This is a genomic window from Dyadobacter sp. (assembly GCF_017744695.1).
Lineage (GTDB): Bacteria > Bacteroidota > Bacteroidia > Cytophagales > Spirosomataceae > Dyadobacter.
In genome coordinates this window covers 403,701-461,371 of sequence record NZ_JAGIAS010000005.1, presented here as the reverse complement: position 1 = coordinate 461,371, position 57,671 = coordinate 403,701, and the positions used below count along the sequence as shown (strand labels likewise).

The 57,671-nt window shown below is 49.1% G+C and carries 54 protein-coding genes (2 of these 54 cut by a window edge); 32 read left to right on the top strand and 22 right to left on the bottom strand.

Annotated elements, in window-relative coordinates:
• Positions 1-40: the 5' portion of a 6-carboxytetrahydropterin synthase gene (locus J7619_RS20315; RefSeq protein WP_291202835.1), read on the bottom strand. The gene continues 377 nt to the left of window position 1, outside the view; only the first 40 of its 417 coding nucleotides appear in the window; the start codon lies at positions 38-40; its stop codon lies off the left edge, out of view.
• Between the two features lie 362 nt (positions 41-402).
• On the opposite strand from J7619_RS20315, the gene J7619_RS20310 reads away from it, so the two are divergent.
• From J7619_RS20310 to J7619_RS20300, 3 genes are read left to right on the top strand one after another with little or no spacing between them, the layout of a single operon-like run.
• The gene (locus J7619_RS20310) at positions 403-1,698 is read left to right on the top strand and encodes a Gfo/Idh/MocA family protein (protein WP_291203061.1); all 1,296 of its coding nucleotides are present in this window, start codon (positions 403-405) and stop codon (positions 1,696-1,698) included.
• A gap of 58 nt (positions 1,699-1,756) precedes the next feature.
• Positions 1,757-2,980, top strand: coding sequence for a sugar MFS transporter (locus J7619_RS20305; RefSeq protein WP_291202832.1), 1,224 nt, complete (start codon positions 1,757-1,759; stop codon positions 2,978-2,980).
• A 6-nt stretch (positions 2,981-2,986) separates the two neighbouring features.
• Entirely contained in the window at positions 2,987-4,069 is a 1,083-nt protein-coding gene (locus tag J7619_RS20300) for a mevalonate kinase (RefSeq protein ID WP_291202798.1), read from the top strand.
• 38 nt (positions 4,070-4,107) lie between these two features.
• Here the strand turns inward: J7619_RS20300 and J7619_RS20295 are convergent, their stop codons facing one another.
• The 4 genes from J7619_RS20295 to J7619_RS20280 are packed head-to-tail and all read right to left on the bottom strand — an operon-like array spanning position 4,108 to position 6,773.
• Complete coding sequence (locus J7619_RS20295; RefSeq protein ID WP_291202795.1) at positions 4,108-4,479, bottom strand: hypothetical protein; 372 nt, start codon at positions 4,477-4,479, stop codon at positions 4,108-4,110.
• A 51-nt stretch (positions 4,480-4,530) separates the two neighbouring features.
• Positions 4,531-5,613 (bottom strand): T9SS type A sorting domain-containing protein, encoded by a 1,083-nt coding sequence (locus J7619_RS20290; protein ID WP_291202792.1) that lies wholly within the window; start codon positions 5,611-5,613, stop codon positions 4,531-4,533.
• 4 nt (positions 5,614-5,617) lie between these two features.
• Positions 5,618-6,022, bottom strand: a complete 405-nt coding sequence (locus J7619_RS20285) for a hypothetical protein (RefSeq protein WP_291202789.1) — start codon at positions 6,020-6,022, stop codon at positions 5,618-5,620.
• Positions 6,023-6,044: 22 nt separating this feature from the next.
• On the bottom strand, positions 6,045-6,773 hold the full coding sequence (locus J7619_RS20280; RefSeq protein ID WP_291202787.1) for a hypothetical protein: 729 nt from the start codon (positions 6,771-6,773) through the stop codon (positions 6,045-6,047).
• Between the two features lie 318 nt (positions 6,774-7,091).
• Here J7619_RS20280 and ispG point away from each other — a divergent pair, with 318 nt between their 5' ends.
• From ispG to J7619_RS20265, 3 genes are read left to right on the top strand one after another with little or no spacing between them, the layout of a single operon-like run.
• Entirely contained in the window at positions 7,092-9,098 is a 2,007-nt protein-coding gene (gene ispG / locus J7619_RS20275; protein WP_291202785.1) for a (E)-4-hydroxy-3-methylbut-2-enyl-diphosphate synthase, read from the top strand.
• A 7-nt stretch (positions 9,099-9,105) separates the two neighbouring features.
• Positions 9,106-9,285: a DUF6728 family protein gene (locus J7619_RS20270; RefSeq protein ID WP_291202783.1), complete on the top strand. Its 180-nt coding sequence runs from the start codon at positions 9,106-9,108 to the stop codon at positions 9,283-9,285.
• The gene (locus tag J7619_RS20265; RefSeq protein ID WP_291202781.1) at positions 9,282-9,641 is read left to right on the top strand and encodes an MmcQ/YjbR family DNA-binding protein; all 360 of its coding nucleotides are present in this window, start codon (positions 9,282-9,284) and stop codon (positions 9,639-9,641) included. The genes J7619_RS20270 and J7619_RS20265 overlap by 4 nt, the downstream gene beginning before the upstream one ends.
• Before the next feature lie 32 nt (positions 9,642-9,673).
• On the opposite strand, the gene gldC is transcribed toward J7619_RS20265, so the two are convergent.
• On the bottom strand, positions 9,674-10,015 hold the full coding sequence (gene gldC, locus J7619_RS20260; RefSeq protein ID WP_090157479.1) for a gliding motility protein GldC: 342 nt from the start codon (positions 10,013-10,015) through the stop codon (positions 9,674-9,676).
• 35 nt (positions 10,016-10,050) lie between these two features.
• Positions 10,051-10,776 (bottom strand): DUF4197 domain-containing protein, encoded by a 726-nt coding sequence (locus tag J7619_RS20255; RefSeq protein WP_291202777.1) that lies wholly within the window; start codon positions 10,774-10,776, stop codon positions 10,051-10,053.
• 107 nt (positions 10,777-10,883) lie between these two features.
• Here J7619_RS20255 and J7619_RS20250 point away from each other — a divergent pair, with 107 nt between their 5' ends.
• The 5 genes from J7619_RS20250 (at position 10,884) to J7619_RS20230 (ending at position 16,123) form a co-directional block, all read left to right on the top strand.
• Positions 10,884-12,155 carry a competence/damage-inducible protein A gene (locus tag J7619_RS20250; RefSeq protein WP_291202774.1) on the top strand — a complete coding sequence of 424 codons (1,272 nt, stop codon included), beginning with the start codon at positions 10,884-10,886 and terminating at the stop codon, positions 12,153-12,155.
• Between the two features lie 64 nt (positions 12,156-12,219).
• Positions 12,220-13,530: a dihydrolipoamide acetyltransferase family protein gene (locus J7619_RS20245; protein WP_291202771.1), complete on the top strand. Its 1,311-nt coding sequence runs from the start codon at positions 12,220-12,222 to the stop codon at positions 13,528-13,530.
• Positions 13,530-14,063, top strand: a complete 534-nt coding sequence (locus J7619_RS20240; RefSeq protein WP_291202768.1) for a 5' nucleotidase, NT5C type — start codon at positions 13,530-13,532, stop codon at positions 14,061-14,063. The genes J7619_RS20245 and J7619_RS20240 overlap by 1 nt, the downstream gene beginning before the upstream one ends.
• A complete protein-coding gene (locus J7619_RS20235) occupies positions 14,060-14,737 on the top strand; it encodes a response regulator transcription factor (protein WP_291202765.1) in 678 nt (225 codons plus the stop codon). Before J7619_RS20240 ends, J7619_RS20235 begins: the two co-directional genes overlap by 4 nt.
• A gap of 3 nt (positions 14,738-14,740) precedes the next feature.
• Positions 14,741-16,123 carry a HAMP domain-containing sensor histidine kinase gene (locus J7619_RS20230; RefSeq protein ID WP_291202762.1) on the top strand — a complete coding sequence of 461 codons (1,383 nt, stop codon included), beginning with the start codon at positions 14,741-14,743 and terminating at the stop codon, positions 16,121-16,123.
• A gap of 405 nt (positions 16,124-16,528) precedes the next feature.
• Here J7619_RS20230 and J7619_RS20225 read toward each other — a convergent pair whose 3' ends face one another.
• From J7619_RS20225 to J7619_RS20215, 3 genes are all read right to left on the bottom strand, one after another.
• Positions 16,529-17,275: an acyl-CoA desaturase gene (locus J7619_RS20225; RefSeq protein WP_291202759.1), complete on the bottom strand. Its 747-nt coding sequence runs from the start codon at positions 17,273-17,275 to the stop codon at positions 16,529-16,531.
• A 130-nt stretch (positions 17,276-17,405) separates the two neighbouring features.
• Positions 17,406-18,065, bottom strand: coding sequence for a DUF4159 domain-containing protein (locus J7619_RS20220; RefSeq protein ID WP_291202757.1), 660 nt, complete (start codon positions 18,063-18,065; stop codon positions 17,406-17,408).
• A 204-nt stretch (positions 18,066-18,269) separates the two neighbouring features.
• Positions 18,270-18,977: a 16S rRNA (uracil(1498)-N(3))-methyltransferase gene (locus tag J7619_RS20215; protein WP_291202751.1), complete on the bottom strand. Its 708-nt coding sequence runs from the start codon at positions 18,975-18,977 to the stop codon at positions 18,270-18,272.
• Positions 18,978-19,371: 394 nt separating this feature from the next.
• Here J7619_RS20215 and J7619_RS20210 point away from each other — a divergent pair, with 394 nt between their 5' ends.
• On the top strand, positions 19,372-20,382 hold the full coding sequence (locus J7619_RS20210) for a glutamine synthetase beta-grasp domain-containing protein (protein ID WP_291202748.1): 1,011 nt from the start codon (positions 19,372-19,374) through the stop codon (positions 20,380-20,382).
• A gap of 169 nt (positions 20,383-20,551) precedes the next feature.
• Here J7619_RS20210 and J7619_RS20205 read toward each other — a convergent pair whose 3' ends face one another.
• Both J7619_RS20205 and J7619_RS20200 read right to left on the bottom strand, forming a co-directional pair.
• On the bottom strand, positions 20,552-21,103 hold the full coding sequence (locus tag J7619_RS20205; protein WP_291202745.1) for a hypothetical protein: 552 nt from the start codon (positions 21,101-21,103) through the stop codon (positions 20,552-20,554).
• A 30-nt stretch (positions 21,104-21,133) separates the two neighbouring features.
• Positions 21,134-23,320 carry a glutamine synthetase III gene (locus J7619_RS20200; RefSeq protein ID WP_291202742.1) on the bottom strand — a complete coding sequence of 729 codons (2,187 nt, stop codon included), beginning with the start codon at positions 23,318-23,320 and terminating at the stop codon, positions 21,134-21,136.
• A 148-nt stretch (positions 23,321-23,468) separates the two neighbouring features.
• On the opposite strand from J7619_RS20200, the gene J7619_RS20195 reads away from it, so the two are divergent.
• A complete protein-coding gene (locus J7619_RS20195) occupies positions 23,469-25,304 on the top strand; it encodes an LTA synthase family protein (protein ID WP_291202739.1) in 1,836 nt (611 codons plus the stop codon).
• A 36-nt stretch (positions 25,305-25,340) separates the two neighbouring features.
• Positions 25,341-26,669, top strand: coding sequence for a tRNA (N(6)-L-threonylcarbamoyladenosine(37)-C(2))-methylthiotransferase MtaB (gene mtaB / locus J7619_RS20190; protein WP_291202736.1), 1,329 nt, complete (start codon positions 25,341-25,343; stop codon positions 26,667-26,669).
• Positions 26,670-26,938: 269 nt separating this feature from the next.
• On the opposite strand, the gene J7619_RS20185 is transcribed toward mtaB, so the two are convergent.
• From J7619_RS20185 to J7619_RS20175, 3 genes are all read right to left on the bottom strand, one after another.
• The gene (locus J7619_RS20185) at positions 26,939-28,258 is read right to left on the bottom strand and encodes an ammonium transporter (protein ID WP_291202733.1); all 1,320 of its coding nucleotides are present in this window, start codon (positions 28,256-28,258) and stop codon (positions 26,939-26,941) included.
• Positions 28,259-28,315: 57 nt separating this feature from the next.
• Positions 28,316-29,515 carry a porin gene (locus tag J7619_RS20180; protein ID WP_409012752.1) on the bottom strand — a complete coding sequence of 400 codons (1,200 nt, stop codon included), beginning with the start codon at positions 29,513-29,515 and terminating at the stop codon, positions 28,316-28,318.
• A gap of 346 nt (positions 29,516-29,861) precedes the next feature.
• Complete coding sequence (locus J7619_RS20175) at positions 29,862-30,209, bottom strand: 4Fe-4S binding protein (protein ID WP_291044328.1); 348 nt, start codon at positions 30,207-30,209, stop codon at positions 29,862-29,864.
• Between the two features lie 129 nt (positions 30,210-30,338).
• Here J7619_RS20175 and J7619_RS20170 point away from each other — a divergent pair, with 129 nt between their 5' ends.
• A complete protein-coding gene (locus J7619_RS20170) occupies positions 30,339-31,364 on the top strand; it encodes an acyl-CoA reductase (RefSeq protein WP_291202730.1) in 1,026 nt (341 codons plus the stop codon).
• Here J7619_RS20170 and J7619_RS20165 read toward each other — a convergent pair.
• Entirely contained in the window at positions 31,361-32,149 is a 789-nt protein-coding gene (locus J7619_RS20165; protein ID WP_291202727.1) for an esterase family protein, read from the bottom strand. The genes J7619_RS20170 and J7619_RS20165 overlap by 4 nt on opposite strands.
• A 133-nt stretch (positions 32,150-32,282) precedes the next feature.
• On the opposite strand from J7619_RS20165, the gene J7619_RS20160 reads away from it, so the two are divergent.
• The 7 genes from J7619_RS20160 to J7619_RS20130 all read left to right on the top strand — a co-directional run bounded on the left by J7619_RS20160 (position 32,283) and on the right by J7619_RS20130 (position 39,710).
• Positions 32,283-32,996, top strand: a complete 714-nt coding sequence (locus tag J7619_RS20160; protein ID WP_291202724.1) for an esterase family protein — start codon at positions 32,283-32,285, stop codon at positions 32,994-32,996.
• Positions 32,997-33,022: 26 nt separating this feature from the next.
• A complete protein-coding gene (locus J7619_RS20155; protein ID WP_310589812.1) occupies positions 33,023-34,333 on the top strand; it encodes a glutathione synthase in 1,311 nt (436 codons plus the stop codon).
• Positions 34,334-34,361: 28 nt separating this feature from the next.
• Entirely contained in the window at positions 34,362-35,462 is a 1,101-nt protein-coding gene (locus J7619_RS20150; protein ID WP_291202721.1) for a carboxylate-amine ligase, read from the top strand.
• A 122-nt stretch (positions 35,463-35,584) separates the two neighbouring features.
• Positions 35,585-36,427 carry a type 1 glutamine amidotransferase gene (locus tag J7619_RS20145; protein WP_291202718.1) on the top strand — a complete coding sequence of 281 codons (843 nt, stop codon included), beginning with the start codon at positions 35,585-35,587 and terminating at the stop codon, positions 36,425-36,427.
• Positions 36,420-37,613, top strand: a complete 1,194-nt coding sequence (locus J7619_RS20140; RefSeq protein WP_291202715.1) for a hypothetical protein — start codon at positions 36,420-36,422, stop codon at positions 37,611-37,613. Before J7619_RS20145 ends, J7619_RS20140 begins: the two co-directional genes overlap by 8 nt.
• A 1-nt stretch (position 37,614) precedes the next feature.
• Positions 37,615-38,826: an aspartate aminotransferase family protein gene (locus J7619_RS20135; RefSeq protein WP_291202712.1), complete on the top strand. Its 1,212-nt coding sequence runs from the start codon at positions 37,615-37,617 to the stop codon at positions 38,824-38,826.
• A gap of 5 nt (positions 38,827-38,831) precedes the next feature.
• Complete coding sequence (locus J7619_RS20130; RefSeq protein WP_291202709.1) at positions 38,832-39,710, top strand: aldose 1-epimerase family protein; 879 nt, start codon at positions 38,832-38,834, stop codon at positions 39,708-39,710.
• A gap of 31 nt (positions 39,711-39,741) precedes the next feature.
• Here J7619_RS20130 and J7619_RS20125 read toward each other — a convergent pair whose 3' ends face one another.
• From J7619_RS20125 to J7619_RS20110, 5 genes are all read right to left on the bottom strand, one after another.
• Positions 39,742-40,137, bottom strand: a complete 396-nt coding sequence (locus J7619_RS20125; protein WP_291202706.1) for a helix-turn-helix transcriptional regulator — start codon at positions 40,135-40,137, stop codon at positions 39,742-39,744.
• A gap of 7 nt (positions 40,138-40,144) precedes the next feature.
• Positions 40,145-40,327 carry a type II toxin-antitoxin system HicA family toxin gene (locus J7619_RS32305; protein ID WP_409012751.1) on the bottom strand — a complete coding sequence of 61 codons (183 nt, stop codon included), beginning with the start codon at positions 40,325-40,327 and terminating at the stop codon, positions 40,145-40,147.
• Positions 40,328-40,436: 109 nt separating this feature from the next.
• Positions 40,437-40,769: a thioredoxin gene (trxA, locus tag J7619_RS20120; protein ID WP_090157505.1), complete on the bottom strand. Its 333-nt coding sequence runs from the start codon at positions 40,767-40,769 to the stop codon at positions 40,437-40,439.
• Positions 40,770-40,854: 85 nt separating this feature from the next.
• Positions 40,855-44,505 carry a DNA polymerase III subunit alpha gene (gene dnaE / locus J7619_RS20115; protein ID WP_291202703.1) on the bottom strand — a complete coding sequence of 1,217 codons (3,651 nt, stop codon included), beginning with the start codon at positions 44,503-44,505 and terminating at the stop codon, positions 40,855-40,857.
• 29 nt (positions 44,506-44,534) lie between these two features.
• Positions 44,535-45,206, bottom strand: coding sequence for a DUF2461 domain-containing protein (locus tag J7619_RS20110; RefSeq protein ID WP_291202700.1), 672 nt, complete (start codon positions 45,204-45,206; stop codon positions 44,535-44,537).
• A gap of 644 nt (positions 45,207-45,850) precedes the next feature.
• On the opposite strand from J7619_RS20110, the gene trpS reads away from it, so the two are divergent.
• Genes trpS through J7619_RS20090 form a run of 4 tightly spaced genes read left to right on the top strand, consistent with a single transcriptional unit; the run spans position 45,851 to position 48,988 of the window.
• Positions 45,851-46,828 (top strand): tryptophan--tRNA ligase, encoded by a 978-nt coding sequence (gene trpS / locus J7619_RS20105; RefSeq protein WP_291202697.1) that lies wholly within the window; start codon positions 45,851-45,853, stop codon positions 46,826-46,828.
• Positions 46,825-47,403: a phosphatase PAP2 family protein gene (locus tag J7619_RS20100; RefSeq protein ID WP_291202695.1), complete on the top strand. Its 579-nt coding sequence runs from the start codon at positions 46,825-46,827 to the stop codon at positions 47,401-47,403. The genes trpS and J7619_RS20100 overlap by 4 nt, the downstream gene beginning before the upstream one ends.
• Positions 47,404-47,441: 38 nt before the next feature.
• Entirely contained in the window at positions 47,442-48,386 is a 945-nt protein-coding gene (locus tag J7619_RS20095; protein WP_106595328.1) for a ribose-phosphate pyrophosphokinase, read from the top strand.
• A gap of 35 nt (positions 48,387-48,421) precedes the next feature.
• A complete protein-coding gene (locus J7619_RS20090) occupies positions 48,422-48,988 on the top strand; it encodes a 50S ribosomal protein L25/general stress protein Ctc (protein WP_291202688.1) in 567 nt (188 codons plus the stop codon).
• A 60-nt stretch (positions 48,989-49,048) separates the two neighbouring features.
• Here J7619_RS20090 and J7619_RS20085 read toward each other — a convergent pair whose 3' ends face one another.
• On the bottom strand, positions 49,049-50,062 hold the full coding sequence (locus J7619_RS20085; RefSeq protein WP_291202685.1) for a 2-hydroxyacid dehydrogenase: 1,014 nt from the start codon (positions 50,060-50,062) through the stop codon (positions 49,049-49,051).
• 8 nt (positions 50,063-50,070) lie between these two features.
• On the opposite strand from J7619_RS20085, the gene pdxA reads away from it, so the two are divergent.
• From pdxA to J7619_RS20055, 6 genes are all read left to right on the top strand, one after another.
• Entirely contained in the window at positions 50,071-51,177 is a 1,107-nt protein-coding gene (gene pdxA, locus J7619_RS20080; RefSeq protein WP_291202682.1) for a 4-hydroxythreonine-4-phosphate dehydrogenase PdxA, read from the top strand.
• A 33-nt stretch (positions 51,178-51,210) separates the two neighbouring features.
• Positions 51,211-52,098, top strand: a complete 888-nt coding sequence (locus J7619_RS20075; RefSeq protein ID WP_291202679.1) for a YicC/YloC family endoribonuclease — start codon at positions 51,211-51,213, stop codon at positions 52,096-52,098.
• Positions 52,098-52,721, top strand: coding sequence for a DNA-3-methyladenine glycosylase (locus J7619_RS20070; protein WP_291202676.1), 624 nt, complete (start codon positions 52,098-52,100; stop codon positions 52,719-52,721). Before J7619_RS20075 ends, J7619_RS20070 begins: the two co-directional genes overlap by 1 nt.
• A gap of 70 nt (positions 52,722-52,791) precedes the next feature.
• On the top strand, positions 52,792-54,594 hold the full coding sequence (locus tag J7619_RS20065) for a sensor histidine kinase (protein ID WP_291202673.1): 1,803 nt from the start codon (positions 52,792-52,794) through the stop codon (positions 54,592-54,594).
• 72 nt (positions 54,595-54,666) lie between these two features.
• Positions 54,667-55,851, top strand: coding sequence for an SAM-dependent methyltransferase (locus J7619_RS20060; RefSeq protein WP_291202670.1), 1,185 nt, complete (start codon positions 54,667-54,669; stop codon positions 55,849-55,851).
• A 71-nt stretch (positions 55,852-55,922) separates the two neighbouring features.
• Positions 55,923-57,671, top strand: the 5' portion of a protein-coding gene (locus J7619_RS20055; RefSeq protein WP_291202667.1) for an RND family transporter. Its footprint extends 573 nt past the window's final position; the window shows 1,749 of its 2,322 coding nt (coding positions 1-1,749); the start codon lies at positions 55,923-55,925; the stop codon falls past the right edge of the window.

Genomic DNA, 57,671 nt, shown 5'->3' with positions numbered 1-57,671 from the left:
TGAAATGCTCCTTCCGGAACACCGCCACCTTTTGCACCATATTTTAAACCACTTAAAATTTTAATTTGCCTTAAATGTCGTTACAAAGTTTGTGTCCAACACATTTAAGGGTTCGAGCATGCTGTGAGTCGCTCTCAGAAGTCTCTTGCTTTGGGTAAACGCTGTAAGCTAGCAAATTGTTCACGGCATTCCTATTTAGTATTACCCGAAAGCGTTCGCAATGTCAATTTTTAATTAATAAAAAAATTTAAAAATCTGGCATTTGCGTGTAAATTGCAGCCCCGGACAGGGTAAGACCAAATAATCTTCTACCAACCTAGTCGCTAACTTTCAACAGATTCTGATATGGATAGACGTGATTTTCTGCAAAAAACAGCGCTGGCTGCGCCCGTCGCAGGGCTTATGCCATCGCTTCATTTGAAAAAAGAAAAACCGGCAGGAAATGTACGTTTAGGATTTATCGGCGTCGGGCTGCGTGGCCGGAATCATGTGGAGCAGGCGCTTTTCCGCCCGGATGTGGAAATCAATGCGATATGCGACATCGATCCCGAGGCCGTCAATATCACACTCGATAAGATCAAAAAGGCAGGAAGGAAAGCTCCCGCAGTGTATTCCAAAGGCGAAGAGGATTTCATGAACCTCGTCAAACGCGACGACCTCGACGGTGTGCTCATCGCCACACCCTGGCAATGGCACGTGCCGATGGCGCTGGCCTCGATGAATGCGGGAAAATATACCGCAGTGGAAGTTTCGGCGACTGTGACGCTGCAAGAATCGTGGGATTTGGTCAATACTTTTGAAAAGACCGGCTCGCATTGCATGATCCTTGAAAACGTGTGTTACCGCCGCGATGTCATGGCCATTCTCAAAATGATCCGCGAAGGTATGTTCGGCGAAATGACCTACGCGCACTGCGGGTACCAGCACGATTTGCGGGGAATCAAGTTCAATACCGGCAAAAGCAATGAAGGGCACGGTGTCGAATTTGGTGCAAAAGGCTTTTCCGAAGCTAAATGGCGCACCCAGCATTCAGTCGATCGTAACGGCGACCTCTACCCTACCCACGGCCTCGGCCCGGTGGCGCACTGGCTCGACATTAACCGGGGCAACTGTTTTACACATCTGACCTCCATGTCTACCAAATCACGCGGTTTACATAAATATATTGTAGACCACGGCGGCAAAGATCATCCCAATGCGAAAGTCAATTTCAAACTGGGCGATATTGTAACCACGATGATCCAATGCTACAATGGGGAGAATATCGTGCTGATCCACGACACCAATTCGCCACGCCCCTACTCGCTCGCATTCCGCGCGCAGGGGACGGAAGGCATCTGGATGAACGACGGCCACACGATTTACCTCGAAGGCGTATCACCTAAAGAGCACGTTGGCGAACCCGACAAACCCTATCTCGATAAAAACGACCACCCGCTTTGGACAAAGTATGCCAAAGAAGCTGAGAATGCAGGCCACGGGGGCATCGACTACTTTGTGCTACGCGGGTTTGTGGAAGCCATCAAACGTAAAACCGCGCCGCCGATCGACGTTTACGACGCGGCTGTGTGGAGCGCTATCAGTCCGCTTTCCGAACTTTCCATTGCCCGTGGAAGCTCGCCCGTTGAGATCCCGGACTTTACACGGGGAAAATGGCGAACAAACAAGCGGATTTTTGGCCTGAATGATGAATATTGAGTATTATAACAAACCAAAATAGATAATAACCTGAACAACCTTATCCAATACGACTTAAATGAGCAAAAAGAACAGTTACCTGGGTCCCCTCTTCATTATCGGCATTCTATTCTTTGTGATGGGTTTCGTCACATGGGTTAACGGAACACTGATCACCTTCTTCAAAAAAGCATTCTCTCTCGACAACACCAGTTCCTACCTGGTAACGTTCGCATTTTTCATTTCCTACACCGTCATGGCGATCCCGTGTTCGATGGTTTTGAAAAAGACCGGTTTCAAAAACGGCATGTCGCTGGCACTCGGCGTCATGGCTGTGGGTACGCTGATCTTCATCCCTGCCGCGGAAATGGCTTCCTATCCATTGTTCCTGGTGGGGCTTTTCACGATCGGTATCGGTCTAACGGTCCTTCAAACTGCTTCTAACCCATATGCAACGATCCTTGGGCCACGCGAAAGTGCTGCGCAGCGGATCAGTATTATGGGTATCGCTAACAAATCGGCCGGTATTTTCAGTCAGATCATCTTTGGTAAACTGCTTCTCGCGGGCGCATCCACAGGCGATCCCAAGGCGGAACTCGACAAAGTCGCGATGCCCTATCTGGTACTGACCGCCGTACTGATCGCACTGGCACTCATTATCAGAATGTCGAAAGGACTTGTGGAGGTGAGTGAAGAAGAGGATGATGCACCAGCTGCTGCTCAACAGGCCACAGCTCAGAAAACCAGCGTTTTGCAATTCCCTAACCTTGTGTTGGGAGTGCTCGCATTGTTCTGCTACGTAGGTGCGGAGGTAATCGCGGGTGACACGATCATCAGCTATGGCGTTTCACTCGGCTTTCCCGAGGAAGAAGCCCGTTTGTTCGGAACTTACACATTATATGGTATGATGACCGGCTATCTGCTGGGTATCGTACTGATTCCTAAATATGTATCTCAACAGGCATATCTTAAATTCTCAGCTATTCTTGGTTTGGTGGTAACCGTCATTGCTGTTAATTCTACCGGCTTCACTTCCGTACTTTGCATCGCGATCCTGGGTTTTGCCAATGCTGTGATCTGGCCTGCGTTATGGCCACTGGCGTTGAGCGGACTGGGTAAATTCACAAAAATCGCTTCTGCATTGCTCGTAATGGGTATTTCCGGCGGCGCGGTATTACCTTTGGTGTACGGAAGCATCGCCGACTCGATCGGCAGTACGCAGAAAGCTTACTGGATTTTGGTTCCACTTTATATTTATATGCTGTATTTCGGCTACATAGGCCACAAAAAGAAAAGCTGGTAGTTCACAATGAGGATTTCAACTCCCGGCCGCATTTGCCTTTTCGGGGAACACCAGGATTACCTGGGGCTCCCCGTGATCGCAGCGGCCATATCGCGTAGGATTAGCGTTGACGGCGGTTATCGCGATGATCAAAAAATAATATTGCATTTGCCCGACCTAGGCACCCAGGAAACGTTTTCACTCGACACAACTTTCCCTTACGTAAAGCCGCGCGATTACTTCCGCAGCACGATCAACGTTGTAAAAAGGAAGGGGCTTACGTTCTCAAAGGGCTTCGAAGCAACCATTCATGGCAATATCCCCATCAATTCGGGAACGTCCAGCTCATCGGCACTGATCGTTTCATGGGCAAAGTTTCTGGATCAATTGAGCGACAATCCGCTCAACTTTTCAAAGAAGGAACTGGGAGAAATTGCCAATGCGGCAGAAGTGCTGGAATTCGGTGAGCCCGGCGGGATGATGGACAATTATTCCACCGCCATTGGGAACGTCATTTACCTCGAATCGACGCCCGTCATCAAGGTAGAGGCATTAACGCCCAAACTCGGGACATTTGTACTAGGTGATTCGCTGGAACCCAAGGATACACTCGGGATCCTTGCCCGCTGCCGTTTTGGTATGGAAGAGGTGATCAAGATCGTCGCCGCTTACGACCCCGCATTCTCTATTTTTACAACACCTATTGAAAAAATCGGGGACTACAAATCAGTACTTTCCGACGATCAGCTCAGCCTGCTCAAAGCGAACATCGAGGACCGGGACATTCTGGTCGAGGGGAAAGCCCTGCTGATCGACAGCGCCGAAGACCATGCAAGCCAGAATTTCGATAGGGATTTCGGAAGTCTGCTCTACAAGCATTACCAGAACCTCCGCGACCACAAGCGTACCTCTACCCCGAAAATCGAACGTATGATGAACGCAGCATTGAATGCAGGCGCATTAGGTGGCAAGATCAACGGCTCGGGCGGAGGCGGCTGCATGTTCGCCTACGCGCCCACGCATGCGAAAGAAGTGGCCGAAGCCATCGAACGTGAAGGCGGGAAGAGTTATATCATTACAGTGGACGAAGGCACCCGGGTTGAAGGATAACCGACCCGGGCGACTTTGTCGCATCATCCAGTTCTCTATCATTTCGGCCCAGTCAAAACTGCTGCAAGCTTCATGTTATGCTGGAAATCGACATAATCAATTTCCAGTGAATCCAACGGTACTCCCGCGCAGTTGAACACGTGCCCAAGCGGTGTACAGCCAAATGGCGTCGTTATTGCCAAAAACTGCTGGTCATGATAAATGTATACTGCGGCATGGTAACCTCCTCCATTGAGCAAAGTGTATTTCTTCAAGTGGTCAACTATCCACGGAACCGTTTCTAATGATTCTTTGGTAAAACAGGGTTGATCGATATGCTCAAAACCGTCATTTTCTACGCACGCAACTGCTGCGAGTAACATACACATTAGCACAACGGCAATCTTTATCCTGGCTGTTATTTTGTTCATGGCTGGTTGGATTTTAAGTAACAAATTCAACTTTATGCATTGCAAATACCCTCATTTCCCAACCAGAACCCGTTTCGTATGCACCGTTCCGTCTTCGAAAGTTACCTTTAAGAAGTATGTCCCTTTCAATCCTGCATTCAATTTGACGGTCATGACATTTCCTTCTGTATTTGACAAGTGGTCTTGCAGAATCCGCTGTCTTTCATCCAGGAGCGTAATTTTCGTTATCCTAACCTTGCTGTCCAGATTTACAGCTTGAATATCCTCGGGAGATTCCGACGAAATTGTGATGATTTCATCCTCTTGCGCCGGGTTAGGATAAACCTGCATTTTAGCACCACTTGGCTTGAAGAAGGTAAACGAATACCTGGGAGCGCCGCAGAATGCGATGGAAAGACCGCCATTGTTAGAAGGACCATTGAATGTAAAATTCACCGTTCCCGAGCTCTGGTTATTGATAATCGTACTTCCGGCTGTTGAGGCGAATGTCGGTCCGGTATCCGGGTCGAGTCCCCAAAAGATTTGCATGTTGTGTGAACCCCAGGTGGTGTTTTGGAAACTTCCTGAAATGAGGTTACCGTCGAGGTAGACGCTTGTTAATGGCGGAGCGTATCTGCACGTCCAGTAGGTTGACGGTACGCCATATCCGGGCATAACATCGTTTGCATTATGCTTAACTAACGGTCCTGCACCCCATTTTGAAATATATTTACCTACATCATAAGTGGTTACAGCGGAGTGATCTCCGGAATATCGAACGCGAAGTTTGCCCTGAGTCCCATTATAGATGGTTTGAGTATAGCTCGGGTTCACACCAGATACATAGGGAGTAACTCCTCCATGTGTTACCTGATCGATACCAATTTTGTTTCCACCGGTCGAAACGTTCCACGCGTAACCATGACAATTGTACTGCCGAGTATAGTCATTCAACACAACACAACTCGGCCCATAGAATCCGTTTTTAATGTCATTTTGAAACGATTGGAGCTGAGCGTTGGTGTTTGGCCAGGCATCGAGGTATGCGAATAATGCACTGGGTGGCACTTGTACACCATTGGGAGTATTGACTTGTCCCCGGGTTTCTGCCGAGATGACCCCGAGAAGCAAAACATATGCTGTAAAGTATTTCATTTGATCAATATTTAGCTTCCAATAATACTGTCATTAATTTATTCTGCCCATAGAACTCGTTATAGTGAATGCTCACTTCACCAATCGTTTTCCCATCACAATTAAATATGTAAGACATAGGCGAGGAAAGTGCGGGATTCTCAAAAGCGAGATAATACTGATCTAGATACTGATACACCGCGACCCTTAAGGGCCCCTGGTTGGGAACCTGGAAAAACGCCAGCTGATCTTTTATCCAAGGCACTGTTTCAAGCGATTCTTTTGTAAAGCACGGTTCTCCAATTTCGTATTCCTTAATTTCAGCTTCCGTACAAGATCCGCCAATCAGTAGAAAGCCGATTACAATTAAGGAAACAAGCCTCGTTACAAGCACATTATGCCACGCACCAAATGATGTAAATGCTTTCATAACTCTTGATTTTTAGTACAACTCAATGATTTTTAATATACTCCGTAAACTTGTTCAGCAACAATTCGATTTGGCCCGAATCCCGCATAATCAATCGCTCCCGAAACTCCTTCATACGCTCCGCCTCATATTGGCTTTCCAGTTCCCCACCCCCCATCGAATATGTCACCTTGTCAAAGATGTAAGCGCTAACCGCATCCGAAATCCCACCAAAGACATCCCGGTAGCGCTGTTTAATGAGCAGCTGCGCGTGTAATCGCTTCAAAAAGTCGGTCTTTTCCTGTGGATACATTTGGCTCAAAAACTGCTCATTGCTCATCACTAGCTCTAATCCAATCCATTTCAGAGAATATGCACCCATCGCCGCACTGTCCGGCATTGTTTGAATCTTGCTAAAATCCTCCGTGAAATAGATATCGCAAGCAGCCTTCATCGCATCAGGCCGCTTCTTGAATTCCTCAAACCCATTGAAACCCTCCAATGCAAAACCCAGCCCTTCCACCGGACTGTCATGTGCCACATAACTCCGAAAAAACGGATGCTCCATCGTAATCAGCAGCAATTCCTCCGTACTTAGCGTTTTCAGGTCTATTCCTGTGATCTGACAGGCATTCTGCCGCTCCGCGACAGACGTAAGTGCGTTCCAGCATTCGGTTCCCGGCTTGCAGGGGTAATTCCATCGCAACGATGTTTGCGCGAACAGGCCGGATGAAAGCAAAGTAACGATCAGGCATAAACTGATTTTTCCCATATAGCTCTGGTTTACATGATGATTGAAACATACAGATGTCGCCCTCATTTGGGCAGAAAAACCGGAAAGTTGAGCTATTGATTTGCCGTGGACTGGCGGTGCCTGGCGAGAGCAAATATTTGACTTTTCAAATACAAAACATAACCATTTCAATAAGCAATGAATATCCGGCTGGAATTAATATGGGAACGGTAATGGCGTAGAAGATTTACGATCCGTTAAGCTAGGGTTACAAAGCCGCCAACGAAAATTGAAAAATGCACCATTGGCATTCCAATTGTGTTTTAGTTTTAAGACCTTTGTCGATATTACTATTCAATGACCGTGATCACACCTTCTGAACAAAAAACCAATATTTACTGCCCGTCGCTGACTGCCTATGAACGGCGGAAGACGATCTCGATCCATATCGGCGATCTCCCGATGGGCTCCGATTACCCGATCCGCGTGCAATCGATGACGACCGTCGATACGATGGATACGCAGGGCTCGATCGACGAGGTGATCCGGATGGTGGAGTCGGGATGCGAGTATGTACGCATTACCGCACCGAGCGTGAAGGAGGCGCAAAATCTTGAAAATATCCGCAACGGCCTGCGTAAAATGGGCATTCACGTGCCGTTGATCGCAGATATACATTTCACACCCAATGCAGCAGAACTGGCGGCACGCATTGTCGAAAAGGTGCGCATTAACCCTGGTAACTACGCCGATCGCAAACGTTTTGAAGTAATCGATTATACCGATGCTTCGTATGCCGCCGAGCTGGAACGGATCCGGGAAAAGTTTATTCCTTTGGTCAAGATTTGTAAGGAATATGGTACTGCCATGCGAATCGGCACCAACCATGGTTCGCTTTCGGACCGCATTCTGAGCCGATACGGCGACACACCGCTGGGTATGGTGGAGTCCGCACTGGAATTTCTGCGCATTTGTGAAGAATTCAATTATTTCAACATCGCGTTGTCGATGAAGTCCAGCAATACGCAGGTGATGGTGGAAGCCTATCGCTTGCTGGTGCAACGGCTGGATGAGGAAGGTTTGAAGCCCTACCCGTTGCATTTGGGGGTTACCGAGGCCGGCGAGGCCGAGGACGGCCGCATTAAATCGGCGGTGGGTATCGGTACTTTGCTTGAAGACGGCCTGGGCGATACCGTGCGTGTTTCACTTACCGAAGCGCCGGAAAAAGAAGCACCTGTGGCCCGCGCGCTGATCGAGCGATACACATCGCGGGCTACGCATGCGCCCATCGAGCCGATTGACCATTGCCCGATCAACCCTTTCCAGTATACGCGTCGCGATACGCGGGAAGTTTACAATATCGGCCATCTGAATGTGCCGCGCGTGATGGCCGACTATTCGAATATCGCGGTAGAACAGCTCGAAGATTTGAAAAGTATCGGGCATTTTTTCCTCCCGGTTCCCGACAAATGGGCTATGAATGACCAGGGTACCGATTTCATTTACACAGGCAAGAAACCGGTACCTTTTATGTTGCCAAACGGCCTGCGCGAGATTCTCGACTATCCGCAATGGCAGGTACATGCTGAAAAGCATACTAAATTCCCGCTTTTTGAAGTCTCGGACTGGCATGAGGCGGAAACGGATATTTCTTCCGAACTGAATTTTATCAAAGGGGATATCCACACATTCGATGAGCCATTTCTGAATGCGATTTCCGGCCAAAAGAATGTCGTACTCGTCCTGCATACGCATAATGCGCACGCAATGCCGGAAATGCGGCGGTTCTTTTACAAACTGACGGACTTGCATATCAAAGTCCCGGTAATCGTCCATCGAAGCTACGAAACGGATCTCGGCGATAAACTCACATTATATTCCGCGACAGACATTGGCGGTTTGCTGGTGGACGGATTCGGTGACGGGACATTGCTTTCGCCTGAATTTGCAGAAGGCACCGGACACTCCGAAAAATTGAAAGCAGCAGCTTCCTATAACAGCATTGCATTCGGCATTCTGCAAGCTGCGCGCACGCGGATGTCGAAAACGGAATACATCTCCTGCCCTTCCTGCGGTCGTACGTTGTTCGATTTACAGGAGACCACAGCGATGATCCGCAAGCACACAGAGCATTTGAAAGGCGTCAAGATCGGCATTATGGGGTGTATCGTAAACGGCCCGGGCGAAATGGCCGATGCCGATTATGGTTACGTGGGTATGGGCAAAGACAAAATTGCGTTGTACCGCGGGCAGGAAGTGATCAAACGGTCGGTGCATTCGTCCAAAGCGGTGGAAGAGCTGATCGAGCTGATCCGGGAAGATGGCCGGTGGATTGAGCCGGAGGAACGAGAAATTTTGGTTTAAAAATACAATGAAAAAATACTTTCAACTCGGTGAAGTGTTTTCCTACTTCATCCGCGTCTTCAAAAAGCGCGACCCGAATAACCCCGATTCGTTCAACCTGCGTATGATGCACGGGATCAACCGCATCTCGATTGTCATGTTCCTGATTTGTATCATTATTATGATTGTCAGAGCTTTAACACGATGAACCTCGAAACACTGCGGGAATACTGCCTGAAATTACCCGGTGTAACGGAAGAACTACCGTTCGGCCCCGATACGCTGGTTTTTAAAGTCATGGGAAAGATATTCCTGCTTACACCGCTGGATGCTCTTCAACACCAGTTCAATGCAAAATGCGACCCTGAAAAGGCCGAAGAACTAAGAGAAAAATATCCCGACGTGAAACCGGGATATCATATGAACAAAAAGCACTGGAATACCGTGTACGTGACGGGCAGCATTCCCAATGACGAGCTGTTCAGCTGGGTGAAAGATTCCTACGATCTGGTCGTGGCCAGTTTGCCCAAGAAGGCGAAGGAGGAATTAAAGAATATGGATTAACAAGAAAGAGCGGCTCTCACCGCTCTTTCCTGTTACTTGGCTGCTTTCATTTCTTCATCCAGGCGCTTGCTCAATGTATCGCACACGCCTTCGATCATATCGGCCATGCTGCGGTCGTTGGTAGCGGTCAGCAAGGTGTCCGCGATGCCGCTCATGAGTTCGATGTAGAACCGCTTCATTTCAAAAACCTCCATATCCTTTGTCCAGAGGTCGATTTTCAGCGTTCCCCGGTGGTAATGGTCCCAAACGCCGATCGCAATCGCACGGGTATCGTTAATCCCTTCGTTCGGGTTGTCCGTCGCATCCCAAAAGATCTTCTCCGGTATATTTTTTTCGTCCAGTTCAACGGTGAAATGTATTTCTGACTTTTTCATATTGAGGTGTTAATTTTTACAAAAGTAAGCAAAACTCACTTGCCTGCCTGACTGAACACTTTTTTAAGCAAATCAGTCACCCGCGCACCGGGATTCTCGCGAATTTTCTTTTCCTCCTGTGCAATCAGCACGTAAAGGCCATCGATTGTCTTTTGGGTCGCATACTGTTTCAAATCGGGGTTCACCTTTTTGACCAGCGGGATCTGGTTGTAGGTTTTGACGATGTCCGCGTAATATTCAGTGGCTTTATTGAGGTTCAAGGTACTGTCGACCACCGGGAAAAACGTTTTGAACAGCTCGTCATTGGTCGATTTCTTCAAATACTGGGTCGCGGCATCGTCCTGGCCCTTCAAAATGCCCAGCGCATCGGGTACCGTCATCGAAGTAATCGCTTTCACGAAAATCGGCTTGGATTTTTTGGCGGCGTCTTCCGCAGCGCGGTTGAGCGACAATGTAAATTTATCCACCTCAGCGCCCAGCCCCATTTTGCGCAATGTCTGCGCCACCTTTTGCGCTTCCGGCGGCACGGCAATTTTAATCAGTTCGTTTTTGAAGAAGCCATCCACCTTGGACGCCGATTCAGAACCATTGCTGATGCCGATATTCAATGCCTCCTTCAAGCCCTGAACGATCTCGTTTTCAGCGAGTCCTCCACTTTTGTTACCTCCTTTACCAAGCAGCTTTCCGAGGTTGAACTGTGCATGCGAAGTGTGTCCTAAAATGAGCCAAAACAGCGTTATCGAAAGGATTTTGTATTTCATTACAATAGAGTTTGTTAATATTTCACTACGGTTCAAACGTACTCAATAACGATTAATTTTACTTATTTTTGGGAAAATAACGGTCCCATTTAACCTGTTCTCAACCTATGATTTCCTCTGCCAGGGCTGAAATAATCACGATCGGTGACGAGATTCTTTTCGGCCAGATCGTCGACACGAATACGCAATGGATTGGCACCCAACTGACTGACATCGGTGTCCGTCCGGCAAGGAAAACATCTGTTGGCGACAACAGGCAGGACATTCTGGACGCGCTCACGCAAGCGAGCCAGCGCGTGAACATAGTGATCGTTACGGGCGGGCTCGGACCCACGCGCGACGATATTACCAAGCACACCTTCTGCGAATACTTCGGCACCGAACTGGAAATCAACCAGGATGCCCTCGCATTGGTGACCGAGTTTTTCGCCAAACGCGGCCGCGCCATGACCGAAATGAACACCCAGCAGGCGGCACTCCCCAAAAATGCTACCTACATCCCGAACCTCTGGGGAACCGCCCCGGGTATGTGGTTCGAAAAGGACGGGGTCATTTACGTTTCGCTGCCAGGTGTGCCGTACGAAATGAAGAATTTAATGGAGTTCGAAATCCTGCCAAGATTGAAAGCCCGGTTTTCGACCCACATTATCCAGCACAAGCAAATCCGGACCATCGGTATCGGCGAGTCCTTTCTCGCGGAAAAAATTTCGGCCTGGGAGGATGCATTGCCGGCCCATATCAAACTGGCCTATCTGCCGCATTTCGGCCAGGTGAAGCTCAGGCTCACGGGAACGGGAACGGATCAGGCAGTTTTGGAAAAGCAACTGGACGAACAGGTAGCATTAGTACTTCCCCTGATCGAAGAATATGTTTTCGGTTATGATTTGGATGAACTGGAAGCTGTGATCGGGACATTATTAATGAACCATAACGCCACTGTTGGTACAGCGGAAAGTTGCACAGGCGGGTATGTAGCAAATCAGATCACGAGCATTCCGGGCGCTTCGCGGTACTACGAAGGTTCGGTAGTGAGTTATAGTAATGATGTAAAAATGAGTGTGCTGGGCGTATCGCGCGAAACCCTGGATGCCTATGGCGCGGTGAGCGAGCAAACTGCGCGCGAAATGGCGGAAGGTGCAAGGCGTGTGCTGAACACCACATTCGCGATATCTACAACCGGTATCGCAGGCCCCGACGGTGGCACGCCTGAAAAACCGGTAGGTACCGTGTGGATCGCCTGCGCGACGCCGGAGGAGACATTTACCCAACTGCTGACATTAAGGAACAACAGAAAAATCAATATAGAACTAACCTGCTCCTACGCGCTCAACCTGCTGAGAAAAACCATTTTAAAAACTTCTCTCGCGGTAAAAGGCTAAACGAAGATCAGGACCATGGAGGTAACGAAAGCATGTTTTCCTTACCTTCGAAAAAACACCCAGTATGAAAATAGTTGAAATGGTAATGCCTCCGATGGGGGAAAGCATCATGGAATGCACCGTGCTACACCTGCTGGTGGAAGAAGGCGCGAAGGTGCGTATCGATGACTCCATCCTGGAAGTGGCTACCGATAAAGTAGATACCGAAGTACCCTGCCCTTACGAGGGAACACTCACCAAATGGCTCGTCAAAGTGGACGACGTGGTGCCGATCGGCAGCGCTGTGGCACAAATTGAAGTGGCCGATGACGTGGTTGCCCAGGATGCGGGGACACCCGCGCTCGTAGGCATGGAAGAAGAGGCTGATGCGACGGCCGTAGCGGCAACAGCAGCGGCGCTTGAAAAAGATTTCCAAACGGCTGTAAGCAGAACGCCTGAGCCGGTTTATGAATATGCCCCTGCCAATTCCTCGGTTAATTCCTTCTATTCGCCACTCGTGCTGAGCATTGCACGGGAGGAACAGATTCCGGTGGCTGAATTGAAGGTAATCAAAGGAACAGGTCTCGAAAACAGGGTTACCAAGGACGATATCCTCTCCTATGTCGAACACCGTCGCAAAAAAGGGCCTGTGATTGCCCCTGTTCCAGCGACGTCGCTGAACGGCAGCAATGAGATCATCGAAATGGACCGCATGCGGAAGATGATTTCGCAACGGATGGTCGAATCGAAAAGGATTTCGGCGCACGTTACCTCGTTTATCGAAACGGATATGACGCCTGTGGTCGGCTGGCGTGAGCATGTGAAAGCGGACTACCGCAAGAAAACCGGCGACAGCATTACATTTACGCCAATCCTGATCGAGGCGGTCGTGAAAGCCATCAAGGATTACCCGCTGATCAACATTTCAGTGGAGGGTGACAAGATCATCAAGAAGAAAGATATTAATATTGGAATGGCCGTGGCATTGCCGGATGGTAACCTGATCGTACCGGTCATTCATAATGCCGACCGCTACGACTTACCGGGGCTGGCACGCAAAGTGAACGACCTCGCGAAGCGCGCACGGGAGAATCGCCTGAAAGCCGACGACCTGGCGGGAGGCACTTACACCGTTTCCAACATCGGTGCATTCTCCAACCTGATGGGCACGCCAATCATCGTGCAGCCTCAGGTCGCGATCATGGCATTTGGTGCGATCAAGAAAAAACCTGCCGTGATCGAAACCCCGCAGGGTGACCTGATAGGTATCCGAAGCATGATGTTCGTCTCGCATTCCTACGACCACCGCGTCGTGGACGGTTCGTTGGGCGGCTTGTTCCTGAAACGTGTGAACGATTACCTCGAAAACTTCGACATTAGCCGAACCATACTCTGATGCTGAGATTGACCCTCGACATGGACGATGTACTGGCGAATACCCACGAAAAGCTGGTCGACATTGTCCTTGCCGATTTTTCGACCACTTTACACCGTGAGGATTTCCAGACCAAAGGTTTGAGGGAATTGCTGCATCCGAAGCAGCTATCGAAGTTACATAAGATAATGGATACGCCGGGTTTCTTCGCGGACATCCAGGTAAAAGAAGGAGCAATCGAAACGGTTCACCAACTTTCGAAATACTACGAGCTGTTCGTGGCGACGGCCTGCATGGAATTCCCGAATTCATTCCGTGATAAGTTCGATTGGCTCAAAAAACACTTTCCATTTATCCCGTGGACGAATGTGGTTTTCTGCGGGTATAAAAGCATTATCCAGTCCGATTACCTGATCGACGATCACGTACGTAACCTGGCGGCGTTCAAAGGCAAAGGCATTCTTTTTTCATCCCCACACAACCTCCGGGAAACCGCCTACAAGCGCGTTTCAAGCTGGCAGGAAGTGTCGGAACTATTCTTGCATAGCGTATGAAACTGTTACTGATAGAGGACGAGCCAAAAACATTGCAGTCTATACGGCAGGGGCTGGAAGAGAATGGATATGAAGTCGATATTGCTTATGACGGGCTGATCGGCAAGCAGCTCGCCCGCAGCAATGTTTACCAGCTCATTATCAGCGACATTATTATTCCGGGTATCAACGGTATCGAGCTTTGCCGCGAAATCCGCAGTTGGGGTGACGAAACGCCCATCCTCATGCTCACCGCGTTGGGAACCACCGATGATAAGGTAACAGGCCTCGATGCCGGTGCGGACGATTATCTTGTGAAGCCGTTCGAATTTAAAGAATTGCTCGCTCGCGTACGTGCGCTCACGAAGCGCGGATCCACAGTTTCTCACACGGCGCAGGTATTGCGTTTTGCAGACCTGGAAGTTTCACTGGATGCTAAAACTGTTTATCGTTCGGGAAATAAGATTAACCTGACGGCACGGGAATTCAATCTGCTGGTATACCTGATCCGCAATCAGGGAAGGGTAATCTCAAAGGTCGAGATTGCCGAGCAGGTCTGGGATATCGGTTTTGACACCGGTACCAATGTCATTGAAGTATATGTAAATTACCTTCGCAAAAAGATCGACAAAGACTATCCCGTGAAGCTCATTCACACCCAGTTTGGGATGGGTTATGTGCTCAAAGTAGAATAAGCTATGCAAATTCGTACCCGACTTACGGTTCAGTTTTCCTTGCTGGTAAGCGGTATTTTGCTGGTCACCTTTCTGGCGGTATATTTTTTTACCTATTATAATGTTACTGAGGACTTTTACGATCGTCTCCGGTCTAAGGCTAAATCCCAGGCAGAACTTTTGCTGAAAGTACAGGTGCCGCTTATCAATGCCGAGGTACTGAAAGCCTTGGACGAAACCAACCGTGACCTCATTTACGACGAGAATATTTTTATTTTCGACGAAAAAAACCGGCTCATTTACAGCAACTCCACTACCCCGCAGCTCAAAGCGTTGCACGTTTCCAACTACTGGCTCGACGAGATACGCAAGGCCGGCCAGATCCGGTATGACGACGGCGATTATAAAGTAGTGGGCCTTTATTACAAATACCCTTTCAACAAAGCCGTCGTAATGCTCGGCGCAAAGGACTTGTACGGGCAGGCAAACCTTTCCAACCTCAAAACGCTGCTTACGGTATTGTACCTCGTCGTGACGTTCGTAGTGGCGATCGTGGGCTGGATATTCTCCAAACGCGCATTGAGGCCTATTTCGAAGGTTATGAATGCCGTGGAAGGTATTTTACCCCAAAAATTGGATACACGCCTCAACGTTCCCAACCAGAAGGACGAGATCGGGCGACTGACGATCACTTTCAATAAACTGCTCGACCGCATTGAAACCGCATTTCAAATGCAGAAAATATTCGTCGCCAATGTCTCGCACGAACTGAAAAACCCGCTGACGAAGATTAAATCGCAGTTGGAAGTAAGCATGCTCAAAGAGCGGAACCCGTTTGAGTACCAGATGACGATCCGCTCCGTACTGGAAGATATACAGGAGCTGGGCCAGCTTTCGAATACCCTGCTGGAACTTGCCAAAGTCAGCGAAGACCAACGCGACCTGCTTACCGAACTCATCCGCGTAGACGACCTCCTGCTCGACTGCCGCATGAACCTCGCCCAGGCCAACCCTACCTATAATATTCAGCTGAACTTCGACGAACTTCCCGAGGACGACACATGGCTCGAAATCACCGGCAACTCGACGCTTCTCAAAACAGCCTTCCTGAACCTGATGGATAATGCCTGCAAGTTCTCGGACGACAATGCCGTAAACGTTTGCCTGCTTCCCTCGCGCGGGCAGCTTGGCCTTACGTTTTCCGACAATGGAAAGGGAATTCCCGACAAGGACAAGAGCCTCGTTTTCCAGCCATTCTACCGCAGCGACAACACGGCGAACATCAAAGGCTACGGCATCGGGCTTTCGCTCGTGGAGCGCATTGTAAAGCTCCACAATGGCAGCATCAGCATTCAATCCAACGTCCCGAAAGGCACGACGTTCCGCTTAACTTTTTTACGCCTCTAAGGAAATTCTAACTTATTATTAACGCCTTTCTAAGTATTGTTGATCTTATTTGTAATGTCGACAGGGCGAAAACTCGCGCAAGACGACAAACTCAAAGGATTTCATTTTTTGTGGTGTTAATAAGCAGATTGGCAGGCGTCTCTCACGTCTGCCAATTTTTTTTGTCAAGTGTGGTCAGGTATTGTCAAATGTGGTCAGGATTGTCATTTGTAGTCAGGAGTTGTCAAGTGTAGTCAGTTGTAGTCAGGTGTGGTGATTGATACAAAAAGAGAGGAGAAACCGGCCGATTGACCAATTTCTCCTCCCATTCTATCGATGACTATCAATGACAATCCCTGACTACAAATGACAACCCTTAACCGCACCTGACCACTTCTGACTACAATGCGATCAGAACATCATGCATTAGTGCTTCTTTCGAATCTCAATAATCTTCAACTTGTTCAGCAGCTTGATCACCGGGTACGTCGGATCGACTTCGAACCACTTGGAACCAAAGTTGATCGAGTTCGGACGTTTGTGGTGGTTGTTCTGGAAAAGCTCGCCCATCATCAGGAAGTCGAAGATCAGGGAGTTTTTCGATTTATCGTCGTTATCGAAGTTTTGGTAGCCGTATTTGTGTCCGCTCCAATTGACGATCGCGCCGTGGATCGGGCCCATCAGGAAGTGGATCGGCAGCAGGAAGAAGAACGCCCAGTGCATATCCAGGTAAATGTAGGCCAGCACGTAGAACACGATGTACAACACGCCCCAACCTGCCCTCGAAATCCAGGAATCACCCAACTTTTCCACAAACTTCCATTCGGGATAGTTACGCTCGAAACGGTTTTCGACCGCGCGTTTGCGGTTCAATACGGCATTGTAAATGTTTTTGGTCTCCCACATCATCGTGAACACGTTTTTAGTGTGGTGCGGTGAATGCGGGTCTTTATCGGTGTCGCTGAACGCGTGGTGCATGCGGTGCAGGATCGCATATGCACGTGGGCTCAGGTAGGAAGAACCTTGTGAAAGATAGGTAAGCAAATAGAAGAACCGTTCCCACGGCTTGCTCATGATAAACATCTTATGAGCGGAATAGCGGTGCAGGAAAAAGGTTTGACAGAATAGTGACAAATACCAATGTACAACAAATACAATCAGAACTATATACATGGAATGGCGGAAAATTTTGATAAGCTAAACTTTGCACAAAAGTAAGTGCCAAAGGTTAGAAAACCGAAATTTCCCAAACTAAATTTGGAATATAGCCATAGCACTTGCGTCGCCCGAACCCACGACCCGACTACTCGATCATGAAAGCGTAACTAAGCAGGTTCGCCCCCATTTGTAACGCCTTACGGCGCATTTCTTCAGGGTCGTTGTACACACTCTGGTCCTCCCAACCATTGCCGAGGTCGGTTTCGTAGCTGTAATAGCAAATGAGCCTTCCCTGCCAGATCAACCCGAAACCTTGCGGCTGCTTGCCGTCGTGCTCGTGTACTTTCGGCAGGCCGTCGGGGAAATTGTATTTCATATGATAAACCTGATGGTCATAAGGAAGTTCTACGAATGACAATTCAGGAAATACTTTCTTCATTTCTCGGCGGATAAACTGATCGAGCCCGTAGTTATCATCCACATGCAAGAAACCGCCGGAGAGCAGGTAATTCCGCAGATTTTGCGCCTCTGTATCGCTGAAAACAACATTCCCGTGCCCGGTCATATGCACAAACGGGTAGGAGAAAATATCCGGGCTGCCGACTTCCACCACATCTTCCACCGGATTGATATTCATTTTCAGCTCCGCATTGCAGAACTTGATCAGGTTCGGTAACGACGTTTTATTGGCATACCAATCCCCGCCCCCGCCATATTTCAACTTGGCGATTTTCAGGGACGACTGCCCAAACGATGCCAGGGACGCGCAGAGGAGTAAGGCGAGAAGGGCGAAGTGGCGTTTCATGAATGAATGAGTGAATGAGTGATTGAATGAATGAGTGAATGAGCCGCCGTGGAACGGGGAATGATTGAATGAGTGAATGACCGAATGGATAAATGGGTTATCAGCCAATGAGAGAATAGGATTCATGAAGCAGCCAATGACTTTCAGACTTTTATATTCAATCATTCACTCATTCACTCATTCACTCATTGACTCATTCACTCATTACAAAACCTGCGCCAGATTAATCGCGTGGCACCCCGCTACGGCGGCGGTCTCGGTTCGGAGCCTCGTCGGACCCAGCGATACAGTTTCGAAGCCGTTTTCGAGCGCCAGTTGTACTTCTTTCGGACTGAAATCACCTTCCGGGCCGATCAGTAGCGTCGTGCCGCTGCCCTTCTGTATTTTACTGAAAACGTGCTCCACCGTATTTTGTTCCGGAACATAAGCGATCAGACGGACAACGTCGTCCACGTTTTTAATAAACGGCTCATACTTGTTATTTACTGTAATGACCGGCATATAATATTGCTGTGACTGCTTCATAGCAGCGGCGGCGATGCGGTTCAGCCTCGTCAGGTTCACTACGCGGTTCAGAGTCTCCGGGTTGGTATGCTCGGTTACGACGAAATCAATACGTTCTACGCCGATCTCCGTCATCTTCTCCACCATCCACTCGTTCCGTTCGGCCTTGCGAGTGGGCGCGATAGCCATATGAACAGCGAAATTTCTCCGCTCCGTCATTTTGGATTCTATCACTTCGTAACCTACTTTTCGCCCCTGAATGTTGAGCCGGCATTTTTGAAGCAGCCCCTTGCCGTTTGTGACATAAATCATATCGCCGGAACCCAGCCTCAAAACCTTCGAACTATGCCTTGCTTCCTCCTCGTCGAGTTCAAAAACGTGAGGGTCAGGCTGGTAAAACAAATGCATTTTTCCAATATTGTGATAATGTGAGCAAATACCGCTGAAGCCTTCAAAAATATACAAAATATCGGCAACAGCACAAAATTTACAATCCCCGCAGAATTCTATCCCACTACGGATTCAAAAATGACATCTTATTGGATATTCTCGGTATTTTATGTTTTCAAAGGTATATTTTTAACCTGTTTCAGACTTTTTAACAAAAAATTCCCGCGAAACGCCAGTTTTCGAAACCTGCTCATTTTATTAGAATAGTACATTTTTTACTGACAATACTACCACGAACGCAATAATATTCTGTGGATGGTTAATTTTTCCTAACATTTATTTTTTGTAAATACATTTTTGCATTAATATTGTGCCGTTATAATTATTCGTCACCACTTTATCTAGTACTATTATGTCAAAGTCCAAGCTGGAATATATTTGGTTGGATGGCTACAAGCCGACCCAAAGTTTACGCAGCAAAACCAAAATTGAAAACGATTTTAGTGGAAAACTGGAAGATTGCGCAATGTGGTCGTTTGATGGCTCGTCAACTGAGCAGGCTCCCGGCGGTTCTTCCGACTGTTTGCTGAAACCGGTTTACATTATCCCCGATCCACAGCGCAAAAATGGCTACCTGGTAATGTGCGAGGTATTGAACGCTGACGGAACTCCCCATGAATCAAACGGTCGTGCAACTATCGAAGACGACGATAACGACTTCTGGTTCGGATTTGAACAAGAATATTTCCTTTGGGACAACGAAACCAACAAACCACTTGGCTTCCCGGCTGGTGGCTACCCAGCTCCACAAGGACCATACTACTGCTCAGTAGGCGCGAAAAATGCGTACGGTCGTGAGATCATCGAAGAGCACCTTGACGTTTGCCTTGACGCAGGTTTGAACGTAGAAGGTATCAATGCAGAAGTAGCAGCAGGACAGTGGGAATTCCAGATCTTCGCGAAGGGTGCAAAAGAAGCTGGTGACCAAATCTGGTTGGGCCGTTACCTCCTTGAAAGAATCGGTGAGAAATACGGTGTATCCATCAACTGGCACTGCAAGCCGCTTGGCGATCTTGACTGGAACGGTTCAGGTATGCACGCCAACTTCTCAAACGGTGTTTTGAGAACTGCTGGCAGCAAAGCTACTTTCGACAAAATTTGCGAAGCATTCCGTCCGGTAGTGAAAGAGCACATCGAAGTTTACGGTGCCGACAACCACCTGCGTCTGACTGGAAAGCACGAAACTGCTTCTATCCACGATTTCAGCTACGGTGTTTCTGACCGTGGTGCTTCTATCCGTATCCCTGTTCTTGTTCCTCAAAAAGGATGGAGCGGATACCTGGAAGACCGTCGTCCGAACTCTGCTGCTGATCCTTACAAAGTGGCAGCTCGTATCATCAAGACTGTTAAATCTGCTATCTAATTCGCAGAACGAAACATATTTAATGCAAAACGACCACCTTTGGGTGGTCGTTTTTTGTTGTCACGCTGAGCGTAGTCGAAGCGCGGTATTGTACCGCTTCGACTACGCTCAGCGTGACAGTTAGTGCAAGTTCAACCTTTTTAGCACAGCCTTCTTATTGTTCAGCGGATCAATCTTCGTCTTCACTACCTGTGAACGAGTACAAGGTAGGATCAAGCTGTACATTACCCGAGGTATAGGCCTTGATAAAGTCACTGATCACGTTGTCGTCGATCTCCGTTTTATTCAACCCCACTTCCAGCCCCACGCCGTATTCAAACTGATCGTCCACTTCGATATGCTCGCGGACGGTGATCTCCTCCCCTTCTTCAATTTCCTCGATAAATTCGGTCAGCAGCAACTCTGCTTCGTCTTCCTGCTCGTCGGAAATCTTATAGTTAGCCGGACGCTCATCCGGCGACAAATAGCCCGGCATCTCCTTTTTCAACCGTTCCAGCGCCTCGTCGTACACGAGCGTAGAATGATGCAGGCGCAAGGTGTAAACCAGCGCGTCGTAAATGACTTCCTGATTTTTATAAGTACCTACAAACTGCACGTGGGCATGCTCGTTGTTATCATCCTCATCCTCGAATTCATCCTCTACATATATAAAGTTCGAATTCTCGGCCTTGCATTCGGCTTTGAGCTGCGCGATTTCTTCTGGATCAAATCCGGGATTCATATTCTTTTGTTGTTTGATTCAATTGTAAAACTACTCCAAAAATAGCATTTCGCGGTATTTAGCCAATGGCCAGTCTTCATCATCGATCAACAATTCCAGTTTATCGACGTGGTAACGGATCTCATCAAAATACCCCTTCACCTCCGAACCATAGCACTTCGCACGTTCGAAAAGCTCCTCTATGTTGTTGGCTTTCTTGCGGCTTTCGGTCATTTCATGCACCAGCTTCTTGATCACCACCACGTGCGAAGAAATGTCGCGGATGATTTCCTTGATCGGCTCGGCTTCTTCGAGCATTTCGAGGTCGGTGAGCGAGCGGGCGGTCTGTGCGAGTTTGAACTGGTATTTCACCACCGTAGACACGATGTGGTTCAATGCCAGGTCGCCGATCACGCGCGATTCGATCTGCAATTTTTTCACATAGTTTTCCAACTCGATTTCATAGCGTGCATGCAGCTCGCGTGAGCTCAACACACCGGTTCTTTCGAAAACGGAAATCGTCTTGTCGGTCTTGTAAGCATACAATGCATCGAAAGTCTCGCGGATGTTACTCAATCCGCGCTTTGCCGCCTCCTCGATCCACTCTTCGGAATAGCCGTTTCCTTCGAAAAGGATGTTTTTGGATTCGAGGTAATACCGTTTCAGAATTTCCACGGTCGCGACTTTCTTCTCCTCGCCAGCCGCGAGGCGCTCGTCCATTTCCCGTTTGAATTCGAGCAGCTGGTTCGCCACGATCGTATTCAGGATGATCATCGGCGAAGCGCTGTTCTGTGAACTTCCTACCGCACGGTATTCGAATTTGTTTCCGGTAAAACAAAATGGCGATGTACGGTTACGATCGGTATTATCGCGTTGGAGGTTCGGAATGCGGGAAATACCGAGCTTATAATAGAAGTTTTCCCCTTTTTCCAGCGTAATCTCGCCTTTGCTTACCAACTCTTCAAGCATATTGGTAAGATCTCCGCCCAGGAATACCGACACGATCGACGGCGGCGCCTCATTCGCGCCCAGGCGATGCTCGTTACCTGCGGACGATATCGATGCACGCAGCAGATCAGCATGGTCATGAACGGCCTTCACCACATTCATGAGGAATGTCAGGAAGCGCAGGTTTTCTTTCGGCTTTGAGGTCGGAGCAAGTAGGTTAATGCCCGTATCCGTCGAAAGCGACCAGTTGTTGTGCTTTCCGCTACCGTTAATGCCCGCAAACGGCTTTTCGTGGAAAAGTACCTGGAAGTTATGCTTGTCGCCGATCTTCTGCATTAAATCCATCAGCAATGCATTGTGGTCGATGGCCAGGTTCACCTCTTCAAAAGTTGGCGCGCATTCGAACTGGCCGGGCGCTACCTCGTTGTGGCGGGTACGAACCGGAATGCCCAATTTCAATGCTTCGAACTCAAAATCCACCATGAATGCATTCACCCGCGGTGAAATGGACCCGAAATAGTGGTCGTCGAGCTGCTGACCGCGGGCCGGGTTATGCCCGAAAACCGTCCGGCCAGCCATGAGCAAATCAGGGCGGGCGTAGTACAATGCTTTATCTACCAAAAAGTACTCCTGCTCGATCCCGAGGGTAGGCGTAACCTTGGAAACATCGCGGTTGAAAAACTGGCAAACGCCGGTCGCGGCTTTGTCGAGCGTCATGAGCGAGCGCAAAAGCGGCGCTTTGTAATCCAGCGCCTCACCATTGTAGGAAATGAATACGGACGGGATACACAAGGTCTTACCACCCGCGCCATTGTCCATCAGGAACGCCGGCGAACTCGGGTCCCAGCCGGTGTAGCCCCGCGCCTCGAAGGTCGCGCGCAAGCCTCCGCTCGGGAACGAGGAAGCGTCTGGTTCCTGCTGCACCAATGCACTTCCTTTGAATTTCTCTACCGCTTTTCCGTCCATGGTGAGGTCAAAAAACGAGTCGTGTTTCTCGGCGGTGGTTCCTGTCAATGGCTGGAACCAGTGGGTATAATGCGTCGCGCCTTTGGAAATGGCCCATGATTTCATGGCTGCTGCCACTTCCTCCGCCACTTCCCGGTCGATCGTCGAACCGGAGCGGATCGAATTGGAAATCTTGGTATATGCCTCTGCCGAAAGCAGGGTCTTCATCACATCATCACTGAATGTATTGCTGCCATAAAGGTCGGCTACTTTTTCTGTGGGAGGGGTCAAAACAGGCGAGACGCGGCCTTGCGCGATCTCAAAAGCTTTGGAACGAAACGTCATGTATTTATTGATTTATATTAATTCTCCCCAAAATTATTTATTTACCGATACGAACCACAAATCCTTTCCAGATTTTCACATTAGCTGTCCAACGGTTACCACAGGTTAGCGCATTTTTAAGAACTTTGCAAATTGTTCAGAGACACCAATGCGTAAAAGACTTGAATTTATTGCCTTGTACGGGCTGGCCTGGGTCCTCATCTTCCAGTTTTTCCGGGTCATTTTCCTGGCATACCATTATAAAAAAGCACTCGAACTCCCCTCTTCGCTGTGGGTGGCGAGCGCCTGCCACGGCCTTCCGATGGATATTTCCTTCGCCGCCTATATTCTGGCGATCCCGACATTATTAATGATGTTTACCGGCCAAGGTTCGGAATGGTACCGGAAGACGTTGCGGGTTTACACCGCCATTATCGTATTCCTCATTACGCTGCTCACGGTCGTAGACCTCGAACTGTTCCGCGCCTGGGGCTTCCGAATCGACGCTACTTCGCTGCATTATCTGGCAACACCCGCCGAAGCATTCGCCTCGATGGGCGCGGCGCCGGTGTGGCAACTCGTTGTGTTACTGATCGCATTGACTTTCCTCGTCAATCGGGTATTACAAACCGTCATCCGCCGCATCACCGGATCGTTCAAGCGGTCATCCTTATTATATACAATACCAGTATTCCTCGTCATCGCCGGTAGCCTCGTTATTCCCATTCGTGGCGGCTTCCAGCTCGCGCCGATGAATGAGAGCGCGGTGTTTTTCAGCGACAAGAGTTTCGCGAACTATGCGGCCGTTAATGTGCCCTGGAACTACATGCGCTCGGTATTAAATGCGGCCTATTCTAATGAAAACCCTTTCAAATATGCGGATGACACCGAGGCAAGCGAGAAGATAACAAGCCTTTACAGCCGCATCGGCGCGACGCAACAGGTTATCGATACGATCGGCAAAAAGAATGTACTGGTGATCATCTGGGAAAGCTTTACAGCCAAAGCCGTCGGGTCGCTCGGCGGTTTGAAAGACGTTACCCCGCAGTTCGACCAGATCTCAAAGGAAGGACTCTTATTCACCCATATATATGCAAGCGGTAACCGCAGCGACAAGGGAATGGTAGCGATTTTGAGCGGGTATCCTGCCCAACCTACCACCTCCATCATTAAAATACCCAAAAAAACTGCGTCATTACCGTCGCTGCCTACGATTTTCAAAACCCATGGCTGGCAGACATCCTTTTATTACGGAGGCGAAACGGAATTCGCCAATATGAAATCCTATTTCCTCCAACAGGGCTTCGACCGCATCGTCGATATCAACGATTTCGATTCCAAAGACATGAACTCGAAATGGGGTGCGCACGATCATGTGGTTTTCAATCGGCTAATGCACGACCTCGACCAGGAAAAGCAGCCTTTTTTCACCACGATGTTCACGTTAAGCAGTCACGAGCCGTTTGAAGTACCCACCAAAACCGTGATTGCAGGCAACGATCCCGAGCATTTGTTTCTGAACGCATTGCATTATACCGACGAATCCCTCGGCGCATTCCTCCGCGAGGCCCAAACCAAGCCGTGGTGGAAAAACACGCTCGTGGTCATCATCGCCGACCACGGCCACCCGTTGCCCGAGACACAGAAAGATAAGCCTTCGGAGTTCCATATTCCGATGCTTTGGCTCGGCGGCGCGCTCACGGCCGCGCCTTCGCGCGTAGACACGCTCGCGTCGCAAACCGACCTTGCCGCCACGATTTTGAACCAAATGCATCTTCCCTCCGGAACTTTTGCATGGAGTAACGACATTTTCAAAAAGGGTCGGCAGGATTTTGCCTACTTCGCATTCAACAACGGCCTCGGCTGGATGCGTCCCGACGGCTTTCTCGTGCGGGACAACATCGGAGGGAACATCACCGAGAAAAACGGCGCTTTACCACCAAAGGAAGAAGAGCTCGGCAAAGCTTACCTGCAATCTTCTTTTGGAGATTATTTAAAGCGTTGATAATAAAGGTGTAATTTTGCTGGATATTTAAAAACAATGAAGAAAGTCGCTTTTTATACACTAGGGTGCAAGCTGAATTACTCTGAAAGCTCTTCGATCGGACGGATGTTCGAGGATAAGGGCTATACCAAAGTGGAGTTCAACGAAAACCCGGATATTTTTATCATCAACACCTGCTCGGTGACCGAGAATGCGGACAAGAAATGCCGCAAGATCGTGCGCGAGGCCCAAAAGATCAACGCCGACGGCTACGTGGCGATCATCGGCTGCTACGCGCAGCTGAAACCGAAAGAGATCTCCGAGATTCCCGGCGTCGACGCGGTTTTGGGCGCTGCCGAGAAATTCCGGCTCGTGGAATTGATCGATACATTCGAAAAAGCGCCGTCCGGGCAGCCGGCACAGGTAATCGCCTCTACGATCGACAATGCCATCGAATACCATACGTCCTATTCGCTCAACGACCGCACGCGTACGTTCCTGAAAGTGCAGGACGGCTGCGACTACCCGTGCGCGTATTGCACGATCCCGCTGGCACGCGGGAAAAGCCGGTCGGACAGTATCGAAAATATCGTAAAGGCAGCCCGTGACATCGCCGCGCGCGACGTGAAGGAAATCGTGCTCACGGGCGTGAACATCGGTGACTTCGGCTTGCGTAATGGCGTTCGCGAAGAAACTTTCCTGGATCTGATCAAAGCACTGGACGAGGTGGAAGGTATCGAGCGTTTCCGCATTTCTTCCATCGAGCCCAACTTGCTAACCGACGAGATCATCGAATTTGTGGCACAGTCCAAACGTTTTGCGCCCCATTTCCATATTCCATTGCAGTCAGGCTCCAACAAAGTCCTTGGCCTGATGAAGCGCCGGTACAAGCGTGAACTGTATGCGGAGCGCGTGGCGAAAATCAAGTCGCTCATGCCGGACTGCTGCATTGGCGTGGATGTGATCGTAGGCCACGCGGGTGAAACGAAGGAGCTTTTTGAAGAAACTTACCACTTCCTGAATGAACTGGAAGTTTCTTATCTGCACGTATTTACCTATTCAGAAAGAGAAAATACGACCGCGTTGGCGATCCGTCCCATTGTTCCCAAAGCCGAACGGGCGGAACGTTCCAAAATGCTGCACATTCTTTCGGATAAGAAAAAACGCTTCTTCTACGAAAGCCAGATCGGCAAGGAGGGTAAAGTCCTTTTTGAAGATGAGGTGCAGAATGGGCAGATGCTTGGATTTACGGGTAACTATGTACGCGTGGCTGTGAAGTATGATCCGCTGCTGATTAATGAAACGAAGGAGGTGCGGTATGATCATATTAATGCGGAGGGACTGATGGAAGTGACTGAGGTGCGGGAAGAGATTTTAGTGCATTAGAAATAGAAGCTGAGCTTTTGAGAATTAAGATCAATCTAGCTCTTGAGAATCAAGATCAATCTAGCTCTTGAGAATCAATTTTAATCTAGTACCGTCGACTTAAGTCGACGGCAAGAGACTAAAAAAGAAATCCTTTGCCCTGGGTTTTAACCTGGGGATTTCAAAAGGAAGGAAAGTCTGAAATCTGGAAGTCTCAAATCTGGAAATCCTTTAAATAAAGAAAGCCCGACCATTTGGCCGGGCTTCTTCATTTATTCTTATAGTTTAGATTAAGCCTCTACAAGAAATTCGTCGTGTTGGCTCACATCCAGACCTACTTTCTCATCTTGCTCAGATACGCGAAGCGGCAGGATCAGGTCAGTGATTTTCAACAGTAGGAATGAACCACCAAATGCGAATACCGATACACCTACCAGCGCAATCACGTGGTTGATGAACAGTTTGGTTTCGCCGAATGCCAGACCTTGATCAACAACCAGTGAATTAACACCGCTGGTTGCGAAGATACCGGTCATCAGCATACCTACCATACCACCTACACCGTGGCAAGGGAATACGTCGAGTGTATCGTCCAAAGTAGAACGTGTACGCAGGTGAGCGATGTAGTTGGAAGTGATCGCAGCGATAGTACCGATGAAAAGAGATGCTGGAACAGTTACGAAACCGGCAGCAGGCGTGATCGCAACCAGACCTACGACAGCACCGATACAGAAACCAAGTGCAGAAACTTTCTTGCCTCTTGCAGCATCGAAAAGTACCCAGGCCAAACCAGCAGCACCGGCAGCGGTGTTAGTAGTAGCGAAAGCTGAAACCGCCAACGGAGAAGCTGTCAGGGCAGAACCGGCATTGAAACCGAACCATCCGAACCAAAGCAAACCTGTTCCCAACAATACGAATGGAATGTTTGCAGGAGGAAGTACGTGGTCTTCGAGGAGCGACTTGCGGCGTTTCAGGTACAATGCACCAGCGAATGCAGCCCAACCGGCAGACATGTGAACAACAGTACCACCAGCGAAGTCAAGCACACCCATTTTGAACAGGATACCCTCTGCATGCCATGTCATGTGAGCCAATGGCGAGTAGATGAAAATACAGAACAGGATAATGAAAAGAACGTAAGAGCGGAAGTTGATACGCTCAGCCATCGAGCCAGTTACAAGCGCAGGAGTGATTACCGCAAACTTCAACTGAAACATTGCGAACAAAGCGAAAGGAATGGTACCCCAGATAGGACCGTCCAATACACCTTTGAACATGAAGTGGGTTGTCGGGTTTCCAAAGAAACCGCCGATGTCCTCACCAAATGCAAGGCTGAAACCGAAAACTACCCACACCACACTGATTACACCCATCGCGATGAAGCTCTGGAGCATCGTGGAAATGACGTTTTTGGTGTTGACCATTCCTCCGTAGAAGTACGCAAGACCAGGGGTCATAAGCAATACCAACGCGGATGATACCAGCATCCATGCGGTATCGCCGGAATTGATGCCCTCGGTCACGATCTGCGTCGGAACATTAGGAATGAAGGCACCGAGGATGCTGATTACCAGGAGGATAATCAGTGGGATAAAGTTACGTTTTTCCATTGTAGTAAATTATTGTTATTGTAGATTAAGAAGGTATTCGTGTGAAATGCTGTTGTATCAGAATTTGTAAATGAATGCTAATCCGAATGTTGTCTGGCTGTTTTTGGTCCAGTTGCCGTCTGAATCCTGGAACTGCTGTGCCTCACCTGTTCCTTTTTGCTTGGGATATGCATCCAGGCGGAATTCAGGTTTAACCAGAATGTGTCCATCCGCAAGGTTGATGTTCCCTGTCAATGTAACCGAGTTTACTTTGGTACCTGTACCGGCAGGAGTCAGCAAACCGCGCACACCGTTGTCGTTGTTGAAATATTCATAACGTGCACCGATTCCGAAGTTGTCGGTAATCGCCGTGTTGGCATACACCGCGAAACCGCCCCACGATTCGGTATCAACCGGACCACCAGCACCTTGATAATCACCTTTTTGCGATCCGTATGCGGCATTCAGACCTAAGAGGAATTTTTCAGTTACCTGGAAGCTCGTGGTAAGGTCGAAAACCTGGTAGAAACCATCCGGCTGCTTGCCGAGTGAATCCGTATTGGCCTCGTTGCTTCCGATATAGTTCAGATAAACGTTCCAGTTGTTAACCGGCTTGAAGTACAATTGGCTGATAATCCCTTTTGCGCGGTTGTTGTCGCCCAGACCATCTACGTTGTTCACAACACCCACCATCAACGACGCTTTGTCGGAGAATGCGTAGGTGGCCTTCAAACCGGCGTGGTAGAAAGGACCGTTGTTAAACAAGTTGGAGAGCGAGTAGTTGAAGTTGGCCGGTGCGTCGATCACTTCGTACCCGATATGTGTACCGAATTGTCCTGCTGTCATCGAGAACTTGTCGGTGAATTTGTATGTAAAGTATGCTTGCTTGATCGCCAGGGCGGTACTGAACAGCGAGTTGCCATAGTTACCGAGGTTGGCGTTTGGACCGAAAGTAAGATCAACGACTGCTTCCGACTTGGCATTGGTGTAAGCCACTTTCGCCTGTACGAGACCGAGCGAGAACTGGCCCGATTTCTGGTCGAATACCCGCGCGTTGGTAGCACCCATGTTGGAGCGGGATGCAGGTTTGTTGAAATTAGCCATGTAATAGGAATCCAGGTAGCCCGAGAAAGCGAATGCTCCTTTTGCCTCCTCCTCATCTTTGGCTTCCGTTACCACCGCAGTATCGGCCTTCACCGCCTTTTTATCTTCTTCCGACTTCGCAAAACCCAAAAAAGGAACCATCAAAGATAATACTGTGCAATAGACTTTTTTCATAATTATATTCTGTTTAAGTTAATATTACTCTCCGGCTGCATTACTGGATCAAATATTGTACTTAAATTATATTTATCAAATAATATAGGTGAAATTTATATCAAAAAATCCAATTTTCTGATTTTTTTCATGTTTTTTATCGTTTTTGAAACACAAAATCATCAAAAACACACTTTTTGTCAAAAATGGAAAATTTTGCATATGAATAACAAAACAGAATTTTCTTAAAAAGAATCCATTGCAATTATTAAGAAATTTTATTATTATAATGCCATTTCCAGAACCGAAAGGGCACAAAAAAAGCCTGCAGTGTAGCAGGCTTCGCATTTTTTATATTCAGCAGGGTCTATTCACCGTGCATCCATGCTTTTTTGGCAAGCAGCGTTTCTTCTTCTTCTTCGTTATCGGGATCGGGCACGCAGCAATCGACCGGACAAACCGCGGCGCATTGAGGTTCTTCATGAAAACCTACGCACTCGGTACATTTATCTGTAACTATATAGTAAAATTCGTCAGAAACTGGGGACTGCTTTTCTTTGCCGCTCACGATAGTGCCGTCGCCGAAGTCCACTTCGTCTAAATTCGTTCCATCTCCCCAAGTCCATTCTACACCTCCCTCATAAATTGCAGTATTCGGGCATTCTGGCTCACACGCCCCACAATTTATGCATTCATCGGTTATCATTATAGCCATAGTCGCCGGATTGTTTATATTTGTTGCTATTCTTCTGTATTGGGTAACAAATATAACTATTTATAGTTTCCCAACAATCAGAAAAATAAAAACGGCACCTGCCATTTAACTTTTTAGAGTCAGAGTAGAATGATATCAAGAATTCGGAGAATAAATGCATTCATCCGGCTGGGCCAGTTCATCGGAGACGCAGCCAACGAGGAGACGATCGGGGAATGGATAGCCGGCGCGAAGAGCAGGAACAACTGGTTTACGCCTGCCAACGTGAGGTTATCACTGAATGCGATTGCCGAACACTATTTGAATGAGGAAAAGCTGAAAAGCTGGGCCGAAAGTTACCCCGAACCCGCTCAATCGCGCAAAATAGGTGTGGTAATGGCGGGGAACATCCCGGCAGTGGGCTTCCATGACGCCCTTTGCGTGCTCATAAGCGGACATACATTGCTCGCCAAACCCAGTTCCGACGACCCGCTGCTGATCCGTGCCTTGCTCGCTCAGCTGATCGAAATCGAACCGGAATTCAGGGAATACATTCATTTCGTAGAAAGGTTGAATGATTCTGATGCGTACATCGCGACGGGAAGCGACAATACCGCCCGCTATTTCCACTATTATTTTGCCAAAAAGCCGAACATTATACGTAAGAACCGGACTTCCGTGGCAGCGCTGACAGGCAATGAAACACGCGGCGAACTCAGGGCATTAGCCACTGATATCCTGCAATATTTCGGGCTCGGTTGCCGCAATGTTTCCAAAGTGTTTGTCCCCTCGGGATATGACTTTACCGGGTTTTACCAGGCGATCGAGGAAATGACCGACGACTACGTGCATCACCACAAGTACTTCAACAACTACGAGTACAACAAGTCCATTTACCTCGTAAACCGCATCGCGCATTCGGATAACGGCTTTTTGCTCGCGACTGAGAGTGAAGCATTGGTTTCGCCTATCAGCGTGCTGCATTACCAGCCTTATGATTCCGTTGAAGAGCTGAAAGCATTATTGCGGGAATCGGAAGAGAAGATTCAGTGCGTGGTAGCCAGCCCGCAGCTGCATCTGCCGGACGCCCTGCCCTTCGGCGCCGCGCAGGCACCTGGCCTTTCCGATTATGCGGATGGCATTGACACGATGGCTTTCCTCGCGGAAATAGCCTAGTTGTTCCCCACCCTTCCTGATGCCCACACGAGGAAATCAGGGAGGGCTTTTGCCCATGTTTCGGGATTGTGCATCCCTTCTTTCACTTCCACATAGCGAATCTCGCGCCCCCAGCCATACCCTTTCCGTTCCAGTTCGGCAATGCATTCAAGCGTATCCTGGATGGAATCGATCACGCCATCACCGTCACGATCGTCGTGCTCGTCCCACGTACCACATTGAAACCAGAAGTTCAGTGGTGGGGTACTTTCGGTATTCCGTATTTGCCTATGCATAATGCGGTCACTTTCGGCATAGCCTTCATTCAGCGCTTTCTCACGCCACCACAGCGAGCCCGAGAAAACACCTGCATTTGAAAACACCTCCGGGTGATTCCAGACCGCATCCAGCGCCATGAGCCCGCCCAGCGAACAACCTGCATAGGTAATGCCCATTGTAACAGTATTATAATGTTGCGCCAAATGAGGTATTAACTCATCCAGTACAAATGACGTAGTGAGGCCCGCTTTGTCCCCCCGCCCCGCGTAATCGGGCTGGTGCGCGGTCCCGTACTCGTATATGCGTGCGTCGTTCGCGTGTATGCCCGCCACTACGCACGGGGCCATCTTCCCGGCAGATTGTAATGAAGCCACCGTTTCGGCCATTTTGAGTGCACTAAAATCCTGTCCATCGTTGAAAAGCACCAGCGGATAAGTTTCCGATGCTGAAAACCCCGGCGGGAGCAACGCCGTTACAATCACATTCCGGCCCAGGAAGGCTGAATGCAAGGCGATTTCTACGGGCACTATTCGAATGGATGGAACGGCTGGATTCACTGCAAATGCTTGACTACGGGTGAAAATAAAACCCGAAAGTTAATAATTTGCTTCCTATGATTTGTTTTGTATATTTCATTTATCAACTATAAACCGTCTTTGTTTGGAAGAGAAGCACATTAAATACTACTCTCATCATCTCGACAAGGACGTGGAGATGCTTGTTTTCGGCAACTGGGGCTACCCTATTTTGCTTTTCCCGACGACACTTGGCCGGTACTACCAGGCGAAGGATATGGGGCTGATCGAATCCGTACGATGGCTGGTGGAGTCCGGCAAGTACAAAATTTACTGCGTCGACACCATCGATGCCGACTCGTGGTACGGGAAGCACCTGACCCCGGAGTACCGCGTCAAAAACCATATTCAATACGACAAGTTCCTGGCCAACGAGCTCGTACCTTATATAAGGAATGAATGCAATGTTGGCAAGATCGGCGTTGCGGGTTGCAGTTTCGGTGGCTTCCACGCCGCCAATTTTGCCTTCCGCCATCCCGACCAGGTAGCTTATCTGGTGAGCATGAGCGGCGCATTCGATATCCGCGGTTTTCTGAACGGCTTTTACAATGACACCGTGTATTTCAATAATCCCGTCGATTTTATGCCCAATGAGCAAGGCTGGCGTTTCGGGCACATGAAAATCGTGCTGGGGACCTCCGACTGGGACATCTGTCTGGACAGTAACCTGCGAATGTCCAACATCCTCAACGGCAACGGCATCGAACACTGGCTCGATATCCGCGGCTGGGAAAAGCATGACTGGCCGCTCTGGAACAAGATGTTTCCGGATTACCTGTCGCGCATTGTATTGCAATAGTCAAAAACACAACTCAGAACCTGAATATGAAAAAGATTGGAATCCTGTTTGGAATGGAAAATACCTTCCCGAACGCATTTATCGAAAGAGTGAACAGTAAGGGTGAAAACGGCATTATCGCAGAGGCCGTTACCATCGATAAAGTCATACAAGCCGCCCCCAATGAGTACGCCGTGATCATCGACCGCATTTCGCAGGACGTACCGTTTTACAGGTCTTTTTTGAAGAATGCCGCGCTTACGGGCACGGCGGTGATCAACAACCCATTCTGGTGGAGTGCCGACGAGAAGTTCTTTAACAATGCATTGGCCGAAAAATTGGGCATACCCGTGCCGAAGACCGTGCTGCTCCCTTCCAAGCAACGTCCCGACAACACCTCCGAAACTTCCTTCCGGAACCTGGCATTTCCGATGGCCTGGGAAGAGATATTTCAATATGTAGGCTTCCCCGCGTACATGAAACCGCACGACGGCGGCGGCTGGAAGAGCGTGTACCGCGTCGTGAACCCTCAAGATATGTGGATCAAGCATGAAGAAACGGGCCAGCTGGTGATGATGTTGCAGGAAGAAATCGTGTTCGACGATTATGTACGCTGCTATTGCATTGGCCAGAAGGACGTGCTGGTAATGCCTTATGAGCCGCGCAACCCGCACCACTTACGCTATGCCGCCGATTTGAAAGCCCAGGGCGAAGAGCGCGAAAAGCTGCTCGAAACCATTAAGGATTATACATTAAAACTCAATGTCGCATTGGGCTACGATTTCAATACGGTTGAATTCGCCGTGCGCGGCGGTATTCCTTACGCGATCGACTTCTGCAACCCGGCGCCGGATGCCGACATCTACTCGGTCGGTCCTGATAATTTCGAATGGGTAGTGGAAGCCGCAGCGAATATGGCCATTGCAAGAGCAAAAGCGCAGGTTCCGGGGCAGATTAACCTTACCTGGGGCACCTTTATCAATCAGGCGGTGAATGGCATTCCGACAGCACCGCCGGCAGCCGAAACTCCCGCACCAGCCAAGCTTGCCGAACCGGCAAAGGCAAAAGAGCCTGCCAAGCCAGCTAAAACAGCCGAAAAAGCACCGGCAGCGACAAAGTCCCCGTCCAAAACAGCAGCGCCTGCCAAAACAGCGAAAGCTGCACCGGCCAAGCCGGTGAAAGAAGCTGCTCCTTCGGCTACGGAAGTAAAGGTGAAAGCGGTAACACCGAAGAAGCCCGCCAAATCGCTGGGTGCCATTGCTACCGAGCCCATCGCCGAAGCGGAGCCCAAAATCCCGACTACCAAAGCGGCAGCAACCAAAGCACCGGCTAAAAATTCCAAATTGAAGAAATCCTGACGAACTAAAATTCAGCCGCTTTTACATTATGGCAACATTCACCCTGGGAATTGAAGAAGAATTTCAAACCATCGACCCGGTTACCCGAAACCTGCGGTCGCATATGTCAAAGCTGGTTGAAGATGGCAAAATTACCTTGAAGGAGCGTGTGAAGGCTGAAATGCACCAGGCAGTCGTGGAAGTGGGGACGAATATCTGCCATAACATCCAGGAAGCGCGGGAGGAAGTGACCTACCTGCGCAAGATGATCCTCGACCTGGCTGAAAAACAGGACCTTCGCGTGGCCGCCGCCGGTACGCATCCCTTCGCCGACTGGGTGGACCAGCTCATTACCGACGATCCGCGCTACGATCAGATCATCGACGAAATGCGCGATGTGGCGCGAGGCAACCTGATTTTCGGGTTGCACGTGCACGTGGGCATCGAGAGCCGAAACGAAGGAATCCAGATCATGAATGCTGTAAGGTATTTCCTGCCGCATATTTATGCATTGTCGACCAACTCGCCGTTCTGGTGCGGGCGTAACACCGGTTTCAAATCGTACCGCTCCAAAGTTTTCGACAAATTCCCCAGGACAGGCATTCCCGATTTCTTTTCGAGCGCCGCGGAATATGATGAATACGTCGCCTTGCTGATCAAGACCAACTGTATCGATAATGGCAAGAAAATCTGGTGGGATATCCGCGTCCATCCGTTTTTCAATACCATCGAATTCCGCATGTGCGACGTACCTATGCGTACGGACGAGACGATTTGCCTGGCCGCGATCATGCAGGCGCTGGTCGCCAAAATCCATAAACTGCACAGCCAGAACCTGAGCTTCCGCCCCTATCGCCGGATGCTTATCAATGAAAACAAATGGCGTGCGGCGCGGTACGGCATTCACAGCAAGCTCATCGATTTCGGGAAGCAGGAGGAAATAGAGTATAAAATCCTGATCCACGAGCTCCTGGAATTCATCGACGACGTGGTCGACGAGCTCGGCAGTCGGAAAGAGATCGAGTACATTCACCAGATCCTCGAAATGGGTACCGGCGCCGACCGCCAGTTGGCCGTTTTCGAGGAAACCGGCAGCCTGAATGCGGTTGTAGATTATATTGTTTCAGAAACCAAAATCGGGATTTGTTAAGAATTAAAACATACTTTTGACCCAAAACCCGAACTAATCAGGAACACATTTGTTTAAAGTAGGTTACCCGATTCTATAACTTAAAGGCCGGTTTCACTGACACGAGCCGGCTACCGACTAAAATGACCACTCATGAAAAGCATTTCCGGATCGCGATCCTGGACATGTACAACGGACACCCCAACGAAGGAATGCGGTGCATCAAAAAGATTATCGCCGCGTTCGGAGAACAGGAAAGCGTGCCCGTTGAATTCACTGTTTTTGATGTAAGACAAAAGCTCGAAGTACCGGGAATGGACTTCGATGCGTATGTTTCTACCGGCGGGCCGGGCAATCCTGCGCCGGTTGGCGAGCCTTGGGAAAAGAAATTCTTTGGTTTTTTGAATAAAATACTGGCCTACAATGCGAAGCGACAAAACCGTATTAAAAAGCACCTGTTCCTGATCTGCCATTCGTTTCAAATGGCCTGCATCCATTGGGAACTGGCCGCTGTGAGCAAGCGACGCAAGACTTCGTTTGGCACATTTCCGGTACATAAAACTTCCTCCGGCCGGAAAGATCCGCTCCTGAATGCGCTGACCGACCCTTTCTGGATCGTCGATTCGCGCGATTTTCAGGTTACCCAGCCGAATCAGTTTGCATTCGATGCATTGGGCGCCAGGCTGCTTTGTCTTGAAAAAATCCGCCCGCACGTGCCACTCGAACGTGCGGTAATGGCGATCCGCTTTTCCAACGAGATCGTTGGGACGCAATTTCACCCGGAGGCCGATGCCGAAGGAATGCTCCGTTACTTTTTGAAGGAAGATAAAAAAGAGGCAATTATCAAAGCCCACGGCGAGCAGAAGTACAACGACATGATCGAGCATTTGAACGATCCCGACAAAATTTCGATGACCGAGGCTGTCATCATCCCTACATTTCTCAAAAACGCATTCAATAAAACGTTCCAGCCAGCCTATGCATAAGCAAGCCCGGGAAGCGTTCAACAGCTCCTTCACGGAGAAAAAATACGAGGAATTCGTTGAATCCATCAGTTCTGCGTTTCCCGGTCAACTGGATTTCAGGGTGGCTGAAACACCCGTTTTTGTACCCAAAGATCTAACGGAGAAAATCCTGCGGGCTTCGGATGAGATTATCGGCACGCTGCAATCACCCGATTTTCGGGCAAAAACCGACCGCGCTGTGCCGTCGAACCAGTTCGTCCCCGGCGAAAACGCGCATACGTCCTTCCTGGCTATCGATTACGCCATTTGTCGGAATGCCGCCGGCGAGCTCGTACCGCAGCTCATCGAGTTACAGGGCTTCCCGTCCATTTTTGGCTACCAGGCTTTCCTGTCCGAAAGTTTCAGGAAGTTTTTTGATGTGCGGCCCAATCTGGGGTATCTGTTTGGGGCAAATTCTCTGGATGAATATGTAGCCAAATTAAAAGCATTGATCCTCGGCGATGAGCAACCGGAGCATGTGATTCTGCTTGAAATCTTCCCCGAAAAACAGAAGACGCGGATCGATTTTGCGGTAACAGAGCAAATGCTGGGTATCAAAGCCATTTGTTATACCAAGCTGATCCGCGAAGGCAGGCGATTGTACTACGAAAGCGACGGCAGGAAAATACGGGTCAGACGCATTTACAACCGCCTGATTTTCGACGACCTGTTCAACTATCCCGACCTACAAACCAGCTACCATTTCACCGACGACGTCGACGTGCAATGGGTAGGACATCCTAACTGGTTTTTCAGGATCAGCAAGTTTGCGATGCCCTTTTTGAACGGCGAATTTGTGCCCGAAACACGTTTTCTAAGCGAATACCAGGGTAGTTTCCCATCGGATCTCCAAAATTATGTATTAAAACCGCTGTTCTCGTTCGCGGGCTCGGGGGTACAATTACATCTCACAAATGCGGATCTGGGAGCCATCGCCGACCCGGAAAATTATATATTGCAGCGAAAAGTTGCCTACGAACCCGTGATCCAGGCGCCCGATGGTCTTGTGAAATGCGAAATCCGCATGATGTACGGCTGGCCAGATAGTGCGGAAAAGCCCGAACTGCTGATCAGTCTCAGTCGGTTAAGCCGGGGGGAAATGATCGGCGTCCGGTACAACAAGGATTTCACGTGGGTAGGCGGCAGTGCCAGTTTTTTTGAACATTAGAATGCATATTTCACATCGCCAGCACTTTTTCGATCATCTGGCGCAAACTTCCGATTTCCCGCTTGCCCTTGAAATAGAGAAGGCCGGGGGTGTTTATATGTACGGTCCGGACGGCAAGTCGTATATGGACCTGATTTCCGGCATAGGCGTCAGCAACGTCGGCCACCGGCATCCGAAGGTACTCGAAGCCATTCACGCGCAACTCGATAAGCACATGCACCTGCTCGTGTATGGCGAGTACGTACAGAGCGCGCAGGTGCAACTGGCGAAGGCATTGGCCGGTACGCTGGATCTTAAAGCTTCCTCCCCCTCGCCTTTCGGCTTGATCGACAACGTCTATTTCACCAACTCAGGTACAGAGGCCGTGGAAGGTGCAATGAAACTGGCCAAGCGTTTCACGAAACGGCGCGAGTTCATTTCCTGCTATAATGCCTACCACGGTGCCACGCAGGGCGCATTGAGCCTTGCGGGTGCGGAATTTTTCAAACGGAATTTTCGTCCGCTGCTGCCGGGCGTGAGGCATATTCAGCACGGTTATTCACCTGATCTTGAAAAAATTACAGAGCAAACAGCGGCGGTGATCATCGAGGTGATCGGTGGTGAGTCAGGTGTGCGTGTGCCCGAGGCAGGCTATCTGGCTGCATTGCGTGAAAAATGCACCAAAACCGGCACATTGCTCATTTTGGATGAAATTCAAACAGGCTTCGGCCGCACCGGGAGCTTCTGGGCATTCGAGCAGTACGGTATTTATCCGGATATTTTATTGAGTGCCAAAGGAATGGGGGGCGGTATGCCGATCGGCGCTTTCATGGCTTCGCAGCAGATCATGAAGGTGCTCAAAACGAATCCAATACTAGGCCACATTACGACATTTGGCGGGCATCCCGTGAGTTGCGCAGCCTCTCTGGCGGCATTGCGGGTGACGATCGATGAACGTCTTTCCGAGGCAGCCATTACGAAAGGTGAATTGTTTAAATCACTGTTAATTCATCCAGAAATCAAGGAAATCCGCGGAAAGGGCCTTATGCTTGCGGCGGAAATGGAATCGTTCGATAAGCTGAAAGTGACGATCGATCGATGCATTGAGCTTGGTGTCGTGACCGACTGGTTCCTGTTTTGCGACAATTCCATGCGCATTGCGCCGCCGCTGACCATTACCGAAGAGCAGATCCGCGAGGCCTGTGCCGTTATTCTCAAAGTCCTGAATTCTTGAACGATATGAACTATTCCATTCAAAATGACCATTTAAAGATCTCGGTACAGGAAACGGGTGCCGAGCTATGCCAGATCCAGTCGACCGTTACGGGTAAAGATTTTCTCTGGAACGCCGACCCGGCCCTGTGGGGCAGCTATGCTCCGGTGCTCTTTCCGGTAATCGGCGCGATCAAGAATGGCTTTGTGAAATATAATGGCGGCGAATATGCGGTGCCGAGGCACGGGATGGTTCGCAACAACGCAAATGTAAAGCTGACAAACCAAACAACCGACAGTCTTACATTTACGCTCAAATACAGCAAGGAGACGCTTGCTATTTATCCATTCCAATTTGAATTCCAGGTCACTTACCGGCTGGACGGTAAAAAGGTGGTTATCGATCACAAGGTCATCAACCACGGAAGTTCCGAAATGCTGTTCTCGCTCGGTGGTCACCCTGCATTCAAATGTCCCTTGCACGAGAATGAGGTATATGAGGATTACTATCTCGAATTTGAAGCCATTGAAAACGATTCGACCTGGCTACTCGAAAAGAACGGGCTCGTAGGCAACACGACCAAACCCGTACTCGAACACACCAATGTGTTACATCTGAACAGCCATCTGTTTGACAACGATGCATTGATATTCAAACATCTGATTTCCAAACAGGTAAGTCTGAGAAGTACCAAATCCGGGCAGGTGGTCACGGTTTACTACAAAGATTTCCCCTACCTGGGCATCTGGGCCAAGCCTGGCGGTCATTTCGTTTGCATCGAGCCCTGGCTGGGCATCGCCGACAGCGCCGATTCTGACCAGAATTTCGAAACGAAAGAAGGGATTTTGAAACTGGCAGCGGGTGAGATTTTCGAGGCTGGTTTTGCGATCGAGATTAATGAATAGCTGGTGAATTGTGATTGCAGGATTTCTGCAATCACAATTCTATCGCCAGAAGATCGCTGCCTAATTTGTGCAATGCATTCTCGATCTTCTTCGCCTGCGCGGGACGTGGCTTTTTCAACCCCGAAGCATAATGGTTCAGTTGCTTTTCATTTATGCCAGTTAACCGGGCAATACCTGTTTGGCTGAAAATGCCTTTGTAATATTCCAAAAGACTCTCCACATCAAATTTCCAGACGATCTCATACTCCCCTTTCAATGCTGCCGGCACGTTCTTATCATCAAATGACTTGACGATTTCAATGCATTCAAAGACATTCTTTTTGACATCCTGCACAGTATCTCCGATCCCATAAATTTTTTTGACGTTCTCGGCATAAGCACTATACCCGTCTTTCCCCCTTTCGATCAATATCCTGATTCTTTTCATAGCTCTATTAGATGATCAAGTTCATTTCCTTAATAATTCTCTTTCTCAAACCTTCATTCATTTCCTTAGAAGAATGGTAGGGCACGCAATAGGTTACGCGGCCTTTCGTGTACATATAGTGACTGCCTCGCGTCCGAGAAAGAATCCATCCGTTACGCCGGATAATGCGATGAAATTCCGAGTATTTCATAGTGTGAATATAGTGATTAAAGGTAGATAATTATATACCTTTCACAAAGGTGTACAAACAAGAAAGCCCCGTCACCGGGGCTTTTAACTCTTTCACAAATCAGCAATTATCAAACGGTCGCTTCGATCTGTGCATTCAATTTATCTTCAAGGGTTGTTTTTGGAACAACGCCTACTACTTTATCTACCAACTGGCCGCCTTTGAAGATCATCAGCGTAGGGATACTACGGATACCGAATTTTGCAGGTACCGAAGAGTTCATATCCACATCCATTTTACCGATAACTGCTTTGCCATCGTATTCACCGGCGAGTTGCTCTACAACCGGACCGATCATTTTACAAGGCCCACACCACTCAGCCCAGAAGTCAACCAGTACTGGCTTATCGCCCTGGATTAGTTCGTCGAAGGTGCTATCGGTAATTTCAAGTGCTTTTCCCATGTTTTAAGTGTCTAAATGTTATTTATCAATCTGGGTTAATAAGGAATATTAGTATTTAAAAGTTCCTTATTTAATTCAATACAAATCAGTTTAAAAAGAATTTCACACCCAGGGAGCCCCGTAGCACCTTAAACAGCTCATTACTAGGTGCTACGCGGTAACCGCGCGACAACATTTCGACCTCCAGGTGCGTCTCCGGGTCCTTTACAGTCATACTTACCTGGCAGCCGCCGGGATAGCTTCCGAAGGTTTCATTGAGCACATGAATGAACTGCGCGTCGATCTGGTCCAGCGTGAGGTTGATCCTGATTTTCCGGCACATTTTTTCCATGATCTCCGGCAGGAGTTGTATCTGCGAGATTTTGAATTCGAATTGATCTTCCTGCTTCCAGCGGTTCTGAACTTTGCCTTTGATATACAGGAATTGGCCTGTTTGCAGGTAGTTTTTGAACCGGATATAATCCTCCCCACCGATCAGCATTTCCATTGCGCCCTGGTAATCTTCAATTTTGAAGATCATAAAAAGGCTGCCGTTTTTCGACATCCTTTCCTGCGCGCTCGTGACGATCCCCGCCACATTGATATCCTTGCCGTAATATCGTGGCGCTCTTTCTCCATCGTGAATTTCGAGCACCTTATCGACCGTACAGGTACAAAAATTGTCCAGTTCGGTGCGGAAAGTATCCAGCGGGTGTCCTGAAATGTAGAAGCCTACCACTTCCTGCTCGTAACGCAGCTTCGCAAGGTCGTCCCATTCGCCCACCTCTGCCGCTTTGGGTTTGGCGAGTGTAGAACCGCTATCGCCCAGCATACCGAACAGCGAAGCCTGTGCCGATGATTTCTCGGCATGGTAGTTGTTGGCGTAGCGGATCAGTTTTTCAATAAAAGTACCCGTTTCGCCAGCTTCCACAGCAAAATACTGGGCCCGATGATATTCCGGGAAGCAGTCGAATGCGCCTGCATATGCAAGACTTTCCAATGTCTTTTTATTGACAGTCCGAAGGTTTACCCTGGTAATGAAATCGAACACGTCTTTGAACGGGCCATTGTTGGTACGTTCTTCGATGATCGATTCCACCGCCGCGTCGCCACTTCCTTTCACCCCTGCCAGTCCAAAACGGATTTCTCTTTTCTTGTTCACACCAAACTGGCGCTCCGATTCATTGATATCGGGTCCTAAAACGGTAATACCCAGGTTTTTACATTCTTCCAAAAAGAAGGTAATCTTGTCGATACTGCCCAGCGAACTGGTCAATACCGCCGCCATGTATTCCGACTGATAATGCGCTTTCAGATAAGCCGTTTGATAAGCCACGAATGCATAACACGTCGAGTGGGACTTGTTAAATGCGTACGACGCAAATGCTTCCCAGTCGGTCCAGATCTTTTCCAGCTTCTTCGCGTCCAGGCCCTTTTCGGTACCGCCTTTCATGAAATCGCCTTTGAGCTTGTTCAGCGTTTCGATCTGCTTTTTACCCATCGCTTTCCGCAACGTATCCGCCTGACCTTTCGTAAAGCCGGCCAGCTTCTGCGACAAAAGCATTACCTGCTCCTGATACACCGTAATACCATAAGTATCAGCCAGATACTCTTCCAATTCAGGCAAATCGTACGTTACTTCTTCGTGCCCGTTTTTCCGGCGGATAAAGTTCGGGATGTAGGCAATCGGCCCCGGGCGGTACAATGCGTTCATCGCGATCAAGTGCTCGAAACGGTCAGGGATGAGGTCGCGCATGTACTTCTTCATCCCGTCGGATTCGAACTGGAATATCGCGTTGGTTTCTCCCCGTTGGAATAGTTCGAAAACCTTGGGATCGTCCAGCGGCACGTCATCTATTACAATATCTACCCCATGGTTGTTCTTGATCATCCGCAGGGCTTCCTTGATAATCGAAAGGTTTCGAAGCCCCAAAAAGTCCATCTTGATCACGCCGGCGTCCTCAATGATCTTGCCCTGGTACTGGGTGATCAGAAAGTCGGAGTCTTTGGACGTACTTACCGGGATAATTTCGGTCAAATCACTCGGAGCAATGATGATACCGGCCGCATGGATACCAGTGTTCCGCACGGTACCTTCGAGCCTGCGCGCCTCTTGCAAAACACTGGCCTGCAAATCGTTGCCCAGTGCAATAGCACGCATTCGCTTCACATTCTCTAATTCGTCGGGTGAAATGCCTTCCTTTTTCATGAGGCTGCCCTCTCCTTCCAACGGCGCCGTAAAAATGCGGTTCAGCGTCATGTTGTAAGTTGGCTTGTCAGGCACGAGCTTCGCGAGCATGTTCGCGTCAGGCAATGGAAGGTCCATTACCCGCGCCACGTCCTTGATCGCCGATTTGGCAGCCATCGTGCCATACGTTACAATCTGCGCAACCTGGTTATAGCCATATTTTTTCACCACGTAATCGATCACCTTCTGACGGCCGTCGTCGTCGAAGTCGGTATCGATATCGGGCATGGAGATACGGTCGGGGTTGAGGAAACGCTCAAAAAGGAGGTCGTACTTAACGGGGTCGATATTTGTGATCCCGATCGCATAGGCCACGGCGGAACCCGCCGCCGAACCCCGTCCCGGCCCAATGAACACGCCCATTTTGCGGCCTGCATCGATAAAGTCAGCTACAATAAGGAAGTAACCCGGAAAACCCATGTTCCGGATCGTTTGCAACTCGAAGTTGAGCCGCTCCTCGATTTCCGGCGTTACCACTTCATATTTCTTCCTTGCCCCCTCGAACGTAAGGTGCCTCAGGTATTCCCATTGGTTCAGAACGTCGGCCGTAAGCTCCTTTTTCCCTACCATTTCCGACAACGTGTGCGTCTTGAATTCGTCTGGGATCGGGAAGTTGGGGAGCAGAATGTCTTTCCGGAGATCGAGGGTTTTGATTTTGTCTACAATCTCGTTGGTATTGTCCAGCGACTCGGGCAGGTCGTTGAACAGTTGCAGCATTTCGCTGGTATTTTTGAAATAAAACTGGTCGTTATAAAATGCAAAGCGGGAGCCTTTCGGGATACCTTTTTCGTCGTCGAAATCTTTGGCGGAAGGGGTGCTTTGCTTGTCTCCTGTGTTGATACAGAGCAAGATGTCGTGTGCATTCCAGTCGTCGCGGTCTACATAATGCGAGTCGTTGGAGCAGATGATCTTCACATTGTACTTCCGCGCAAATTTCACCAGCACCTCATTCACAATGTACTGGTCCCGAATATCATGCCGCTGCAATTCCACATAAAAATCATCGCCGAACAAATCCAGCCACCACCGGAACTCCTTTTCCGCCGCCTCTTCGCCCTGACGGATAATTGTCTTGGGGATCATCGCACCAATACAACACGTGGTGGCGATCAGGCCCTGATGGTATTGCACGATGAGTTCCTTGTCGATCCGCGGATATTTACCATACATCCCCTCGATAAAACCCAGCGAGCACATTTTCACCAGATTTTTATAGCCGATCTCGTCTTTGGCAAGAAGCAGCTGGTGAAAACGAACGTCTTTTTTGTCTTTGGTAAACTGCCGCACGTGCCGGTCTTCCACCACATAAAACTCGCAACCGACGATCGGCTTGATACCCTGCTTGTTTCCCTCGGCCACAAACTCGAACACGCCGAACATATTACCATGGTCGGTAATGGCTACCGCCGGCATATTGTCCTCCTTGGCCTTTTTGAACAGCTTTTTAATATCGGCAGCACCATCGAGCAGTGAGAACTGCGTGTGACAGTGCAAATGTGAAAATTGCATATTTAACGGGTTGTAATGGGGATGACGAATCAGTGTTCTTCCGCTTCTTCGTACAATACATAATTCATATAATCGGTAAAGGGTTTCAGCAATTGAATGCCTTTTAAAACCCGGTCACCGAAGTCTTTGGAAGCCACCTCTTTATCGGTGTAGCGATGCATGAAGAACAGCTGTTTACGTTTCAGCAGCTCTATTTCCGGATGGTCTTTGGAATAACCCTTGGGCACCGTTTTCAGACTTTCTCCATGAATTTCTGGGAAATAGCTATGAAACTCTTCTTCCCCGATGATCGCTTTCAGCTCATGCGCATTGTAATCGATCTCCTGGCGGAAGCGCGCCAACTGTTCGGTCGTCACCTCCCACATCCCGCCGCCCAGGAACGTCTGATCGCCCGGCTGGACTTGCAGGTAGTAGTCGATTTTCCCAGAACTCTTCCCACCCGGACCAATGCCCGCGGCCAGATTTTTTTTGTACGGATCCTTATTTTTCGAAAACCGGACATCCCGGTAAATGCGCAGCATACAATCTTTTACTTGCACATTTCCGAGGTCTTCGAACTTTCCTACCTCCGTGAGCAAGTACCCTACGAGCTTTTCCATATCCGCTTTCGCGGCTTCGTAAAGTTTCTTGTTTTCCTGAAACCACTCCCTGTTATTGTTTTCGGCTAATTGACTGAGAAAGTGCAGTGTTTTAGAATCCATGTCGTGTTGGTGAAGGTATAAAATTCAAATTTACTACGTTTTCTGGTTCAATTTAACGAATTTTGGGAAGTAGTTAAGGGCAAAGTTCATCTAGAATCGCTAACCTGTTGAAAGCTATGAATGTGCAGTATTTGTCAAATGAAAATGGAGAGAGAACGGGCGTTTATATCTCTTTGAAAGATTGGGAGGACATCCAAAAGAGACTGGGGGAAACAGACTTTTGGGATGAACTACCTGACCATGTGAAGGATGGAATAGATCGAGCGCAGAAACAGGCAATGGCAGGTCAGACGAAGCCTCACGACGAAGTTATGGCTAAGTACAGTAAGTATTTATGATCTTACCCATTCATTGGTCGGCCGAAGCAGAAGATACCTTTGCTGACATCATCACACACTTAGAACTGAATTGGTCTGAAAAAGAGGTCCGTAAATTCTTTCGGACAACCAGGGATGTTCTGAAACAGATATCGTCGTTTCCCTTGATGTACAAAGCTTCCAAATCAAGGCGGGAAATACGCAGAGGATTTCTCACAAAACAATGCTCATTGTTTTATGAAGTAAAAGAGGATCATATTCTTTTACTTTATTTCTGGGACAATCGCCGCAAACCAACATCACGTAACTAAGTATCAATAGTAATAAATGGCCAGAATCCTAACAGGCATTCAAAGCAGCGGGCGACCTCACCTGGGTAACATCCTGGGAGCCATCAAACCTGCGATCGAACTCTCTAAAAATCCCCAGAACGAATCCTTTTTCTTCATTGCAGACCTCCATTCGCTTACGACACTCAAAAACGGTGTTGAACGTGGCGAATATGTCCGTGCGATTGCAGCGACCTGGCTCGCATTCGGATTCGATTACAAAAAAAATGTATTCTGGCGCCAGTCGCGGGTGCAGGAGCACACCGAGCTCAATTGGTACCTGAACTGCTTCACGCCGTTCCCGATGCTGGCCAATGCCACTTCTTTCAAAGACAAGTCGGAGAAACTGGCGGATGTAAATGCAGGGCTTTTCACCTATCCGGTACTACAAGCGGCCGATATTCTGCTTTATAATGCCAATATCATCCCGGTAGGCAAAGATCAGAAGCAGCATTTGGAAATGAGCAAGGACATTGCCAACCGCTTCAATATCCTGGCGGGTGAAGATATTCTGGTACTTCCCGAGCCGAAGATCGACGAACGCATTATGACGATCCCCGGGCTCGACGGGCAGAAAATGAGTAAATCGTACCATAACTACATCGATATCTTCCTGCCGGAGAACGAGTTGAAAAAGGTAACGAAAAAGATCCTCTCCGATTCGAAACAGCTCGAAGAACCCAAGGACCCCGACAACGACATCACGTTCCAGCTTTACAGCCTGGTAGCGAACGAGGCCGATATCGAAACCATGCGCCAGAATTACCTGAACGGCGGCTATGGCTACGGCCACGCCAAACAGGCACTTTTCGAATGCTTTATGGAAGTGTTCGCTGAGCCACGCCGCATTTTCAATTATTATATGGAAAACACGGATGAGCTGGAAGGCATTTTGGTGGAAGGCGAAGCCAAGGCCCGCGAAATCGCGCAGGAAACAATCGGCAAGGTCAGAAAAGTGCTCGGTTTCAGTTCATGACGGATGCGGTACATAGCATAGTCCGCGCCGATCAGGAGCTGTTTATATGGCTCAACGGCCTGCACACACCCTGGCTCGACACGGTGATGTACTGGGTTACCTATAAGTTTACGTGGGTTCCGTTGTACATTTTGCTCATCGCATTGACGATTCGCACAGAAGGCTGGAAAAGAGGCGGGTTCATCGTCATCGCCGTAGTATTGGCCGTAGCCGCGGCAGACAAAATCACCTCCGGGCTCATGAAACCGTACTTTCTAAGGTTAAGGCCCTGCCACGACCCCACGATCACGACCGTCATGCACCACGTAACCGACTGCGGCGGCCTGTACGGCTTCGCGTCTTCGCACGCATCCACCAGCTTTGCATTGGCTATCACGTGGTTTAGCCTGCTGCGTCGGAAGGTCCCGCAAATGGCTTTTTTGTTCCTCTGGGCGGTCGTTTACGCATATAGCCGCGTATATGTAGGGGTGCATTACCCGCTCGATATTCTTGTCGGAGCGCTGGTCGGGCTGCTGGTCGGATACTGCTTTGTTCAGCTTTATTATATTTTTTTAAAAAGATATTATCTTAATTAACTGGTTTTATTTAATTTTGCGCAAATTTTAGTTTGGCCATGGGTTCATTCAATACAGTAAAAATATTTTCGGGGAGTCAGTCCGAATATTTGGCCAAAGACATTGCCAGGTATTATGGTAAGGAACTGGGAGGCTACACGTTGCGGAAATTCAGCGATGGTGAACTGTCGCCAAGTTTCGAGGAGTCGATCAGGGGTTGTGATGTATTTCTCATTCAATCTACGTTCCCTCCTGCCGATAACCTGATGGAGTTGCTGCTGATGGTGGATGCGGCCCGTCGTGCTTCGGCGCATTATGTGACGGTGGTAATCCCCTATTTCGGCTACGCCAGACAAGACAGAAAAGACAAGCCACGCGTGGCGATCGCAGCGAAAGTCGTTGCCAACCTCCTTACGGCAGTAGGAGTTGACCGCGTGATGACCATAGACTTACACGCCGGACAGATCCAGGGCTTTCTAGACCTGCCTGTCGACCACCTCGAAGGAACATCTATTTTTGTTCCTTATATTAAATCCCTGAACCTCAAAAATCTGCTGATCGCATCGCCCGACGTAGGCGGCGCCGCACGTGCACGGAATTTTGCCAAGTTCCTGAACGCGGACATGATCCTGTGCGACAAGCACCGAAAACGCGCCAACGAAATCGCGAGCATGCAGGTGATCGGAGATGTGGAAGGGATGGACGTAGTGCTGGTAGACGACCTGATCGACACGGGTGGTACGCTTTGCAAGGCAGCCGAGATTATCATGGAAAAGGGTGCGACGTCCGTGCGGGCGATCAGTACCCACGCGATCATGTCGGGCAAGGCGCATGAAAATATTGCCAATTCAGTGCTTGAAGAGTTAATTGTAACAGATACTATTCCTCTTAAGCAACAGAATGAAAAAATCCGCGTACTGTCTGTTGCAGAAATTTTTGCAAAGGCAATAGGTCGGATCCGCGATCACGAATCTATTAGTTCATTGTTTATAAATTCTCAGTAAATTTTCTTTTATTTAACTTTCTTATAAAATTTCTTATGAAAAGTCTTGAGATTGTAGGGTTTAAAAGAGCGAATCTCGGCAAGGTGGAATCACAAAACTTGCGCGCTCAGGGTTATGTTCCATCTGTGCTGTACGGAGGAAGCGAACAAGTGCATTTCTATGCACCTGCTATGTTGTTCCGTGAATTGCTTTTCACACCGGATATTTTTAACGTTACACTGAATATCGAAGGTACCGAGTACAATGCGATTCTTCAGGAAACACAATACCACCCGGTAAACGATGCGTTGATCCACGCGGATTTTCTTCAAATCGTACCCGGAAAAGAAATTAAAGTTGAAGTGCCTATCAAATTGACAGGTACATCCGCCGGCGTTATGAAAGGTGGTAAAATGAACCAAAAATTGCGTAAATTGCGCGTACAAGGTCTTGCGGAGAACATCCCTGACTATGTAAATGTTGATGTGACTGAACTAGATTTAGGAAAATCTGTGAAGGTTGGTGCACTCAAAGCTGAAAATTTTGTTATATTGACAGCGGCAAGCAACCCGATCGCATCAGTTGAAATCCCACGTGCGCTTCGCGGTACACTTGGCAAGTAAGTATTTTATTTTTCATGGCTAATAGATGCAAACGTGCCGACCATTGGTCGGCATATTTGTTTATAGCCAGTTTCGAATCTGATCCACCAACACCTCATTGATCCGTACATAGCTCTCATGGGTCCAGCCTCCGATATGCGGCGTAAGCACCACACGGTCCGACGTGCATAAATAATCGAACACCTCCTGCTGTTCAGCGGTCAGTTTTCCGATCTTTTCATTTTCGAGTACATCCAGGCAAGCTCCCCGGATTTTCCCCGACTCCAAAGCTTTGGTTACCGCCTTTAATTGCACTACCTCGCCTCTGGATAAGTTCAACAAATAAAACGGCTTGGCGAAACCGCTAATAAATTCGTCATTAACCAGGTAACGGGTAATGTCCGTCAATGGAATGTGCAGGCTGAGAATGTCGGCCTCGCGCTGAATTTCCGAAATAGACGATTCCGTCGCAAAAGCGTCGCCGTAATTATCACGGTACTTGTCATACGCAAGCACTTTACAGCCAAAACCGCTGAGCCTCTTCGCAGTAGCAGAGCCATTGTTACCATAGCCGATCAGACCAACGGTTTTGCCCATCAACTCCACTCCCCTATTGCCTTCGCGGTCCCAGATGCCATTCCTTACCTGCCGGTCGGCACGCAGAATGTTGTTAAAAAGCGCCAGCAGCATGCCTAAGGCCTGCTCCGCAACGGCGTCACGATTGCCGGTACCGGCGTGAAACACCTCGATATTCAACGCTTTGGCCACATCCAGGTCGATCAGGTCGAGCCCTGCGCCTGCGCGTGCGATGAACCGCAATTTTTTCGCGTTTTCAAGCATTTCACGATCCAGGAACGTCTTACTGCGGATCATCAGCCCATCATAGCCGGGCAATGCATTTTTTATGTCTTCTCTTTTGTATTCAGGATGGTAATCGTATTCCCACTTTTGCTCGTCCAGCATCTCGAATAATGAGTTATGCATGGAGTCTGCGATCAGGATTTTCATAGTAGCACAGGATTTTTTGTAACTTGCCGGTTGAACCGTTCGGCAAAAGTAATACAGAATTACGCAGGAGAACACATAGAACAGCATTTACCTACATGAGCGAACAACACAGTGATAAACCGGTCATCGGGATCACAATCGGCGATTATAACGGCATTGGCCCGGAAGTAATCCTTAAAGCATTAGAGGGGAACCAGTTATCCAAATTGTGCACACCAATCATTTACGGCTCCCTGAGAGTATTGAACCAGTACCGCAACCTGCTTGAAATGAAAGACTGGAACCTGCATGGCATCCAGAAAGCCGAGCAGGCCAACCATAAACTCACGAACGTCATCACTTGCTGGCACGACCATCAGACGGAGATACAGCCCGGAAAGATCACCGTCGAAGCCGGTCAGGGTTCTTTTGCATCCCTGAAGCGCGCCGTGGAAGACCTCAAAGAAGGTAAAATACAAGCCCTCGTAACCGGCCCGATTAATAAGGATAATATCCAGAACGAAGATTTCAAATTCCCCGGCCATACTGAATTCCTCGCGCAGGCATTCGGCAAGGATGATGCGCTGATGTTCATGGTGGCAGGCGACCTGCGCGTAGGCGTGCTTACGGGCCATATACCATTGCAAAATGTCCGCGAACACATCACGGCTGAAAAACTCACAGCCAAGATCGAGCAGATTTTGCAATCGTTGAAAGGAGATTTTGGTATAAAAAAACCTAAACTGGCTGTGCTGGGCCTCAACCCGCACGCGGGCGAGAATGGTTTGCTCGGATCGGAGGAGATCGAAATCATCCAGCCGGTCATCAAGCAGTTCAAGGAAAAAGGGAACCTCGTCGTAGGCCCGTTCCCTGCCGATGGTTTCTTCGCCGCCAGCACGTACCGCCAGTATGACGCAGTGCTTGCGATGTACCACGACCAGGGCCTGATCCCATTCAAAACACTCGCATTCAACGAAGGCGTGAATTTCACGGCTGGGCTTTCCGCTGTACGCACCTCGCCCGACCATGGCACTGCCTATAATATTGCGGGAAAAAACCTCGCAGAACCCGGCTCATTGCTGCAAGCGCTGTACCTGGCCTGCGACGTATCGAGATTCCGCATTTTCAACGCCGAAATGGATAAAAATGCATTGATCTCGAAGCCACAGCCATCCGAAAGCCAGCATCCGGCTAAGTCGGGAGGAAAGCAGCGATTTAATTAACCCGTTCCTTCACCGGAACCAACGCACATTCTTATGTTAAAATCAATGACCGGATACGGTGTATCCAACATCGAATCCGAATCGATCAATGTCACGGTGGAAATCAAGACATTGAACTCCAAATTCCTGGATATTTACTGTCGCGTACCGCGTAACTACTCTGAAAGGGAGATCGAAATCCGTAACCTCATTACCCAGTCGCTGGAACGCGGTAAGGTTGAGTTTACTTTGACAGTACAGCCTGTTGGTAAAACTGTCGCTTCCACATCCGTAAACCGGCCGCTGGTGAGTGCCTATTATCACGACTTGTCGGAAACGGCAGGTTCGCTTGGTTTCACACCGGATACCACCGAATTGCTTCGTATCGCATTGCAAATGCCCAATGCCTACAACAATGAAACGGTAGACGAATCGAGCAAGGAAAATGACTGGGCTCAGATCAAAGTTGCCGTGATGGAAGCCCTCCGCAAATGTTCTGTTTTCCGCGAGCAGGAAGGTCGCATGACTGCCGAGAAGTTCTCCGAATACATCTCGACCATCCAGAACCTGCTCGACCAGGTAGCAGAGCAAGACAAAACCCGGATTCCAGCCGTTCGGGAACGCCTCGAAAAGCAGGTAAGGGATCTGCTGACCGACGACAATTTCGACCCGAACCGTTTCGAACAGGAGCTGATCTATTATGTCGAGAAATTCGATATCTCCGAAGAGAAGATCCGTTTGGCCAACCATCTTACCTATTTCACCGAGACGATGAATGCTTCCGAAAGCAACGGTAAAAAGCTCAACTTCATCGCGCAGGAAATCGGCCGGGAAATCAATACCATCGGCTCGAAAGCCAACGACGCCACAATCCAGCATCTGGTGGTACAAATGAAGGACGAGCTCGAAAAAATCAAGGAGCAAACGATGAATATTATCTGATGCCAGGAGAGAAGCTTCCGCTTTCCTTCTTTTCCGATTACGATACCCGCACGCTCGCGCAAAAGCTGCTGGGCTGTGAACTGGTGCATGAAAGTCCGGATGGCCTCACAAGCGGCATAATCGTCGAAACGGAGGCCTATTTGCAGGATGATCCCGCCTGTCACGCCTTCAACCGGCGGACAGCGCGCACCGAGCCGATGTATGGCATCGCAGGTACGGTGTATGTGTACCTGATTTACGGCATGTACCAATGCTTCAATATTGTCAGCAATGCGGAAGGCACCGGGGAAGCGGTGCTGATACGCGCATTGCAGCCCACCGCCGGTGTCGAACTGATGGAAATGCGCAGGCTTATCCGGCCCGGAAAAACACCCGGTATGCCCATTACCGGTAGGGTTACACACAAAGAACTTTGCCGCGGGCCCGGCAAACTGGTACAAGCCATGGGCATTGATCGCGAGAAGCACAATGCTACCCTGCTCATCGGTGATGCATTATACCTCCGCGCGCCAGTCGCTGCTCCTCAGGCGATTATATCCGGCCCACGTATCGGCATTAACGTCGGCCGCGAACTTCCTTACAGATATTACATAAAAGACAATATTTTTGTAAGTAAAGGCTAGTCGCGCCTGCCTTATTAAACCAGCCTTCGACAACCCGCTACGCACCTAACTCACAAGAGAACAGTGTTATATGAATGAATTCTACAAACTAATTCTCCTCTTCGCGTTAGGATGTGTTCTTTCTTTCAGCCAATGCACCTCCACCGGGCAGGGCAATGGCGCAACAAGGAGTACAGAAGTAGTGGAATCCAAGCCGCAGGAAGGCTTTGCCGAAGACACCGTCCTGATCCACAAGTACCATAAACTTGCCTCCGAGTACCTGTTTCAGGATGCCGAAAAGTCGATGTTCTATTCCAAACACGTACTGCGGCTTTCCCAAAAGCATCAATGGGCGAAAGGAAAACTCCTTGCGTACAACCTGCTGAGCACCTATTATTTGCTGGATGGCAGCTACGATGTTTTGCGCGAGCTTTCCAATGAAACGATCACCCTGTCAAAGCAGCTGAACATGCCGATGTTCACCGCACACGGCAAACGCTTCCTGGGAGAAAGCTACTCCGAGTATCGTCAGTGGGATTCTTCCCGGATCAACTACGAGCATGCCATACAGATTTTCACGCAACTGAAAGCCGACAGCTCGCTCGCATTAAGCATCGAGAATCTGGGCAACTGCTACCGCGAAAAAAGTATGTATGACGCGGCGCTGAGGCTGTACGACCAGTCGTACAAGATGTTCGATAAAATGAACTCCGATTGGGGCCGCGCTACTGTCCTGCAAAGCATAGGCTACATGCGCGTGCGCACGGGCAACTACGCCGAAGCTGAAAAGTACTTTTTGCAAAGCATCGCGCTATTCCGGAAAATCCAGAACAGGTATGGAGAATTAAACTGCCTGAACGACCTTAGCAATATCTACTATTACCAAAAAAAATACGACCAGTCCATCGAGGCAGGCCTCAGGGCATTGACCTATTCCAAAATTTATCATTCGACCCAGCAAACCAACTGGGCCCTGGTAACGCTCTCCCGCTCTTACAAAGCCAAAGAGATGTACGATGTAGCCCTGAATTACAGCCAGGCGGTCAACTACACGCGGCGCATGATCCATGACGAGACGATCAAACGCCAATACACGATGTACCAGCTGATGTACGACAACAAGCTGATGGACTCTGAAATCCAGCAGAAAATTATCAGCGAGCAGCGCACCGTTCAGCGGTTCCTGATCGGCTTCTCCTGCCTCGTTATCCTTTCCGCAGTCTTTCTTTGGTTCAATAACAAAAAGCTTCGCAGGAAAAACGCCGAGATTCAGGCAGCATTGATCGAAGGACAGACTATCGAAAGAAAGCGCGTTGCCGCCGAACTGCACGACCACCTGGGCGGCACACTGGCGTCGCTGAACTGGTATTTATATGGAATTGATAAAAAAGTACTTTCCGAAGAAGAACAGAAGATCTACGAAAGCGTACACCAGATGGTGGGAGCCGCTTATAAAGAAGTGCGGAGCCTATCGCACAACCTCATGCCGGCTGAACTCGAAGAGCATGGACTGATCATGGCCGTGCAACGACTCATCAGCAAACTGAACGAAAACAAGAATATCGCATTCGCATTCAACCAGAAGGGAATGAACAACCGGCTCAACAATAAGATCGAGTTTGAGCTGTACAGCATTGTATTGGAATTAACCAACAACATTATCAAACACTCCGGCGCCACCGAGGCTTCGGTCGACCTGACCGAAAACCTCAAAACGATTGTCCTGGTGGTGAGCGACAACGGTACCGGCATGATCGAGCCGAGCCGGCAGGGAGTTGGATTGAGAAATATCAAAAGCCGTGTGGAAAGCCTGCATGGCAAAATACAGATCCACAGCGAGAATCAAAACGGCATCCGTGTCGAAATCGAGATCCCGAAAGTGATCATCAGGTGATTTTCCCCGCGCAACGAAACTGTAACGCCCCATTTGGTCGTTACCTCTTATAGAAAAGATTGAAGCACCCTCATGAATGTTACCGAAAAGGCTCAGGAGTTCATTACCGAGAGCGAAAATAGTCTGCATAATGGCTCGTTTATCAAACTCTCGCTCGGCAACTACCACGGCGCCGATGAAAGCCTGAAAAATGTCTACATCAAGAAAATCCTTATCAAGAAAGAGCCGCGGCTAAGCCTTACCTATCGCCACAAAACGCGCGATATTACCAAAAACCACACGTTCGAAGAGGTGACCGGCATGTTGACGCAATGGCTCGGAAACGACTTCCGCGTCGCGACCCTGCAAATGACCGATTCGGATTTACTTTTTGAAATGCATCCCAGCGGTAAGGCCACTCTGAAGAAAAAGGCCGTCGCCAACCGGGACACACCTTCCCTGAGCCACGATAAGAACAAAAACCGGCTCATTTCATCCCACGGCAAAGGCTACCTGTTCGATCTGAAAATCACCGATCAGCAGGGTAACGTGTTCCACAATGCGCAGGATAAATTCCGGCAGATCAACCATTACATCGACATTCTCAGCAGCCTGATCAGGGAAATCAACCCGGAAAATGCGGTCAAGGTGGCGGATATGGGCTCGGGCAAAGGTTACCTCACCTTCGCCCTGTACGATTATCTCCAGAATGTACTGAAACTCGCCCCGGAAGTCACCGGCATCGAGTTTCGGGAGGATCTGGTGACATTATGTAATCAGATCGCTCAAAAGGCCGGATTCGGGGGACTGTCGTTCCGCGAAGGCACGATCGACCAGTTCGATGCAACCGGCACGAATATCCTCATCGCCCTTCACGCCTGCGACACCGCTACCGACGACGCCATATTCAAAGGCGTTCAGGCGGAATCCGATCTGATCGTGGTTGCCCCCTGCTGTCACAAGCAAATCCGCAGGCAAATCGAGAAACATAAGGCCGAAAATGACGTCAGCTTCCTCACCCGGCATGGTATTTTCCTGGAAAGACAGGCGGAAATGGTAACCGACGGTATCCGCGCGCTGGTGCTGGAATATTTCGGTTATAAAACCAAAGTGTTTGAATTTATTTCCGACGCCCACACGCCTAAAAACGTGCTGATTGTAGGAACAAAGGGCAACAGGAGTGAAAAATCGCAGGCAGCAGCGCTCGAAAAGATCCGGGAAGCCAAGCGTTTCTTTGGCATTGAATACCATCACCTTGAAAGATTGGCGGGCATTTGAAGCCTCAAAAATGCCCCTTTTCCCTTCGTAGTAGCTATATTTGCAACTTTTTGTGAACTCAATTATTGATTATGTGGAATAAAATAGCAGCTTACATCATCCGCTACCGGCTTTTGTGGGTTGCATTAGTGTTAGTATCGACGGTCTTCATGGCCTATGAAGCCAGCAAAATTGAACTCTCCTACAATTTCGCACGCATCCTGCCCTCCAATGACCCCGTAGAGAAAGAATACCAGGACTTCCGCAAGCTTTTCGGCGAGGACGGCAGTGTGATGGTGATCGGCTGGCAGGACCCGCAGCTTTTCGAAATCAACAAATTCCGCGACTGGTGCAAACTCTCGCAGCAGATTAAAGAAACCGAGGGGATCAAAAATGTGCTTTCGCTTGCCAACGTCTATAAAATCACCCGCAACGACAGCCTCACCCGTTTCGATTTCTCCCCGGTTATCCGCGATATTCCCAATACCCAGGCCGAAGCCGACAGCATTAAAAAAGAAATCGCCAATCTGCCCATTTACGAGGGATTGGTACTGAACAGCAAAACCAACGCGACGCTGATCGTCATCACCTTCAACGATAAGGAACTCAACTCCAAACGCCGGCTGACGATCGTCGATGACATCGAGAAAATGTCCGAAACATTCGCGACCAAATACAACACCGATCTGCATTATTCCGGGATGCCTTACATCCGGACGGTGAATATGAAGAAGATATCCGGGGAAATGGAGCTCTTCATGGGCCTGGCCGTATTCGTAACGTTGCTTATCCTGTGGGCATTCTTCCGCTCCTTCCGGCTTACTTTGCTCTCCATTATAGTGGTGCTTATCGGTGTGATATTCTCCGTGGGGATATTGCATTTATTCAATTATAAAATCACCGCACTGACCGGCCTTATCCCGCCGCTGCTCATTGTCATCGGGGTTCCCAACTGCGTGTTCCTGATCAACAAATACCAGGCAGAACTCGTATCGCATAGTAACAAGGACGAGGCATTGCGGGAAATGATCCGACAAATCGGGTTGTCGACGTTCCTTGCGAACATGACCACGGCGATCGGTTTCGGGGTATTTTATTTCACCAACAGTATTCTCCTGGTAGAGTTCGGGGTGGTGGCTGCTATCAGCGTCATGGTTACCTATGTGCTGTGCCTGGTGCTATTGCCCATTACCCTGCATTATATGAGCACGCCCAAGCCGCGCCATTTGAAGCACCTCGAAGGAAAATGGGCGTTCGGGTTCCTCAGGATGGTTAATAACCTGGTCCACAACCGCCGCAAAGAGATTTACATTGCGATGGTCGTATTGATCGTCGTTTCCGCATTCGGGATGACCAAAATCCAGACGATCGGCTACGTGGTGGATGATTTGCCTAAAAAAGATGTCGTCTACACCGACCTCCGCTTTTTCGAGAAGAACTTCAATGGCGTACTGCCTTTCGAAGTAATGATCAACACCGGGCAGCCGAACGGCGTTTTTGCGGATCAGGCCAGGACATTGTACAAGATCAAGGCTTTGCAGAACGAAATGGCCAAGTTCCCCGAGTTTTCAAAACCGGTTTCCATCGTGGAAGCATCCAAATTCCTTTACCAGGGCTACCGCGGCGGCGATGCAAAATATTACGCGTTGCCGGGTGTATTGGAATTGAATAAAATGTCCCCCTACCTACAAAATCAGCAGGGCGCGGCCAAACAGCTGACCTCATTCCTCAACGAGGACAAGAGTGTCACCAGGGTCAGTTTCCAGATGGCCGATGTCGGTTCGGAGCGCATTAAAGAGCTCATGGGCCGGATCCGCCCGAAAGTCGATTCGATTTTCAGT

Bases quoted from the DNA above. Each gene is read 5' to 3' on its own strand.
- J7619_RS20310 (WP_291203061.1), top strand. From the start codon at position 403: ATGCCATCGCTTCATTTGAAAAAAGAAAAACCGGCAGGAAATGTACGT.
- J7619_RS20305 (WP_291202832.1), top strand. From the start codon at position 1,757: ATGAGCAAAAAGAACAGTTACCTGGGTCCCCTCTTCATTATCGGCATT.
- J7619_RS20300 (WP_291202798.1), top strand. From the start codon at position 2,987: ATGAGGATTTCAACTCCCGGCCGCATTTGCCTTTTCGGGGAACACCAG.
- J7619_RS20295 (WP_291202795.1), bottom strand. From the start codon at position 4,479: ATGAACAAAATAACAGCCAGGATAAAGATTGCCGTTGTGCTAATGTGT.
- J7619_RS20290 (WP_291202792.1), bottom strand. From the start codon at position 5,613: ATGAAATACTTTACAGCATATGTTTTGCTTCTCGGGGTCATCTCGGCA.
- J7619_RS20285 (WP_291202789.1), bottom strand. From the start codon at position 6,022: ATGAAAGCATTTACATCATTTGGTGCGTGGCATAATGTGCTTGTAACG.
- J7619_RS20280 (WP_291202787.1), bottom strand. From the start codon at position 6,773: ATGGGAAAAATCAGTTTATGCCTGATCGTTACTTTGCTTTCATCCGGC.
- ispG (WP_291202785.1), top strand. From the start codon at position 7,092: ATGACCGTGATCACACCTTCTGAACAAAAAACCAATATTTACTGCCCG.
- J7619_RS20270 (WP_291202783.1), top strand. From the start codon at position 9,106: ATGAAAAAATACTTTCAACTCGGTGAAGTGTTTTCCTACTTCATCCGC.
- J7619_RS20265 (WP_291202781.1), top strand. From the start codon at position 9,282: ATGAACCTCGAAACACTGCGGGAATACTGCCTGAAATTACCCGGTGTA.
- gldC (WP_090157479.1), bottom strand. From the start codon at position 10,015: ATGAAAAAGTCAGAAATACATTTCACCGTTGAACTGGACGAAAAAAAT.
- J7619_RS20255 (WP_291202777.1), bottom strand. From the start codon at position 10,776: ATGAAATACAAAATCCTTTCGATAACGCTGTTTTGGCTCATTTTAGGA.
- J7619_RS20250 (WP_291202774.1), top strand. From the start codon at position 10,884: ATGATTTCCTCTGCCAGGGCTGAAATAATCACGATCGGTGACGAGATT.
- J7619_RS20245 (WP_291202771.1), top strand. From the start codon at position 12,220: ATGAAAATAGTTGAAATGGTAATGCCTCCGATGGGGGAAAGCATCATG.
- J7619_RS20240 (WP_291202768.1), top strand. From the start codon at position 13,530: ATGCTGAGATTGACCCTCGACATGGACGATGTACTGGCGAATACCCAC.
- J7619_RS20235 (WP_291202765.1), top strand. From the start codon at position 14,060: ATGAAACTGTTACTGATAGAGGACGAGCCAAAAACATTGCAGTCTATA.
- J7619_RS20230 (WP_291202762.1), top strand. From the start codon at position 14,741: ATGCAAATTCGTACCCGACTTACGGTTCAGTTTTCCTTGCTGGTAAGC.
- J7619_RS20225 (WP_291202759.1), bottom strand. From the start codon at position 17,275: ATGTATATAGTTCTGATTGTATTTGTTGTACATTGGTATTTGTCACTA.
- J7619_RS20220 (WP_291202757.1), bottom strand. From the start codon at position 18,065: ATGAAACGCCACTTCGCCCTTCTCGCCTTACTCCTCTGCGCGTCCCTG.
- J7619_RS20215 (WP_291202751.1), bottom strand. From the start codon at position 18,977: ATGCATTTGTTTTACCAGCCTGACCCTCACGTTTTTGAACTCGACGAG.
- J7619_RS20210 (WP_291202748.1), top strand. From the start codon at position 19,372: ATGTCAAAGTCCAAGCTGGAATATATTTGGTTGGATGGCTACAAGCCG.
- J7619_RS20205 (WP_291202745.1), bottom strand. From the start codon at position 21,103: ATGAATCCCGGATTTGATCCAGAAGAAATCGCGCAGCTCAAAGCCGAA.
- J7619_RS20200 (WP_291202742.1), bottom strand. From the start codon at position 23,320: ATGACGTTTCGTTCCAAAGCTTTTGAGATCGCGCAAGGCCGCGTCTCG.
- J7619_RS20195 (WP_291202739.1), top strand. From the start codon at position 23,469: ATGCGTAAAAGACTTGAATTTATTGCCTTGTACGGGCTGGCCTGGGTC.
- mtaB (WP_291202736.1), top strand. From the start codon at position 25,341: ATGAAGAAAGTCGCTTTTTATACACTAGGGTGCAAGCTGAATTACTCT.
- J7619_RS20185 (WP_291202733.1), bottom strand. From the start codon at position 28,258: ATGGAAAAACGTAACTTTATCCCACTGATTATCCTCCTGGTAATCAGC.
- J7619_RS20180 (WP_409012752.1), bottom strand. From the start codon at position 29,515: ATGAAAAAAGTCTATTGCACAGTATTATCTTTGATGGTTCCTTTTTTG.
- J7619_RS20175 (WP_291044328.1), bottom strand. From the start codon at position 30,209: ATGGCTATAATGATAACCGATGAATGCATAAATTGTGGGGCGTGTGAG.
- J7619_RS20170 (WP_291202730.1), top strand. From the start codon at position 30,339: ATGATATCAAGAATTCGGAGAATAAATGCATTCATCCGGCTGGGCCAG.
- J7619_RS20155 (WP_310589812.1), top strand. From the start codon at position 33,023: ATGAAAAAGATTGGAATCCTGTTTGGAATGGAAAATACCTTCCCGAAC.
- J7619_RS20150 (WP_291202721.1), top strand. From the start codon at position 34,362: ATGGCAACATTCACCCTGGGAATTGAAGAAGAATTTCAAACCATCGAC.
- J7619_RS20145 (WP_291202718.1), top strand. From the start codon at position 35,585: ATGACCACTCATGAAAAGCATTTCCGGATCGCGATCCTGGACATGTAC.
- J7619_RS20140 (WP_291202715.1), top strand. From the start codon at position 36,420: ATGCATAAGCAAGCCCGGGAAGCGTTCAACAGCTCCTTCACGGAGAAA.
- J7619_RS20135 (WP_291202712.1), top strand. From the start codon at position 37,615: ATGCATATTTCACATCGCCAGCACTTTTTCGATCATCTGGCGCAAACT.
- J7619_RS20130 (WP_291202709.1), top strand. From the start codon at position 38,832: ATGAACTATTCCATTCAAAATGACCATTTAAAGATCTCGGTACAGGAA.
- J7619_RS20125 (WP_291202706.1), bottom strand. From the start codon at position 40,137: ATGAAAAGAATCAGGATATTGATCGAAAGGGGGAAAGACGGGTATAGT.
- J7619_RS32305 (WP_409012751.1), bottom strand. From the start codon at position 40,327: ATGAAATACTCGGAATTTCATCGCATTATCCGGCGTAACGGATGGATT.
- trxA (WP_090157505.1), bottom strand. From the start codon at position 40,769: ATGGGAAAAGCACTTGAAATTACCGATAGCACCTTCGACGAACTAATC.
- dnaE (WP_291202703.1), bottom strand. From the start codon at position 44,505: ATGCAATTTTCACATTTGCACTGTCACACGCAGTTCTCACTGCTCGAT.
- J7619_RS20110 (WP_291202700.1), bottom strand. From the start codon at position 45,206: ATGGATTCTAAAACACTGCACTTTCTCAGTCAATTAGCCGAAAACAAT.
- trpS (WP_291202697.1), top strand. From the start codon at position 45,851: ATGGCCAGAATCCTAACAGGCATTCAAAGCAGCGGGCGACCTCACCTG.
- J7619_RS20100 (WP_291202695.1), top strand. From the start codon at position 46,825: ATGACGGATGCGGTACATAGCATAGTCCGCGCCGATCAGGAGCTGTTT.
- J7619_RS20095 (WP_106595328.1), top strand. From the start codon at position 47,442: ATGGGTTCATTCAATACAGTAAAAATATTTTCGGGGAGTCAGTCCGAA.
- J7619_RS20090 (WP_291202688.1), top strand. From the start codon at position 48,422: ATGAAAAGTCTTGAGATTGTAGGGTTTAAAAGAGCGAATCTCGGCAAG.
- J7619_RS20085 (WP_291202685.1), bottom strand. From the start codon at position 50,062: ATGCTGTTCTATGTGTTCTCCTGCGTAATTCTGTATTACTTTTGCCGA.
- pdxA (WP_291202682.1), top strand. From the start codon at position 50,071: ATGAGCGAACAACACAGTGATAAACCGGTCATCGGGATCACAATCGGC.
- J7619_RS20075 (WP_291202679.1), top strand. From the start codon at position 51,211: ATGTTAAAATCAATGACCGGATACGGTGTATCCAACATCGAATCCGAA.
- J7619_RS20070 (WP_291202676.1), top strand. From the start codon at position 52,098: ATGCCAGGAGAGAAGCTTCCGCTTTCCTTCTTTTCCGATTACGATACC.
- J7619_RS20065 (WP_291202673.1), top strand. From the start codon at position 52,792: ATGAATGAATTCTACAAACTAATTCTCCTCTTCGCGTTAGGATGTGTT.
- J7619_RS20060 (WP_291202670.1), top strand. From the start codon at position 54,667: ATGAATGTTACCGAAAAGGCTCAGGAGTTCATTACCGAGAGCGAAAAT.